This is a genomic window from Pseudoduganella sp. jia 9, assembly GCF_055502615.1.
The window spans coordinates 55,061-112,731 of the sequence record NZ_JBUPWE010000012.1 but is presented as its reverse complement, the minus strand read 5'-3'; the positions used below and the strand labels follow the sequence as shown (position 1 = coordinate 112,731).

Annotated in this window: 46 protein-coding genes (2 of these 46 running past the window's edge); 19 read left to right on the top strand and 27 right to left on the bottom strand. The window is 66.7% G+C overall.

The features are described 5' to 3' along the window. The 4 genes in view from ACY34H_RS17230 to ACY34H_RS17215 are tightly spaced (at most 45 nt apart) and all read left to right on the top strand, a layout consistent with a single transcriptional unit that may run on beyond the window. Positions 1-196, top strand: the end of a protein-coding gene (locus ACY34H_RS17230; protein WP_464978696.1) for a glycosyltransferase. Its footprint begins 4,124 nt before the window's first position; only the last 196 of its 4,320 coding nucleotides appear in the window; the start codon falls outside the window, past its left edge; it ends in the stop codon at positions 194-196. Next, entirely contained in the window at positions 193-1,269 is a 1,077-nt protein-coding gene (locus ACY34H_RS17225) for a glycosyltransferase family 2 protein (protein WP_464978695.1), read from the top strand. The genes ACY34H_RS17230 and ACY34H_RS17225 overlap by 4 nt, the downstream gene beginning before the upstream one ends. After that, complete coding sequence (locus ACY34H_RS17220) at positions 1,250-1,627, top strand: GtrA family protein (protein WP_464978694.1); 378 nt, start codon at positions 1,250-1,252, stop codon at positions 1,625-1,627. Before ACY34H_RS17225 ends, ACY34H_RS17220 begins: the two co-directional genes overlap by 20 nt. Positions 1,628-1,672: 45 nt before the next feature. Then, a complete protein-coding gene (locus tag ACY34H_RS17215; RefSeq protein WP_464978693.1) occupies positions 1,673-3,793 on the top strand; it encodes a DUF7024 domain-containing protein in 2,121 nt (706 codons plus the stop codon). 37 nt (positions 3,794-3,830) lie between these two features. Here the strand turns inward: ACY34H_RS17215 and ACY34H_RS17210 are convergent, their stop codons facing one another. From ACY34H_RS17210 to ACY34H_RS17175, 8 genes are all read right to left on the bottom strand, one after another. Then, positions 3,831-5,840 carry an acyltransferase family protein gene (locus tag ACY34H_RS17210; RefSeq protein WP_464978692.1) on the bottom strand — a complete coding sequence of 670 codons (2,010 nt, stop codon included), beginning with the start codon at positions 5,838-5,840 and terminating at the stop codon, positions 3,831-3,833. A gap of 102 nt (positions 5,841-5,942) precedes the next feature. Next, positions 5,943-6,344: a GtrA family protein gene (locus tag ACY34H_RS17205; RefSeq protein ID WP_464978691.1), complete on the bottom strand. Its 402-nt coding sequence runs from the start codon at positions 6,342-6,344 to the stop codon at positions 5,943-5,945. Next, positions 6,341-7,630 (bottom strand): NAD(P)/FAD-dependent oxidoreductase, encoded by a 1,290-nt coding sequence (locus tag ACY34H_RS17200; protein WP_464978690.1) that lies wholly within the window; start codon positions 7,628-7,630, stop codon positions 6,341-6,343. Before ACY34H_RS17200 ends, ACY34H_RS17205 begins: the two co-directional genes overlap by 4 nt. Positions 7,631-7,681: 51 nt before the next feature. Beyond that, the gene (locus ACY34H_RS17195) at positions 7,682-8,626 is read right to left on the bottom strand and encodes an NAD-dependent epimerase/dehydratase family protein (RefSeq protein WP_464978689.1); all 945 of its coding nucleotides are present in this window, start codon (positions 8,624-8,626) and stop codon (positions 7,682-7,684) included. Further along, positions 8,623-10,584: a hypothetical protein gene (locus tag ACY34H_RS17190; protein WP_464978688.1), complete on the bottom strand. Its 1,962-nt coding sequence runs from the start codon at positions 10,582-10,584 to the stop codon at positions 8,623-8,625. Before ACY34H_RS17190 ends, ACY34H_RS17195 begins: the two co-directional genes overlap by 4 nt. A gap of 3 nt (positions 10,585-10,587) precedes the next feature. Further along, positions 10,588-11,340, bottom strand: a complete 753-nt coding sequence (locus ACY34H_RS17185; protein WP_464978687.1) for an SDR family NAD(P)-dependent oxidoreductase — start codon at positions 11,338-11,340, stop codon at positions 10,588-10,590. A gap of 2 nt (positions 11,341-11,342) precedes the next feature. Continuing rightward, positions 11,343-12,644 (bottom strand): FAD-binding oxidoreductase, encoded by a 1,302-nt coding sequence (locus tag ACY34H_RS17180; RefSeq protein ID WP_464978686.1) that lies wholly within the window; start codon positions 12,642-12,644, stop codon positions 11,343-11,345. Beyond that, positions 12,638-14,071 carry a UbiA family prenyltransferase gene (locus tag ACY34H_RS17175; RefSeq protein WP_464978820.1) on the bottom strand — a complete coding sequence of 478 codons (1,434 nt, stop codon included), beginning with the start codon at positions 14,069-14,071 and terminating at the stop codon, positions 12,638-12,640. The genes ACY34H_RS17180 and ACY34H_RS17175 overlap by 7 nt, the downstream gene beginning before the upstream one ends. 228 nt (positions 14,072-14,299) lie before the next feature. Between ACY34H_RS17175 and ACY34H_RS17170 the strand changes: the two genes are divergently transcribed. Then, positions 14,300-15,814 (top strand): hypothetical protein, encoded by a 1,515-nt coding sequence (locus ACY34H_RS17170; RefSeq protein WP_464978685.1) that lies wholly within the window; start codon positions 14,300-14,302, stop codon positions 15,812-15,814. A gap of 143 nt (positions 15,815-15,957) precedes the next feature. Here the strand turns inward: ACY34H_RS17170 and ACY34H_RS17165 are convergent, their stop codons facing one another. Beyond that, positions 15,958-17,454, bottom strand: a complete 1,497-nt coding sequence (locus ACY34H_RS17165) for a DEAD/DEAH box helicase (RefSeq protein ID WP_464978684.1) — start codon at positions 17,452-17,454, stop codon at positions 15,958-15,960. Positions 17,455-17,748: 294 nt separating this feature from the next. On the opposite strand from ACY34H_RS17165, the gene ACY34H_RS17160 reads away from it, so the two are divergent. After that, positions 17,749-20,802: a ligand-binding sensor domain-containing diguanylate cyclase gene (locus tag ACY34H_RS17160; RefSeq protein ID WP_464978683.1), complete on the top strand. Its 3,054-nt coding sequence runs from the start codon at positions 17,749-17,751 to the stop codon at positions 20,800-20,802. A gap of 144 nt (positions 20,803-20,946) precedes the next feature. Here the strand turns inward: ACY34H_RS17160 and ACY34H_RS17155 are convergent, their stop codons facing one another. Beyond that, positions 20,947-22,602, bottom strand: a complete 1,656-nt coding sequence (locus ACY34H_RS17155) for a methyl-accepting chemotaxis protein (RefSeq protein WP_464978682.1) — start codon at positions 22,600-22,602, stop codon at positions 20,947-20,949. Positions 22,603-22,868: 266 nt separating this feature from the next. On the opposite strand from ACY34H_RS17155, the gene ACY34H_RS17150 reads away from it, so the two are divergent. The 4 genes from ACY34H_RS17150 (at position 22,869) to ACY34H_RS17135 (ending at position 27,703) form a co-directional block, all read left to right on the top strand. Further along, the gene (locus ACY34H_RS17150; protein ID WP_464978681.1) at positions 22,869-23,567 is read left to right on the top strand and encodes a PEP-CTERM sorting domain-containing protein; all 699 of its coding nucleotides are present in this window, start codon (positions 22,869-22,871) and stop codon (positions 23,565-23,567) included. Positions 23,568-23,823: 256 nt separating this feature from the next. Continuing rightward, on the top strand, positions 23,824-24,351 hold the full coding sequence (locus ACY34H_RS17145) for a (2Fe-2S)-binding protein (protein ID WP_464978680.1): 528 nt from the start codon (positions 23,824-23,826) through the stop codon (positions 24,349-24,351). Further along, entirely contained in the window at positions 24,348-25,418 is a 1,071-nt protein-coding gene (locus tag ACY34H_RS17140; RefSeq protein WP_464978679.1) for an FAD binding domain-containing protein, read from the top strand. Before ACY34H_RS17145 ends, ACY34H_RS17140 begins: the two co-directional genes overlap by 4 nt. After that, positions 25,415-27,703 carry a xanthine dehydrogenase family protein molybdopterin-binding subunit gene (locus ACY34H_RS17135; protein WP_464978678.1) on the top strand — a complete coding sequence of 763 codons (2,289 nt, stop codon included), beginning with the start codon at positions 25,415-25,417 and terminating at the stop codon, positions 27,701-27,703. Before ACY34H_RS17140 ends, ACY34H_RS17135 begins: the two co-directional genes overlap by 4 nt. A gap of 67 nt (positions 27,704-27,770) precedes the next feature. Here ACY34H_RS17135 and lpxO read toward each other — a convergent pair whose 3' ends face one another. Further along, positions 27,771-28,670 carry a lipid A hydroxylase LpxO gene (lpxO, locus tag ACY34H_RS17130; RefSeq protein WP_464978677.1) on the bottom strand — a complete coding sequence of 300 codons (900 nt, stop codon included), beginning with the start codon at positions 28,668-28,670 and terminating at the stop codon, positions 27,771-27,773. A gap of 201 nt (positions 28,671-28,871) precedes the next feature. Here lpxO and ACY34H_RS17125 point away from each other — a divergent pair, with 201 nt between their 5' ends. Continuing rightward, entirely contained in the window at positions 28,872-29,822 is a 951-nt protein-coding gene (locus ACY34H_RS17125) for a PLP-dependent cysteine synthase family protein (protein WP_464978676.1), read from the top strand. On the opposite strand, the gene ACY34H_RS17120 is transcribed toward ACY34H_RS17125, so the two are convergent. The 4 genes from ACY34H_RS17120 to ACY34H_RS17105 form a co-directional block, all read right to left on the bottom strand. Beyond that, entirely contained in the window at positions 29,819-30,646 is an 828-nt protein-coding gene (locus ACY34H_RS17120; RefSeq protein WP_464978675.1) for a cytochrome c oxidase assembly protein, read from the bottom strand. The two genes, ACY34H_RS17125 and ACY34H_RS17120, sit on opposite strands and share 4 nt — an antisense overlap. Positions 30,647-30,792: 146 nt before the next feature. Further along, positions 30,793-31,488: a cytochrome c oxidase subunit 3 gene (locus ACY34H_RS17115; RefSeq protein WP_464978674.1), complete on the bottom strand. Its 696-nt coding sequence runs from the start codon at positions 31,486-31,488 to the stop codon at positions 30,793-30,795. Further along, positions 31,485-33,386 (bottom strand): cytochrome c oxidase subunit I, encoded by a 1,902-nt coding sequence (ctaD, locus tag ACY34H_RS17110; RefSeq protein WP_464978673.1) that lies wholly within the window; start codon positions 33,384-33,386, stop codon positions 31,485-31,487. Before ctaD ends, ACY34H_RS17115 begins: the two co-directional genes overlap by 4 nt. Then, positions 33,383-34,444, bottom strand: a complete 1,062-nt coding sequence (locus tag ACY34H_RS17105; RefSeq protein WP_464978672.1) for a cytochrome c oxidase subunit II — start codon at positions 34,442-34,444, stop codon at positions 33,383-33,385. The genes ctaD and ACY34H_RS17105 overlap by 4 nt, the downstream gene beginning before the upstream one ends. A gap of 180 nt (positions 34,445-34,624) precedes the next feature. Here ACY34H_RS17105 and ACY34H_RS17100 point away from each other — a divergent pair, with 180 nt between their 5' ends. Beyond that, positions 34,625-35,461 (top strand): class I SAM-dependent methyltransferase, encoded by an 837-nt coding sequence (locus ACY34H_RS17100; protein WP_464978671.1) that lies wholly within the window; start codon positions 34,625-34,627, stop codon positions 35,459-35,461. Between the two features lie 21 nt (positions 35,462-35,482). Here ACY34H_RS17100 and ACY34H_RS17095 read toward each other — a convergent pair whose 3' ends face one another. The 5 genes from ACY34H_RS17095 to ACY34H_RS17075 all read right to left on the bottom strand — a co-directional run bounded on the left by ACY34H_RS17095 (position 35,483) and on the right by ACY34H_RS17075 (position 40,588). Continuing rightward, positions 35,483-36,010 (bottom strand): DUF4019 domain-containing protein, encoded by a 528-nt coding sequence (locus ACY34H_RS17095; protein ID WP_464978670.1) that lies wholly within the window; start codon positions 36,008-36,010, stop codon positions 35,483-35,485. 18 nt (positions 36,011-36,028) lie between these two features. After that, a complete protein-coding gene (gene paoC, locus ACY34H_RS17090) occupies positions 36,029-38,227 on the bottom strand; it encodes an aldehyde oxidoreductase molybdenum-binding subunit PaoC (protein WP_464978669.1) in 2,199 nt (732 codons plus the stop codon). A 4-nt stretch (positions 38,228-38,231) separates the two neighbouring features. Continuing rightward, complete coding sequence (locus ACY34H_RS17085) at positions 38,232-39,185, bottom strand: FAD binding domain-containing protein (RefSeq protein ID WP_464978668.1); 954 nt, start codon at positions 39,183-39,185, stop codon at positions 38,232-38,234. Further along, the gene (gene paoA / locus ACY34H_RS17080) at positions 39,182-39,829 is read right to left on the bottom strand and encodes an aldehyde dehydrogenase iron-sulfur subunit PaoA (protein WP_464978667.1); all 648 of its coding nucleotides are present in this window, start codon (positions 39,827-39,829) and stop codon (positions 39,182-39,184) included. Before paoA ends, ACY34H_RS17085 begins: the two co-directional genes overlap by 4 nt. A 243-nt stretch (positions 39,830-40,072) precedes the next feature. Continuing rightward, on the bottom strand, positions 40,073-40,588 hold the full coding sequence (locus tag ACY34H_RS17075) for an outer membrane beta-barrel protein (protein WP_464978666.1): 516 nt from the start codon (positions 40,586-40,588) through the stop codon (positions 40,073-40,075). A gap of 124 nt (positions 40,589-40,712) precedes the next feature. Here ACY34H_RS17075 and ACY34H_RS17070 point away from each other — a divergent pair, with 124 nt between their 5' ends. After that, a complete protein-coding gene (locus ACY34H_RS17070; RefSeq protein ID WP_464978665.1) occupies positions 40,713-41,075 on the top strand; it encodes a YbaN family protein in 363 nt (120 codons plus the stop codon). A gap of 175 nt (positions 41,076-41,250) precedes the next feature. Here ACY34H_RS17070 and ACY34H_RS17065 read toward each other — a convergent pair whose 3' ends face one another. Next, positions 41,251-41,898, bottom strand: coding sequence for a PEP-CTERM sorting domain-containing protein (locus tag ACY34H_RS17065; RefSeq protein ID WP_464978819.1), 648 nt, complete (start codon positions 41,896-41,898; stop codon positions 41,251-41,253). 261 nt (positions 41,899-42,159) lie between these two features. On the opposite strand from ACY34H_RS17065, the gene ACY34H_RS17060 reads away from it, so the two are divergent. After that, a complete protein-coding gene (locus ACY34H_RS17060) occupies positions 42,160-43,740 on the top strand; it encodes a flavin monoamine oxidase family protein (RefSeq protein WP_464978664.1) in 1,581 nt (526 codons plus the stop codon). Then, positions 43,737-44,120: a c-type cytochrome gene (locus ACY34H_RS17055; RefSeq protein WP_464978663.1), complete on the top strand. Its 384-nt coding sequence runs from the start codon at positions 43,737-43,739 to the stop codon at positions 44,118-44,120. The genes ACY34H_RS17060 and ACY34H_RS17055 overlap by 4 nt, the downstream gene beginning before the upstream one ends. A 49-nt stretch (positions 44,121-44,169) precedes the next feature. Here the strand turns inward: ACY34H_RS17055 and ACY34H_RS17050 are convergent, their stop codons facing one another. Further along, on the bottom strand, positions 44,170-45,102 hold the full coding sequence (locus ACY34H_RS17050; protein ID WP_464978662.1) for a LysR family transcriptional regulator: 933 nt from the start codon (positions 45,100-45,102) through the stop codon (positions 44,170-44,172). A 255-nt stretch (positions 45,103-45,357) separates the two neighbouring features. Between ACY34H_RS17050 and ACY34H_RS17045 the strand changes: the two genes are divergently transcribed. Together ACY34H_RS17045 and ACY34H_RS17040 are read left to right on the top strand one after the other, a co-directional pair. Next, a complete protein-coding gene (locus ACY34H_RS17045; RefSeq protein ID WP_464978661.1) occupies positions 45,358-45,837 on the top strand; it encodes a DUF3016 domain-containing protein in 480 nt (159 codons plus the stop codon). 148 nt (positions 45,838-45,985) lie between these two features. Further along, positions 45,986-46,690, top strand: coding sequence for a GntR family transcriptional regulator (locus tag ACY34H_RS17040; protein WP_464978660.1), 705 nt, complete (start codon positions 45,986-45,988; stop codon positions 46,688-46,690). A 71-nt stretch (positions 46,691-46,761) separates the two neighbouring features. Here ACY34H_RS17040 and ACY34H_RS17035 read toward each other — a convergent pair whose 3' ends face one another. The 5 genes from ACY34H_RS17035 to ACY34H_RS17015 all read right to left on the bottom strand — a co-directional run bounded on the left by ACY34H_RS17035 (position 46,762) and on the right by ACY34H_RS17015 (position 56,693). Beyond that, positions 46,762-48,138 carry an 8-oxoguanine deaminase gene (locus ACY34H_RS17035; protein ID WP_464978659.1) on the bottom strand — a complete coding sequence of 459 codons (1,377 nt, stop codon included), beginning with the start codon at positions 48,136-48,138 and terminating at the stop codon, positions 46,762-46,764. 138 nt (positions 48,139-48,276) lie between these two features. Next, entirely contained in the window at positions 48,277-49,635 is a 1,359-nt protein-coding gene (locus ACY34H_RS17030) for a uracil-xanthine permease family protein (protein WP_464978658.1), read from the bottom strand. Between the two features lie 342 nt (positions 49,636-49,977). Further along, positions 49,978-53,520, bottom strand: coding sequence for a DEAD/DEAH box helicase (locus ACY34H_RS17025; protein WP_464978657.1), 3,543 nt, complete (start codon positions 53,518-53,520; stop codon positions 49,978-49,980). 127 nt (positions 53,521-53,647) lie between these two features. Further along, complete coding sequence (gene guaD, locus ACY34H_RS17020) at positions 53,648-55,093, bottom strand: guanine deaminase (protein ID WP_464978656.1); 1,446 nt, start codon at positions 55,091-55,093, stop codon at positions 53,648-53,650. 358 nt (positions 55,094-55,451) lie between these two features. Next, the gene (locus ACY34H_RS17015; protein WP_464978655.1) at positions 55,452-56,693 is read right to left on the bottom strand and encodes a TerD family protein; all 1,242 of its coding nucleotides are present in this window, start codon (positions 56,691-56,693) and stop codon (positions 55,452-55,454) included. Positions 56,694-56,909: 216 nt separating this feature from the next. Here ACY34H_RS17015 and ACY34H_RS17010 point away from each other — a divergent pair, with 216 nt between their 5' ends. Continuing rightward, the gene (locus ACY34H_RS17010; protein ID WP_464978654.1) at positions 56,910-57,272 is read left to right on the top strand and encodes a DUF485 domain-containing protein; all 363 of its coding nucleotides are present in this window, start codon (positions 56,910-56,912) and stop codon (positions 57,270-57,272) included. Beyond that, positions 57,269-57,671, top strand: partial view of a cation acetate symporter gene (locus ACY34H_RS17005; protein WP_464978653.1) — the beginning only. It continues 1,277 nt past the right edge of the window; 403 of the gene's 1,680 nt are visible here — the first part of the coding sequence; the start codon lies at positions 57,269-57,271; its stop codon lies off the right edge, out of view. Before ACY34H_RS17010 ends, ACY34H_RS17005 begins: the two co-directional genes overlap by 4 nt.

Sequence of the window (57,671 nt, the reverse complement as noted above, 5' to 3'; positions counted from 1 at the left end):
CGACCACGCGCACTATTTCGACGGCACCTCCGGCGGCGCGCTGGCCGCCAGCCTGCGCGAATGGCTGGCCCTGCACAACTCCGGCAGCGAGGCCGCGTCGGCCGGCATGCCATGGCAGACCTGGGCCGACAATGCGCGGCGGCTGGCGGCGATCCTGTTCGGCGAAGAACTCAATCAGCGGACGACACCAACATGAACAACGACATCCTCGTTGATACCAAGGGCGGCGACATCGCCAACCAGGGTGCCGGCACCATCACGGCGGCGTACATCCCGGCCATCGCGGTCGTGATTCCCAGCTACAAGGTGACCCGGCACATCCTCGGCGTGATCGACGGCATCGGCCCCGAAGTCGTGCGCATCTACGTGGTCGACGACAAGTGCCCGGACGGTTCCGGCGCCTTCGTGCGCGCGCAATGCAGGGACCCGCGCGTGGTGGTACTGGAACACGCGGTGAACCAGGGCGTGGGCGGCGCGGTGATGACGGGTTACCGCGCCGCGATCGCGGACGGCATGGAAATCGTCGTCAAGGTCGATGGCGATGGCCAGATGGATGCGCGGCTGATCCCCGCGTTCGTGGCACCGATCCTGAACGGCGAGGCCGACTACACGAAGGGCAACCGCTTCTTTAACCTGGAACAGATCACGCAGATGCCGAAGATCCGGCTGTTCGGCAACGCCGTACTGTCGCTGATGACCAAGCTGTCCTCCGGCTACTGGGACCTGTTCGATCCGACCAACGGCTTTACCGCGGTGCACGTGGACGCGGCGCGCCACCTGCCGTTCGACAGGATCAGCAAGCGCTACTTCTTCGAGACCGACATGCTGTTCCGCCTGAACACGCTCAACGCCGTGGTGGTGGACGTGCCGATGGATGCCAGCTACGGCGACGAAGAGAGCAACCTGAAGATCTCGAAGATCGTCACCGAGTTCCTGTTCAAGCACATTCGCAATTTCGCCAAGCGGATCTTCTATAATTACTACCTGCGCAACATGTCGCTGGCATCGATCGAGCTGCCGGCCGGCCTGCTGATGATGCTGGCCGGCGCCGGCTACGGCATCATGCACTGGATCGAATCGGCCCGCGCCGGCGTGGCCACCGCCCCCGGCACCGTGATGGTGTCGGCGCTGCCGATCCTGATGGGTACCCAGCTGGTGCTGGCCTTCCTGGCCTACGACATCGCCCAGGTGCCGCGCCGCGCGATCCATCGCATCACCCGCTTCAGCCACCCCAAGCCCCCACGCAGCGATGACCAGCCAGTCGTCTGACCGCAACCGCATCCTGCTGTACCTGGCCGGCGGCGTGCTGAGCGCCGCGGTCGACATCGGTACGCTGCAGGCGCTGATCGCGTGCGGCGTGCCCACGCTGGTCGCCACCACGGTGGCCTTCGTGACCGGGCTGGTGGTCAACTACGGCTGGCATGCCCGCGTCACGTTCAGCCAGCAGGGCAAGGCCGCCAGCTTCGCGCGCTACCTGTGCGTGGTGGCGCTGACGTACGCGATGACACTCGGGCTGGTGGCCGGCTTCGAGCACGCGTTCGGCAGCCCGCTGGCAGGCAAGCTGGTGGCGCTGCCGCTGACGGCGGTGGCGGGCTACCTGCTCGGCAAGTGGTGGATCTACAGGTAAGGCAACACGCAAGGCCGTCCTTTCACTCCAACGAAAAAGAAAATCATGAAAGCGAGCTACTCCCGTATCGGGCAACACCCTGCCGCCGCCGGCCTGCTGCCGGCCATGCTGCTGATCCTGTTCTACCTGCTGCTGCGCAATGCCGGCATCTACCCGATCGTCTTCATCGACGAATGGATCTACGCGGGCGGCGCGCGCTTCCTGGAGCGGGCCGCGGCGGCCGTGCCGTCCTACGTCTACTTCGCGCTGTACGGGGTGACCAACAGCTGCGGCGACAGCTTCATGGAGTGCAACCGGCTGCTGAATGCCGTACTGCACGTGGGCGCTTCGCCGCTGATCTACCTGCTGGCGCGCCGCGTGGCGCCGCCGTGGGTGGCGGTACTGGTGGCGGTGGCCGCCGCGCTGGCGCCGGCCAATGCGCTGACGCCGTTCTTCATGCCGGAGGCGCCTTACTACTTCTCGTTCTGGCTGCTGTGCTGGGCGCTGTTCCGCATCCACGACCAGCCGGCCGTGGCGCCGGCGGCGCTGGTCGGCGCGATCGCCGGCATCGCCGCGATGGTCAAGCTGCATGCAATCTTCCTGCTGCCGGGCGCCGCGCTGTTCGTTGCCTATGCGGCATTCGCCGCACGCGGCCCGGGTGCGCGGCGCGGCTGGCTGGTGCAGACCGTGCTGCTGTGCGCGGCGATGGGGATCGCGTTCGCCGTGGCACGCTTCGGCTTCGGCTATCTGCTGGCCGGCAAATCCGGCCTGCACCTGTTCGGCGAACTGTATGCGAAGCAGGCCAGCTACACGGCCACGTCCCACCTGCCCTACCCGCAACTGGCGCTGCTGGCGCTGAACAACCTGCGCGGCCACGTGATGATGCTGGCCCTGCTGTTCGGCGTGCCGCTGGCCGTACTGGCCACGCACCTGGTCACGCTGCTGCGCCACGGCGTGCCTGCCGAGCGCAGGGATCCGGCCCAGGCCATGGCCGTGCTGACTTTCCTGATGCTGGGCAGCGCGCTCGGCGTGACGGTGCTGTTCACGGCATCGATCACCGGCCTCGGCGAACAGGAAGTGGCGTCGCGCATCCACACGCGCTATTACCACTTCGCGCTGCCGCTGCTGCTGCTGTGCTGCGCCAGCGCACTCGGTACGATACGGAAGGAAGCGTTGCAAGTGTCGCTGCCATGGCGCGCGGCGATGGGGCTGCTGGTGGCCGGCTTCATCGTCTACGCGAAGCTGCGGCTGCTGCACTACTTCACGCCGGGCATCGTCGACAGCCCGGAACTGCTGTCGGTCAGCCAGTCGGCGAGCGGCTTCATGGCCGTGACCGTGCTGGGCGTGCTCGCGCTGCTGGCGTGGATCGCGCGGCCAGGTCTCGGCGCGCGGCTGTTCATGTTCGTGTTCCTGCCGCTGGCCACGCTGCATTGCGCCGCCGTCACGGCCAAGCAGGTGCGCCTGTCGAACCACGCGGACGGCTACACGAAGGCGGGCCTGTTCGCGCGCCATTTCCTGACGCGCGCGCAGACCAACCGCATGGTCATCGCCGGCGAGGCGATCGGCGGCCTGCACCGCACCCGCTTCTACATCGAGAACCCGAACACGGCATTGCTCGAGGTGCCTGCCGGCTCGTCGCCCGACTGGGCCAAGCTGCCGGTGCAGGCCGAGCGTGTGCTCCTGATCGGCAAGTACGAGTTGCCGGAAGGCGCGACCGTGGAAAACCAGTTGCCCGACATTGCACTGGTCAAGCTGGGCGCGCCCAGCGCGCATGGCCGGATCCTGAATTTCTCCGGCGCGCTGCCGGCGCAGCTGGTGCGCGGCGTCACCGGCATTTCCGGCGCCGAACCATGGGGTGCCTGGAGCGACGGCGCCCGCGTGACGATCGCCTTCGCGCAGCCGCTGCCACAGCGCTTCCGGCTCACGCTGGCGGCCAAGGCGTTCGGCCCGAATGCCGGCCAGCCGGTCGTCATCGCGGCCGGCGGCACGCGGCGGCAGACCGTGTTCCAGGGCACGACCAGCATCAACAAGGTGGAATTCGAGACCGACGGCACGGCCGATACGCTGGAAATCACGATCCCGCAACCCACCTCGCCGCAACAGTTGAAGATCAATGCGGATACCCGGCTGCTCGGCCTGGCGCTGGAGACGCTGCGGATCGATCCGCAGCCGGCGGCGACGCCCTGACGGCCGCCAGGCCCCCGGGCATCCGGCAGGAAATCTGTTACCGGTTTTGCGTTTGCCCGTCGCGCCAGCGCGTGAAGTATTCGCCCACGCGCAGGTCGCCGCGGTAGCTGAAGTGGTGTGTGTCGCGGTACATCAGCGCGCCGTCGATCATCACGCGGCAGGCCTTGTCATTGCAGATGGCGCTGGCCGGGTCGAACACTTTCACCTGTGGGTAGTCTTTCAGCACCGAGCCGAAATCGGCGTTGTTGGCGCGCGCCGCATCGAGCTCGCTGCGCGGCAGTAAACAGTCGGCGCGGGTCTGCGTGCCGGCGATGGCGCCGCGGCGGATGCAGGCGCGCGGTTCGAAGCCGAGCGTGGGGTTGTCGATCACGAAGATCACTTCGCGGCCGGCGCGGGTGAACTTGTCGATCGTGGTGCGGAACGCGGGCAGGTACATGGCCTTCTCGGCCTCGGTCTGGCGCAGCAGCATCGCGGTGGAGATGACGATCGTCTTCACGCCCGGCGTGTTCAGCGCGATGTCGAGCATCTGCGGCGTGGCCTTCTGGTATTCGTCGCCACCGTCCGGCACGTCGAAGAACGGCACGCGCGTGCCCATGTACAGCAGGTTCTCGCCTTTCCCGCTCCAGTACTTCATCTGGCCGGCCACGATGTGGTAGGCGTGGCTGTCGCCGACCATGATCACGGTCGGCGGCTTCGTCACGTCGTGCATCAGGCAGTATTCGTACAGCGTGTCGAAGCCATAGCGGCGTTTGCAGGCCTCGGCGTTGGCCTTGTCCTCCACCAGCACCAGGTCCTTCTGCTGCAGCGCATTGTCCACCACCGAAGCGCGGGACGGCAGGCCATCCATCTTCCAGATCGCGCCGCCCGCGGCGGCCAGCACGACCATCGCCAGCGACAGCCCGGCGACCTTGGCGGCGCCATGCCGGGTACCGCGCAGCGGTGCTTCGACGACCTTCCACGTCAGCCACGACAGCACCAGCGCCGCGGCCAGGCAGGCCAGCTTGATCGTGCGCGACGGAATGCCCGATTCGACCACCTGCGCGAACGACAGCAGCGGCCAGTGCCACAGGTACAGCGGGTAGCTGATCAGCCCCACCCCGACCAGCAGCGGCCGTGCCAGGATGTGGCGGTTGACCCATGCTTTCGGGCCGGCGGCAATCAGCAGCACGGCGCCGCACACGGGCAGCAATGCCCACCAGCCGGGGAACTGGAAATCGCGCCGCATCGCCAGCATGGCCAGCACGATCAGCAGCAGTCCCGCCACCGATTGCACGTTGCGCGCGCGCGGGCTGGCGAAATCGACGATCGACGCCGGCTCGCCGTGGCGCCGCGCGCCGGCCGTCAAGGTATAGCCGTTGACGGTCATCCAGGCCAGGCCGGCACCCGCCAGCAGCTCCCATACGCGGGAGGCCGGCGAATAAAACGTCGCGCTGGCGAATTTGTGCACGCCGGCCACGTTGACGACGAACGACGCCACGCCGACGACCAGCGCCAGTGCCAGCAGCGAGAAGCGGCGCTTCACCGCCAAGTACAGCAGGACGGGCCAGACGATGTAGAACTGCTCCTCGATGCCGAGCGACCAGAGGTGCAGCAGCGGCTTGGTTTCCGCCGCCGTGTCGAAGTAGCCCACCTCGTTCCACAGCACGAAGTTGGCGACGAACGCCGCGCCGCCCAGCGCGTGCTTGCCCAGCTGCGCGAATTCGTCCGGGAACAGCGCGAACCAGCCGAACGCCAGGCAGCTCGACATCACCAGCAGCAGCGCCGGATAGATGCGGCGGATGCGGCGCGCGAAAAAGTCGGCAAAGCTGAACGTGCCGCGCTGCAGGTTGGCGATCAGGATCGTGCCGATCAGGTAGCCGGAAATGACGAAGAACACGTCCACCCCCGCGAAGCCGCCGCGGAACTTGCCGGGAAACGCGTGGAACAGCACTACCGACAGCACGGCAATGGCGCGCAGGCCATCGATATCGGGCCGGTAGGCAGGATGGACTTGCGCCGCGCCGGCCGGCGCCGCCGCTTCATGGAGACGGGTGGACTGTTGTGTCATGGATAATCGGTCAGCGGAAAGTTACTCAAAACCGGGGTCAGACCCCGGCTTTTGGAAATATTTCCTGATTTTGGGGTCAGACCCCGGTTTTTGGAAATGTTTTCAGCGAAACGAGAAGTGCTTGTGCCCCAGGAAGCTGGTGAAGACGGGGACGACGATGCCGGCCGCGTGGGCCAGCTCGGGGGCGTAGCGGGTGATGCCGAAGTGCGGCAGCACGTAGTGCAGCATGGCGACGCTGACGGCCCAGGTCTGCACGATGGCGACGAGGTTGACGAGCACGAAGTAGCCCGCGGCGTGGTGCACCGGCTGGGAACTGTCGCGGAACACGAACATGCGGTTCAGCACGAACGCCGTCACCATCCCCGTCACGTACGAGCACAGCACGGCGATCGAGAACGGCACCACTTCGTTGTACAGGATGCGCGTGAGGAAGTTGACGGCGGCGGCGGTGCCGCCCGTCAGCAGGAACACGGCGAACTGCCGAGACAGGAATTGACGGATCATGCGGCGGCCTCGCGTGCCATGTTGCGCCCGAAGGCGATGCTCTCGGAAATGCCGCGGTCTTCCGGGTAATAGTACGATGTATCGGCCACCCACAGTCCGTCCACCGGCAGCTTGGCCGGCGGCAGCCGGTCCAGGTAGCCCGGCTCGCAGATCGGCTGGGCATGGCGATAGCGGCTGGCGCGCATGTCGATGAAGTCCGCGTCGGTCAGCGCCGGGTTGATCTTCTTCAGGTAGCGCTTCACCTTGTCGAGGAAGGCCTGGTCGGGCTCGGCGAATTTCGGATGTTCGCCCGGCACGTAGAACGGCACGTAGACGATGTGCTCGCGCCCCATCGGCCGCAGGTTGGTGTACTCGACGAGGCCGGGAATGTCCATTTCCTCGTCATTGGTGTTGAGCCAGAAGTTTTCGGTGACGGGCTTTTTCAGCTTGGCGATCACGCAGACCACCGCGATGTTTTTCTTGGAGCGGAAGGCCTCCAGCGCGGCGGGCGGCAAATCCGGCATCACGCGCGGCACATAGGGCAGCGGGATCGTGCTGATCACCTTGTCGAACGCATCGAAGCCGGCGGCCGACTCCACGCCCTTCACGCGGCCGTCTTCGATGACGACTTTCGTGGCCGGTGTCTTCAGCCGCAGCTCGCCGCCGTGCCGCACGATATCCTCGCGCATCGCTTCGAGCACCGTGGCCGATCCGCCTTCCAGGTAGCCCAGCTTTTCCTTGAACAGGCTGGAACGCGACCGGCCGATACGGCGGATGCGGCTCCAGATCCACGCCGCCGAGAGGTTATGGCTGTAGTCGTAGAACTTGTAGTCGAACAGCCGCCGCCACAGCACTTCCCAGGCTTCGGGGCCGACGGCGCGCTTGATCCAGCCGGTGGCTTCCACGTTGTCCAGAGGCTTCCAGTCGTCGCGTTTGGTGGACAGGAAGGCATGCAGGCCGTAGCGGATCTTGGCCGCCAGCGACAGGCCGCGGAACTTCAGCAGCGCGATCGGATTGCCCCATTCCTGCACCTGCCCGCGATACCAGTAGCCCATCTTCGTGGCGACCCAGTGCATGCGGTCCGCCAGGCCCAGTTCGTCGAGCACCTGCAGGAACGCATGGTCGGAAATCGCATGGAAATGGTAATAGCGCTCGATCGAGGTGCCGGAGAAATCGAAATGCGCGGCCATGCCGCCGACGCGGTCGTCCGCCTCGTACACCACGGGCTCATGGCCGTCGCGGGCCAGCTCGTATGCCACGGCCAGGCCCATCGGCCCTGCCCCCAGCACGGCAATGCGTTGCTTCATTCAAAACTCCAGTACGACGTTGCTGTCATCGACGGCAACATATTGTTGCAATCAGAACTCCAGGACGACCTTGCCATATCGTGGATCATTGAAGGTTTCATCGATCGCGGTGGCGAACGGCGTGCTCTTCACGCCGAACATGCCGGGCCAGTCGATCACTTCGAAACTGTCGCGCGCCACCAGGGCGGCCAGCTGCTGCGTGGTGAACGGCGGATTGCTGTCGAACTTCCCCCATACCCACAGCAGCGCGTAGAACAGGCCGTAGGGAATCTTCACGATCGGCGTGCGCGCGCGCGTCACCCGCTTGATCTGGCGAATGATGTCGATGTAGTCCACTTCCTCGTGGCCGGAGATGTTGAACACGCCCTCGACCTGTGGATTGTCGATGCAGCCGATGATCACGTTGCAGAAGTCGCCCACGTACAGCGGCTGGCGCATGTAGCGGCCGTGGCCGGGAATCGGAAACACCGGCACCTTCGCCATGAAGCGCGACAGCCAGCCCAGGTGCTTGCGGTCGAACCAGCCGAACATCAGCGTCGGACGCAGGATCGGGCAGCGGATGCCGCTGGCCAGCACCATCTCTTCCTGGGTGCGCTTGCTGCGGGTGTAGAAATCGTCCGCCACCGACACCACCACCGAGGAGCTGATCGCCACCAGCCGGGTGTTCGGCTGGTCCTTGATGATGTCGAGCTGGTGCCGCGTGGCGTCGACGTTGTTGCGGACGAAGTCCTGCCAGTCGTTGCCGCCGATCTGCGCCTGCAGCATCACGACCACGGCACCGTCGGTGAAGTGCCGCGCCCAGTCGCCCGGTTCGGCCAGGTCGGCGTATTCGACGGTGATGTCGGGCTGCACGCCGCGCAGCACGTCGAGGTTGGCGCGGTGCTTGTCCAGCACCACGATGTGGCGGTAGCCGCGCGCCTTCAGGCGCGCGACGAGGTTCTGTCCCACCAGCCCGGCGCCGCCGGGCAGGATGATCTTGCGGTTCAAATCGGTCATGGTTGTTCCCTGATGCGGATGGCGTACAGCGACACGCCCAGCTTGCGGTCGTCCTGCGACAGCCCGAGGTCTTTCGGCGACTTCGGATCGGCGATGCGCAGTTCGATGTCCTGCGGCCCGGCGCCACCGGCGCCGAGATCGAGCCTGACCAGTTTGCGCAGCTGCTCCGCGGTGAATTCCCAGCTGCCGGCCGGGCGGCCGTTGACGTAGGCCCGCAGCTGGTGGCGCACTTCGGCAACCGGCACGAAGGCGCTCATGTCCAGTGTGACGCTGTCGCCGCGCCGCGCATCGGCCGGCAGGCGCAGGTGCGCCACCGGTCCGATCGTCCACGCGTAGCCGGCGCCCAGGTCGCTCCAGCCTTCGCCCAGCAGGGCGCCCAGCGCTTCCGGATCGGTCTTGCCTGCCAGGTAGCGGCTGGGCACGGGCGGCCCGCCGACGCGGTGGAATGCCAGGCCGATGCCGACAAAATCGGCCTCGCCATGCGCCAGCGACTCGGCGCCGCGCACCACGTAGCGCCGCGGCGTCGCCAGTTCTTCCGGCCGGCAGCGCGCCGCCGGCGTATTCGATACATGCCACTCGAGGTTCAGGCAGAACAGCCCGGGATCGCGCCGCGCCGCATAGGCTTGCAAGCCCAGCGCGTTGCTCCAGACTTCACCGCCATCGAAGCCGCTGCGGTCGAGGTCCAGCACGATGCGTCCGGTGCCCGGCACGGCGCGCAACTGTTCGTACAGCTGCTGCACGCCCGCCAGGTGGAAATGCCGCGCGTAGGTCGGCAGGCGGTGCGCCATCTGCCATGTCAGCGCCACGCCGGCCAGTGCCAGCAGCGATGCCGCAACGGCGGGCCGCCCCCGGCGCACGCCGCCCAGCAGGGCAAGCACCAGCAGCGCGGCGGCCAGCGCAGGCACGGCCCAGTAGAACATGCCGATGTACTGTTGCGCCAGCTGGTCGATGCCCACCTTGGCGTAGTACAGCAAGCCGGCGGTGGCGGCGAGGAAGACGATGGCGAACTGGCGCGACAGCCGTACCGGCACGCCGGGCAGGCCCTTCAGCATCAGCAGCACGAGCAGCATGCCCCAGGCCATGCCGACCCCGCCGCCCCAGTACACCGCCACGTACTCCAGTGCCTGCGCCAGGGTGTTGCCATGGCTGGCATCCTTGAACTTGCGGTACAGCGTGACCGGGCCGACTTCGTCCGTCAGCGTAGCGATCATCAGCGGCACCAGGAACAGGAACAGGATGCCGCAGGCGGCCAGCAGCGCTCGCCAGTGCGTGCGCACGAAGCGCGGCGACAGCACGCGCAGCGCCGGCTCGCGCAGCGTGACGGCCGCGTTGGCGAACAGCACCACCACCAGCATCACGCCCAGCGTGGCCACGAACGACACGTGGCCGTTGATCAGGAAACCGGTGGCGACGGCCAGCACGTGCAGCATGTCCGCCTCGCCATCCGCGAGGCGCGCCAGCGCCACCAGCGCGGCCGCGAACGGCAGGTAATACAGCTGCGGGAACCAGATGCCGGTGAACAGCTGGTAATCGAAATACGTGGAGACCAGCATCGCCACCGACACGAACAGCAGCGCCGGCGCCACGCCGCCGGCCATCTTGCGCAGCATCGCGAAGATCAATGCCAGCCAGGCCGCGTTGTACACGCACACCGCCAGCAACTGGCCGGAGAACGGCGACGGCACCAGGTGCAGCACGTCATGGAACACCAGTTCGCCCGCGGCCAGCGCGTACAGGATCGCCGGGCCGGGGTGGTTGAAGCCGACGCGCGAATAATTGCCGTGCACGAGCTGCAGCTTCTTGGCGTCCTGGATCAGCAGCGAGTTGGCGGCGAAGTCGCCGCCCTCGAGGTTGACCGCGCCGATCCACTGCCAGGCGGCCGCGGCCAGCGCGATGGCCAGCACCAGGAACACCGCAATGACGGGCCAGCGGCCTTGCCGGGTCTCGAAATCGTTCATGGATCAGATATTCATCTTGTTGAACACGAAGGCCGGCAGGTGGCGGATCACCATCATGATCAGTGCCCACTTGCCCGGCGCGTAGACGACCGGCTTGCCGGCGGCGGAACCCTGCACGATCAGCTTCGCGACCGACTCCACCGAAGCCAGGCCGCGCGGCGGCAGGTGTGCCGTCATCGGCGTCGCGGTCGGTCCCGGTTTCACCAGCACCACTTTCAGGGCGCTGCCGCTGCCCGCCAGCCGGTGCTGCATGCCCTGCGCATAGCGCGTGACGAGGCCCTTGGCGGCGCCATAGACGTAGTTGGAACGGCGGCCGCGGTCCCCCGCCACCGAACCGATGATCGTGATCACGCCGCCGGCCGCTTCCATGTGCGCGGCAAACGCCTCGGCGAACAGCACCGGTGACACGCCATTGACCGCGAGTGCCTCGGCCGCCGCGCCCAGGTCGCGCTGGCACTGCTGCTGGTCGGGCAGCGAACCGTGCGCGATCAGCACCTGCTGCGGCACGCCTTCGGCCGCGATGGCACCGGCGAAAGCGCGGATCGCTGCCGCGTCGTTGAAATCGGCGGTACGCACGATGACGGTGGAACCGGCGCTGCGCACGCGCAGGTCGGCGGCGACTTTCTCGGTGCGGGCGGCGTCGCGCCCGACCAGCGTGAGGTGCACGCTGCGCCGGTCGAGCCATAGCCGTGCGCAATGCTCGGCAATGGCGGAGGTGGCACCGATGATCACGATGCGCTGCAAGGCTTGGGTCATGCTCAGTTTCCTATCAGGCGGCGCGACATGGCCGAGCTGATGCCCGGGTCGCGGTATTGCAAGAATTCGGCAAGGCGGGGATAGCCCGATTCGAACAGGTCGCGCGGCATGCGCGCATCCTTGGCGGCGTAGATCCGGCCGCCGGTTTCGCGCACGATCGCATCGAGCCGCTCGAACAGGCGATGCGTGACGGCGCCGCGGTTCGGGAAGTCCAGCGCCAGCGTGACGCCCTCAACCGGAAAGCTCATCATGCCGGCCGGGGCGCGGTCGCCGAAGGTCTTCAGCACGGCCAGGAACGAACCCTGTCCCGACGCCTTGATGGCCCGCAGCATGGCGCCCACCGCTTCCTTGCCGGCGGCGCGCGGCACCACGCTCTGGTACTGGTAGAAGCCCTTCGGGCCGTACATGCGGTTCCAGTCGTGCAGGTTGTCGAGCGGGTAGGTATAGCCCTCGAAGTGGGCGATGGCGCGGCCGGCCTTCAGGCTGTTCAGGCGGAAGTAGCTTTCGTTGAACGGCCGCAGCGACAGGCCATTGATCAGCGATACCGGCGGCACGAACGGCACCCGTTTCGGCTTGCGGCCCGATTCGGCGTCGAGGTCCGGGATCTGCGCCAGGTTGGCGCGCAGGAACAGGCCGCGCCCGATGCCGGACAGGCAATCGATCCACGACACGGTCTGTTCCCAGCCGGCTTCGGAACTGTCGGCCAGCGCGAAGAATTCGTCGAGGTTGCGGTACGGGACGGTATCGGTGACCAGCCATGGCCCGGCCACGCGCCGCAGCTGCAGCTCGGCCTCGGTGATCACGCCGGTCAATCCCATGCCGCCGACGGTGGCGGCGAACCAGCCTGCTTCCGTTCCCGGGCCGCAATCGATCACGCTGCCGTCGGTGCGCGCCAGGCGCAGGCCCAGCACGTGGTCGCCGAACGTGCCGAGCACATGGTGGTTCTTGCCGTGGATGTCATTGGCGATCGCGCCGCCCACCGTCACCATCTGCGTGCCCGGCGTGACCGGCAGCAGCCAGCCGTGGCGCAGGCTGAGGCGCTGGATGTCGCGCAGCAGCACGCCGGCCTCGCAGCGCAGCCGGCCGGTGGCCGGGTCGAAGGCGATGAAGCGGTCCAGCCCCGTGGTGCGCCACAGCCGGCCGCCGGGGTTCAGGCATACGTCGCCGTAGCTGCGGCCATTGCCGTGGGCCAGGCCCGGTGTCGCGCCGCCAGCCAGCGCGCGCATCACCGCGTCGCGGTCCGACAGCAGCACCAGCTCGTGCTCCGCGCTGTCCAGCCGGCCCCAGGACGAGATCTTCACCATGGCGCGCCGAGGGCGCCGATCGCCAGCACGCCGGCGAACGCCAGCCCGGCCAGCAGGCTGGCGCGGTCCTTGACGGCGAACACCAGCGGATCGTCGTGCATCTGCCCGCGGTGCGCCTGCACCCAGATCCAGCTGACCCAGAACAGCAGCACCGGCACGGCGCCCCACACGGCTTCCGGCCAGGCGTACAGCACCATCACGTTGTCGCTGTTCAGGTACAGCGCCAGCACCACCGCCGAGGCGAAGCCCGCAGTCACGCCCAGCATCTGCACCAGCGGCGCATCGGCCGTGTAGTAGCCGCGGCCGTGCACCTTCTCGTTGCCGGAGCTGGCTTGCGCCTGCAGCTCGGCATAGCGCTTGACGAAGGCCAGCGACAGGAACAGGAATACGGAAAACGCCAGCAGCCAGAACGACAGCGGCATCGACAGCGCCGCCGCGCCGGCGGTGATGCGCAGCGTGTACAGCACGGCCAGCGTGATGCAGTCCAGCATGATCAGGCGCTTCAGGCCCCATGAATACGCGCACGTGACGACGAAGTAGCACAGCAGCCATGGCAGGAAGGTGCCGCCGGCCAGCGCGCCCAGCACCACGCTGGCCGCCATCAGCACGGGCGCCAGCAGCACGCCCTGCCAGGCCGGCACGGTGCCGGCCGCGAACGGGCGCAGGCGCTTGCGCGGGTGGGCACGGTCGCTTTCCAGGTCCAGCAGGTCATTGGCGATGTAGACGGTGGAGGCGCACAGGCTGAACGAGAGGAATGCCAGCACCAGCGCGATCCAGCCGTCCACGCTGCCTACTTCGTGCGACGCGAACATCGGCACGAACAGCAGCAGGTTCTTCAGCCACTGGTGCACGCGCAGCACACGGCGCCAGGCCGTGACGCCGCGCGGCGCCGGCGGGAATTCGCGCACCACGCCGCACAGTGCGGCGGCACGGCCGGCCAGCCCGGGCGCCCCGTTGACGACAACGGCCTTGCGGGCGCGCTGCCACACCTTCAGGTCCGCCGACGAATTGCCGACATAGTCGAAGCCGCCCTTGCCGTAGCGCTGCGTCAGCGCCTCGGCCTTGTTGTCGCCGGCCAGGTTGGTGGTGCCATCGCTGGCCATCACTTCGTCGAACACGCCGAGGTGGGCGGCTACCGCTTCGGCGATCGAGCGGTCCGACGCGGTGCACAGCACGATGCGGCGCCCCGCCGCGCGCTCTTCCTTCAGCCACTCCAGCAGCGCCGCGTTGTACGGCAGCGTGACCACGTCCGGCGCGCTGCGCTGCGCCAGGTTCTGCTTGAGCACCGCCTTGCCGCGCAACAGCCAGACGGGAATGCGCAGCACGTCCAGCGGACGGTCGCGCGATACCCGCAGCGCGGATTCGTGCAGCATGTCGGTGTGGATCAGCGTCCCGTCCAGGTCGACGATCAGCGGAGGAGAAGGCAGCGTGGAAGTATCGGGATCGGACACGGAGGAGGAAAATTGCACGGGTTGCGCAATAATGCAAAATTATTAATAGCAGAGCCGGAGCATTATAAACGAGTAACGCGACGGGCAAGTCGCCCGGCGTGCGGCTTTATCCTTAAAAGCGTCGCCGTTTTGTAATCAGTTGTAAAGCTTGCCTTTCATGGACGGTTGCGCAACACTACCCGGCTTTTCCCCTTGCCGAGTTCCATGCGCGCCCGCCTGCCGACTGCCCTGTGCCTGCTGTTTTCCCTCGTTGCCCTTGCCTGCCTGGCCGTGTTTTACGCGACGGGCCATCCATTGCGCGACAACCTGCTGGCCAATGCCGATTCGCTGTACCTGCCGACGCTGTTCGACGACCTGCTGGCGCGGCATGGCGCGATCTCCGACTGGTACCTGACGCCGGCGCCGTATTATTTCCCCGATTATCCGCTTTATCTGCTGGCCTATTTTCTCGGGCCAGACAGTTACTGGCGCATCGGCATCTTCGCCGTATTGCAGGGCATCGTGCTGTTCGGCGCCGTCCATGCGCTGGCGCGGCAGGTTGCCACCATGCCGGCACTGCCGTGCGCGACACTCGCCACGGTAGCCTTCGCGGCGCTGGCGATTTCCGGCGAAGAGCCCTTTGTGCTGCTGTTCCACTCCGCGTATCACTTCGGCGCGTTCATGGCCGCGCTGGCATTCGCCGCCGCGTGGCTGCACTGGGAGCGCGCACGGGCACCGTGGGCGCTGGCGGCAGCCGGCGCGCTGGCCTTCGCGACGACGCTCTCGGACAGCCTGTTCGCGCTGCAGGCCGCGCTGCCGTTCGTGGCGGCCTGCGTGGTGCGGATGATCGGCGAGCGCCGCTACCTGGTAGGGCGGCGCTGGTCGGTGGCGCTGGTGCTCGGCCTGGCGGTGGCGGGCCAGATGTCATACCGTTTCGCGGTGGCGCACAAGACCCGCTACAGCGCCAAGATGGACCTGGCGCACCTCGGCAGCAATGCCGCCGACCTGGCGGCGCTGCTGGCGCGGCTGTGGCAGGAACTGCCGGTGTTTACCGCGCTGTGGCTCGGCTGCGTGGCGTTCGGCCTGCTAGCCACGGTGCGGCTGCTGCGCGGCCGCGATACCGCCGGACTGCCGCGCCACCTGTGCTGGCTGGTCGCGCTGTGGACGTTCTCGCTGGCCGCGTCGGTGATGGTCTCGCTGCTGGTGCATAACCTGCCGCTGGCCATGCGCTATTTCATCGCTGCGGCATGCTGGCCGCTGGTGCTAGTGCCGCTCGGCGTGGGCCACCTGCTGCAGCAGCGGGCCGCCGCGCCGGCGATCGGGCTGGCCGCGCTCGGCACGTGCGCGCTCGCCATCGGCGCGGCCGTGCAGTTGCGCACCCATCCGGTGCAGACGGCGTACTACCCGGAAGACACGGCATGCATCGACCGCGCGCTGGCCGCGCACGGCGCGCGGCACGGCATCGCGCAATACTGGGATGCCAAGAAGATCGCCCATTTCAGCCGCGGCGGCGCGGTGCTGGCGCAGCACGCGTTCGATCTATCCGAGATCCGCTGGATCACCAGCGCCACGTACTTCCGGCCCGCCTACGACTTCGCGCTGGTCGGCCCGCAGGGCGCGATCCCCCACTTCATCCCGCGCGACAAGCTGGAAGCACTGAACGGCAAGGCGGTGGCGGAACACCAATGCGGGCAGTACGCCGTGCTGGTGTATGGAAAGGATCGGATGAGGGTGAAATAAGCCCGGAACCCACAAAAACTGGGGACGGACCCTGTTTTTCAGGCAAAATTTCCTGAAAAACAGGGTCCGTCCCCAATTTTGGCGTCCCTGATTTGATTGCCTGAAAAATGGGGACGTACCCTATTTTTCGAGCAATTTTTCCATTATTCCTTGCGCAGGCCGCCGAGCAGTGCGGCGAGCTTGGGCTTGGGTTTGGACGACGAGGAAGACGAGGAAGGCGTGGTGGTCGTCGTGGCGGTATTGGGGCGGCTCGGTTCGTACGGCTTCAGGAACCACGGGTCGATCTTGTCGCGGCGCGGGCCGGACGGGCGCGGTCCGCGCTCGGCGCCGGGGCCCGGGCGGCCGCCGACATTACCATTTCCATTGCCGGCGTAGACACTGCCCTGTGGCCGTTCGCCTTCGCCGCGGCGCGGGTGGCGGCGGTCGCCATGGCGTTCTTCGCTGGCGCGGGCGCCCGGACGGAAGCCCTCCAGTTCGCCGCGCCGGATGCTCTGCTTGATCAATTTTTCGATATCGGCCAGCAGGCGCTCGTCCTTGTCCGAATAGATCGAGATCGCGTCGCCCGAGGCGCCGGCGCGGCCGGTGCGGCCGATCCGGTGCACATAGTCTTCAGCGTTGTACGGCAGGTCGTAGTTGATCACGCACGGCAGGTCGGAAATGTCGAGGCCGCGCGCCGCCACGTCGGTGGCCACCAGCACGTCCACTTCGCCACGCTTGAACGCTTCCAGCGCGGCCATGCGTTCCTGCTGCGTCTTGTCGCCGTGGATCGCGGAAGCCTTCATGCCTTCCTGTTCCAGGCCGCGCGCCAGGCGCGAAGCGCCGATCTTCGTGTTCGAGAACACGATCACCTGCTTCAGCTCGCGCTGGCGCAGGATATGGGCGACGGCATCGCGCTTGTTTTCCTCGGTGACCTTGTAGACCACCTGCGTGACCTTGTCGGCCGTGGCATTGCTGCGCGCGACTTCGATGGTGACCGGGCTGGACAGGAAGGTCGATGCCAGCTTCTTGATCTCGGGCGAGAACGTGGCCGAGAACATCAGGTTCTGGCGCTGTTTCGGCAGCAGGTTGATGATGCGCTGCAGGTCCGGCAGGAAGCCCATGTCGAGCATGCGGTCCGCTTCGTCCATCACCAGCATCTGCACCTGCGACAGCGAGATGGTCTTCTGTTCCACGTGGTCCAGCAGGCGGCCCGGCGTGGCGATCACGATCTCGACGCCGCCGCGCATGATCGCGGCCTGCGGCTTGATGTCGACGCCGCCGTACACCACGGTCGAGCGCAGCGGCGTGTGCTTGCAATAATTCGCAACGTTCTCCGCCACCTGCACGGCCAGCTCGCGGGTCGGCGTCAGCACCAGTGCGCGCACCGGGTGCCGTGCCGGGCTCATGCTCGCGTTGGCATGCGCCAGCAGCAGCTGGATGATCGGCAGCGAAAAGCCGGCGGTTTTACCGGTACCGGTCTGGGCCGCACCCATCACGTCGCGCCCCTGCAACACCACGGGAATCGCCTGCGCCTGGATCGGCGTCGGGTGTTCGTAGCCCTGTTCAGTCAGGGCGCGCAAGATGTCGGGAGAAAGGCCGAAGTCGGAGAAACGCACCTGGGCGGGCGCCGCAGGCTGGGCGGTTGTTTCGATGTCAGACATAAATGATTGGTCGTGCGACCGTGCTTTCCGATAAAAAACTACTGCTGTGACCAGGGCGGCCAACCCCGTTGAGGCTCAGCCTCGCAGCCCTTGGCGGCCGGTCTTGCAAGGCTTGGGCGGCCACCCTCGCTGGCTCGAATGGCCAACCCCGAATAATACCTGTTTCAAGCGGGATACGCACAGAATAGCCGTACAGGACGGCATTTTATTGCATGGAAGGAAAAGATTTGCTGGCATAATCGCCGGATGCGCGCTCACATCTCCCTCCTGGCGCGGCCGCTGCGGGCCGCCGCAATGACAGCCTTCACGGTGCTCGTGATGCTGGCGTCCCTGCCCCCGGCAGCGCTGGCCGAAGCCGGCGCACCGCCGACCCTGCGTTTCAAGAAACTGGGACCGCTCGGCCACGACGAGCCCTCGATGCTGTCGCTGCTGCAGGATCGCCAGGGCTTCATGTGGATCGGCACCCACGTGAACGGCCTGTACCGCTACAACGGCTATGGCGTGGTGCGCTACCAGAGCCGCGCGAACGACCCGAAAAGCCTGCCGCACGACCGTGTTTCCGCGCTCTACGAAGACCGGCAGGGCCGGATCTGGGCCGGCACGCAGAACGGCCTGGCGCTGTTCAACCCGGCCAGCAACGATTTCACCGTCCATGTGGCGCCGCAGGGGCCGAAGAACCGGGGCATCATCAAGCAGATCGTTTCCGACGGCAAGGAAGGCATGTGGCTCGCCAGCTGGGGCGGCCTGCAGCACTTCGATCCCGCCACCGGCAAGTTCACGGTGTACCAGCACGATGCGCAGCGGCCCGGCAGCCTGGCCAGCAACGACGTGAACGCCCTGGCGCTCGACGCGAAGGGCGGCCTGTGGGTCGCCACCTGGCCGGGCGGGCTGGATTACCTGCCGCCCGGCGGCACCGAGTTCGTCCATCACCATGTCGACCCCGCCGGGCAGACCGATCCGCGCACCAACATCGTCCGCGCGCTGCAGTTCGATGCCGAAGGCGTGCTGTGGATCGGCACCGAGAGCGGCGTACTGCGCTGGGATGGCAAGGGTGGCTGGAACACCCGCCAGCAAATACCGGCACCGAACAGCCGCGTGACCAGCTTCTACATCGACCGCAGCGGCACGCTGTGGGCAACCACCCTTTCCGCCGGCCTGCTGCGCTGGAACGCTGCAGGCGGTGCATTCACGCAATACCGCCATGCGCCGAACGACCCGTATTCGCTGCCGGGCGACAGCACGCGGGCGATGCTGCAGGACCGCAGCGGCATGCTGTGGGTGGCGACGTTTACCGACGGTATCAGCCTCGTCAACCTGAACAGCAGCGGCTTCGCCCGCTATGTGCCGCAGCAGGGCGCGCCCAGCGGCGTGGCGGTCAATAACGAGGTACTGACGGTGGCGCGTGCGCCGGACGGCAAGCTCTGGCTGGGTGGCAACGTCGGCATCAGCCTGTTCGATCCGGCCGCCAATACCGTGGTACGGCGCTATACCTCCGATCCACGCCAGCCCGGCTCGCTGTCGCAGAATATCGTCTACAGCCTGTACCAGGGCGCGGACGGGCCGCTGTGGGCCGGCACGTCGAACGGCCTGAACCGCCTGGACAGCCCGGCCGGGCCATTCAGGGTGATCCATTTCGGCAACCCGGCCAGCGATTACATCAACGCGATCGCGCCGGGCCGCGGCGGTGTCCTGTGGCTGGCCACCGGCAACAGCCTGATCCGCTATGAACCGGCCACCGGCCAGCACCGGATGTTCCAGAATGACCCGGCCGACCCGGCCAGCCGCGCCGTCAACGGCACCTCGTCCGTGCTGGAAGACCGCGCCGGGCGGGTGTGGATGGGTTCGGAATGGAATGGCGGCGGCCTCGACCTGCTCGACCCGAAGACCGGCAAGTTCCGCCACTTCACCCACCGCGCCGGTGTCCCCGGCAGCCTGGCCGACGACAACGTCTCCTCGCTGCACGAGGATTCGCTGGGGCGTATCTGGATCGGCACCGCGAAAGGCCTGCAGCAGGTGGTGCAGGCCGGCGAGTCGATCACCTTCCGTTCGTACGCCGAAGCGACCCGAGGCGCCAAGATCCTGTCGATCCGCAGCGACCTGGACGACCAGTTATGGGTCAGCACGATCATCGGCCTGTTCCGCGTCGATCCCGCCACGGCGAAGGCGACGCTGTACACGGCGGCCGACGGCATGACCGACGGCTTCACCGTCAACTCGTCGACGCCAGGGCCGGACGGCATCCTGTATTTCGGCGGCGTGCACGGCTTGACGGCCGTATCGCCGCGCGACGTGCGCAGCCAGTCGGTAGCACCGCAACTGGCGATCACCGACATCAAGGTCGACAACCGTTCGCTGGCCGAGCCGGGCCCGCACGCGGGCGTGACGCTGGACGGCACCGTGACGGCACCGCGCGCATTGACACTCTCTTCCCGCACGCCGGCATTCTCGATCGAGTTCGCGGCGCTGCACTACACGGAACCGGGGCTGAACCGCTACGCGTACCGGCTGGAAGGTTTCGACCGCGACTGGGTCGAAACGGATGCCACGCGCCGCGCCGCCACCTACACCAATCTGGATCCGGGGCGCTATGTGTTCCGCGTCAGGGCAGCCAACCATCGGGGCCAGTGGAATGCCGAGCCGGTCACGCTGACGGTGACGATCACGCCGCCGTTCTGGGAGACCTGGTGGTTCCGCATCCTGGCCGCCGCGCTGGCGCTGGCGCTGCTGTGGGCGGTCTGGACCTGGCGGCTGCGGCGGCTCAAGCACGCCAACCGCGCGCTGGAAGACCTGGTGCGGGCACGCACCGCCGCGCTGGAGGAGTCGCACCTGAAGCTGGCGGCGCAATCGACGACCGACGGGCTGACGGGCCTGACGAACCGCCGCGCCTTCGATGCCAGGCTCGATGCCGAGTGGCGCCGCGCGGCCCGCACCGGCCAGGTGCTGGCCCTGGCCATGGTCGACCTGGACTGGTTCCGGCAATACAACGACCGCCATGGCCACGCCGGCGGCGATGCCGCGCTGCGCGCGGTCGCCGAGGTGCTGGCGCGGCACGCCCGCCGCACCACCGACTTCCTGGCCCGCCATGGCGGCGAGGAATTCGCGCTGCTGTGGGTGGCCGGCGACGCGGCGGCCGCGCAGAAGGAAGCGCAGGCAATCTGTGCGGAGGTGGCCGCGCTCGCCATGCCGCACGAAGACTCGCCGCTGGGCAAGCTCACCGTGAGCATCGGCGTGGCGGCGTTGCAGCCGCAATCGGAAGGTCCGCAGGAACTGGTGCGGCGCGCCGACGAGGCACTGGCGAAAGCCAAGGTGCGGGGCAGGAACGGCGTGGTGGTGGCTGCGGAGGCCTGAGAGCCTGTCATGGGCCTGTCACGGGCCTGTGATTGGCCTGTTCTTGGCCTGTTCTTGGCCTGTTCTTGGCCTGTTCTTGGCCTGTCATTGGCCAGTCATCGGCCAGTCATCGGCCAGTTCTGGCCTGTTCTGGCCAGGAACCCGCTAGTACGTCTCCCACTCATCCTTCCCGCCCGCCCGGGGCAGCGCCGGTCGCGCCGCGGCGCGCACCGGCGCCACGACCGCCTGCGCGGCGACCCCGGCCATCGCATCGGCATTCACGCGGAACGTGGCGACCAGTTCGGCCAGCCGCGCGGCCTGCCGCTGCATCGCCTCGGCGGCGGCCGCCGACTCCTCGACCAGCGCGGCATTCTGCTGCGTGGTCTGGTCCATCTGCACCACCGCCTCGTTGACCTGCTCGATGCCGGCGCTCTGTTCGTTGCTGGCCGCCGTGATCTCGCTGACGATCTCCGATACCCGCGCGATGCTGGCCACGATGTCGCGCATCGTGCTGCCGGCTTCGTCGACCAGTCGCGAGCCGGCATCGACCCGTACGACCGAATCGCCGATCAGCTGCTTGATGTCCTTCGCCGCGGCGGCCGAGCGGTGCGCCAGACTGCGCACCTCCGAGGCGACCACGGCAAAGCCCCTGCCCTGCTCGCCGGCGCGGGCCGCTTCCACCGCCGCGTTCAGCGCCAGGATATTGGTCTGGAAGGCGATGCTGTCGATCGTGCCGATGATCTCGACGATGCGCTGCGACGCCGCGTTGATCGATGCCATCGTGCCGACCACTTCGCCCACCACCTGCCCGCCGCGCACGGCGATGCCGGACGCCGATTGCGCCAGCTGGTTGGCCTGCCGCGCGTTGTCCGCGTTCTGGCGCACGGTCGACGTCAGCTGTTCCATCGACGACGCCGTTTCCTCCAGCGAGCTGGCCTGCTGCTCGGTGCGCGACGACAGGTCCTGGTTGCCCGCCGCGATCTGGCTGGAGGCCGTGGAAATCGTCTCGGTGCCGGCGCGCACCTGCGCCACCAGGCTCTGCAGGCTGGTCGTCATGTCCTTCAGCGCCGCCATCAATTCGCCGGTCTCGTCGCGCGAACGCACCTCGATCGGCCGTGTCAGGTCGCCCCCGGCCACGGTGCGCGCGACGTCGACCGCCTCGCGCAGCGGTTTCGCGACGATGCCGGCCACCCACAGCGCCAGTGCGACGCCGGCCGTGACGGCGCCGGCCAGCAGCGCGATGGTCCATCCCTGCGTGCTCTGGTACAGCTGCGTGGCCGCCGCGCTGGCCTGGTCGCCGCCTGCCACGTTCAGGCGCACGAGCTTGTCCAGCGTGTCGTTCAGGTCGCGCAGCAGGCGCGATGCGGAACCGTTGGCGATAGCCTTGGCTTCATCGCCGCGGCCCTCGCGGCCGAGCGCCATCAGCTTGCCATGCTCGGCGAGGAAGGATTGCCAGGTGCCGCGGAAGCTGTCGAACAGTGCCCGCTCCTCGGTGCTGGAAATCAGCTTTGCGTAATTGTCCAGGTTGGTCTGCGACGCCGCGATCGCGGCTTCCATCTGCTGGGCAATGCGATTCTTTTCCTGCGCATCGTCGGCCAGCAGGAAGGCCAGTTCCAGGCGCCGCACGCCGCCCACGTCGGTGCGCACCTGCATCACGGCGCGGACGCTGGGCAGCCAGTTCTGCGCCAGGTCATCCGACGCATCGTTAATGCGCGACATCGATTGCAGGCACGCGATGCCCAGCACCAGCATCAGCAACTGCACGACAGCAAAGGCAAGCAACAGCTTGCGGGCGATCCTCAGGTCACGGAACCATTGCATGGCCAACTCCTCGATCAGGCGGATGGCAGGCGCGGGCCCGGCGGACCAGCGTCGCGACACGGCAAGCATGCCATGCAAGGGAACTTCAGGGAGCCGCGTTGGTGGCCGATCGCCGATTTACCACACGATTTATTTTTATTATAAGAAAATAATAATGCTTTATTGCAATACCATGCACTTCCCGATAAAGTGCCGCGATGGCCCAACAGCTGCCATCTCCTTCACTGCTGCCCGCCGCCCCGGCAGACGATACTTCACGGGATGTTATGAACTTCAAGACGATGACGAACGCGCTGCTGCTGTGCGCGGCACTGGCGGCTGGCGCGGCTGCGCAGGGCAGGGACAACGGCAATTCCTCCCAACTGGCCAAGGGGCCGACGATCGGCAAGGCCAGCGCGGACGACGTCAAGCTGGACAAGATCGATGCCGACAGGTTTGCCTTCTCCACCGCCAATCCGATGCAGCACGGCGGCAACACGGCCGGCTTCGCAACCGCATTCGGCTCGGCCGGCACCGGTCCATGGAGCGTGCTGGGCACCGTGGATGGCAAGGGCGCGCTGACCGACTCGGCCAGCCTGTTCGACTTTTCCTTCACCGGCACCGGCGCCACCGGCGGTACGTGGTCGATCACGAATACCAGCGGCACGCAGAACGCCATCCTCGACCTGACGGTGGCCATCCATGCTTCCAGCGCCAGTACCGCGTTCCTGTTCGATAACCAGGCCGTGGCCGCCGGCCAGACGCTGAACGGTACCTGGCAGGTCGAATGGCTGAACAATGGCGGCCAGGTGCCGGGCTTCTCGAACCTGGTGTTCTTTGGCCGCGATATGTCGACCAGCATTGTGACGCTGCTGCCGGTGCCGGAACCGCACGCATTGCCGATGATGCTGGCCGGCTTTGCCGTGCTGGGTGCCGCCGCATGGCGCCGCCGCGGCAAGACAGCCGGGCAAGTTGCAAAAATGTGACATTTCCGAACTGAATTCCGGATTTCTTTCTTGAAATCCGGCAAAACCTTGTTTAATATCATTAACAGATTTCAACGCTTCGGCTCTGCCGGAGTGCCGGAATAACATCAAGAATACCTCGTTGTACCCTCTGGGCCCGCAGTGCAAACTGCGGGCTTTTTCTTTGGCGCGCATCCTGTGTGTGTGTGCGCACCAAACGTGACAAACGTGCGCGTTACCGTGATGCCTTTCATGAATCGACTGAAAGGGCCACGCCATGGAAGCTTCGCCGCGCTGCCCGCTGACGATCACCGTCAACGGGCAACTGCACACAATGGACATCGAAACCTGGGTCACGCTGCTCGACCTGCTGCGCGAGCGGATGGGCTTGACCGGGACGAAAAAGGGCTGCGACCATGGCCAGTGCGGCGCCTGCACGGTGCTCGTCGACGGCCGCCGCATCAACTCCTGCCTGACGCTGGCCGTGATGAACGACGGCCGCGAAGTCACCACGATCGAGGGCCTGGCGCAAGGCGAGGCACTGCATCCGGTGCAGCAGGCGTTCATCGAGCACGATGCCTTCCAGTGCGGTTACTGTACCCCCGGGCAGATCTGTTCGGCGGTCGGCATGATCCACGAGGGCCGCGCCACCAGCCCGGCCCAGGTGCGCGAACTGATGAGCGGGAACATCTGCCGCTGCGGCGCCTACCCGCAGATCCTGCGCGCCGTGTCCCAGGCGGCCGGGGTGCCGGAGGACGGCGACAATGCCGAAGGCCCCGTCATTACCGGAACGGTGCCGGCATGAACCCGTTCGCCTACGACCGCCCGGCCACCGTGGAGGCCGCATTGCAGGGCATTGCCGCCAACGCGAATGCCGCTGATACTGTCGCCAACCAGCACGAAGCGGGAGCAATGAGCCGCTTCGTGGCCGGCGGCACCAACCTGCTCGACCTGATGAAGGAAGGCGTGATGATCGCGCCGCACCTGGTCGACATCAATCGCCTGCCGCTGGATGCCATCGAGGAAACCCCGGACGGCGGCCTGCTGCTGGGCGCCCTCGCCCGCAACGCCGATACCGCCTACCACCCGCTGGTGGAAGCGCGCTATCCGCTGCTGTCGGCCGCGATCCTGGCCGGCGCCTCGCCGCAATTGCGCAATATGGCCAGCAATGGCGGCAACCTGCTGCAGCGCACCCGCTGCTGGTATTTCTACGACGTGGCCACGCCCTGCAACAAGCGCACGCCCGGCAGCGGCTGTTCCGCCAATGGCGGCATCACGCGCCAGCACGCCATCCTGGGCGCCAGTGAACAATGCATCGCCACCCACCCTTCCGACATGTGCGTGGCGCTGGCCGCGCTGGAAGCGGTGGTGCAGGTACAGTCGGTGCGTGGCAAGCGCGAGATCCCGTTCGCCGAATTCCACCGCCTGCCCGGCGACCGGCCCGACATCGACACCACGCTGGCGCCCGATGAACTGATCACCGGCATCGCGCTGCCAGATGCATCGAGGTTCGTCGCGCATTCCGCCTACCTGAAACTGCGCGAGCGCCTGTCGTATGCGTTCGCGCTGGTGTCGGTGGCGGCGGCGCTGGATATCGGCGAAGACGGCAGGATCGCCGGCGCGCGCATCGCGCTGGGCGGCGTGGCCCACAAGCCATGGCGCCTGCCGGAAGCCGAGCAGCTGCTGGAAGGCGCGCTGCCGGGCGACGAAGCCTTCGGCCGCGTGGCCGATGCGCTGCTGCACGGCGCGGTGGGCCGCGGCGCCAACGACTTCAAGATTCCACTGGCCCGCAACGCCATCGTGCGTGCGCTGCACGTGGCCAGCCAGGGAACGGTGACAAACCAGGATATCGATGCGGGAGAACACCAATGACGGATCTGATCGAAGCACTGCAGGCGCCGACGGCGGACCGCGGCACCGGCCCGGTGCGCACCGGCACGCCGGTATCGCGGGTGGATGGCCGCGCCAAGGTGACGGGCCAGGCGAAATACGCGGCCGAGCATCCGGCGCCCGACCTGGCCTACGGCGTGGTCGTCAGCTCGCCGGCCGCGAAGGGCACGATCCTGTCGATCGACACGCGCGCCGCGCTGGCGGTCGACGGCGTGGTGGAGGTGCTGACGCACCTTAACCGCCCGAAGATCCGCTCGTTCGATATCGCCTACAAGGACATGACGGCACCGGCCGGTTCGCCGTTCCGCCCGCTCTACGACGCGCACGTGATGTACAGCGGCCAGCCGCTGGCGCTGGTGGTGGCGGAAACATTCGAGGCGGCGCGCTATGCCGCCTCGCTGGTGACGTTCGACATCGCCCCGGAACCGCACGACACCAAGCTCTCGGCCAACCTGGACCGCGCCTACAAGCCGAAGCCGCTGAAGGCCGGCTACGAGCCGCCGCCGGACGAGAAAGGCGATACCGATGCGGCCTTCGATGCCGCCCCCGTGAAGATCGACGCGGAGTTCTACAGCGGCGTGGAACACCACAACCCGATGGAGCTGTTCGCCTCCACGGTGATCCGCGGCGACGACGGCCACCTTACCATTTACGACAAGACGCAGAGCTCGCAGAACAGCCGCTGGTACGTGTCGCACGTGTTCGGCCTGTCGAAGAACAAGGTCACCGTGCGCAATACCTTTGTCGGCGGGGCGTTCGGTTCCGGCCTGCGGCCGCAGTATCAGCTCACGCTGGCCGTGATGGCGGCGCTGCACCTGAAGCGCTCGGTGCGCGTGGTCTTGACACGCCAGCAGATGTTCACCTTCGGCCACCGGCCTGAAACCGTGCAGCGGGTCAAGCTGGCCGCCGAGCGCGATGGCACGCTGCGCGCCATCTGGCACCAGGCGATCGCGGAAACCTCGCCGATCGAGGATTACGTCGAAGTGGTCGTCAACTGGTCGGGCCTGCTGTACGCCTGCGACAACATCAAGCTCGACTACAAGCTGGTGAAACTCGACCAGTACACGCCGATCGACATGCGCGCCCCCGGCGCCGCGCACGGCGTGCATGCGCTCGAAGTGGCGATGGACGAACTGGCGTACGCACTGAAGATGGACCCGCTGGCGCTGCGCCTGAAGAATTACGCCGAGCGCGTGCCGATCGAGGACAAGCCCTACTCCAGCAAGGAACTGCGCGCCTGCTATGAGCTGGGCGCGAAGCAGTTCGGCTGGGATCAGCGGCCGCTGGAGCCGCGGTCGCGGCGCGAGGGTACGGAACTGATCGGCTGGGGCATGGCCACCGGCGTCTGGGATGCGATGCAGATGTTCGCCCGCGCCAGCGCGGTACTGCATGCGGACGGCAAGCTGGTGGTATCGAGCGCCGCCACCGACATCGGTACCGGCACCTACACGGTGATGGCGATGATCGCCGCCGAGGCCATGGGCCTGCCGCTGGAAGACGTGACGTTCCAGCTGGGCGACTCGACGCTGCCGGTGGCGCCGATCGAGGGCGGCTCCTCGCACGTGACCACGGTGGGCTCGGCCGTCGCCGGTGTCTGCGAAAAGCTGCAGAAGACCCTCTTCAGGCATGCGCAGAAGCTGCGCGGGTCGCCGTTCGCCGATGCGAAACTGAAGGACGTGGAATTCGCCGGCGGCACGCTGCGCCTGAAGCACCGGCACGAGACGGCGCTGCCGTTGACGGCGATCCTGAACGACAGCGGCGTGGTCAAGCTGGAAGAGAAATACCTGATGCTGCCCAATATGCTCAAGCAGCGCAAGTTCCGCCGGCTGGTGCACTCGGCCGTTTTCGTGGAGGTGCGCGTCGACGAGCAGACCGGCACGGTGCGCGTGACGCGCGTCACCAGCGCGATTGCCGCCGGCCGCATCATGAACACGAAGACGGCGACCAGCCAGATCACCGGCGGCATCGTGTGGGGCATCAGCCAGGCGCTGCACGAGGAATCGTATGCCGACCACCGGCTGGGCCGCTTCATGAACCACAACTATGCCGAATACCACGTGCCGGTGAATGCCGACATCCATGCGATGGACGTGATCTTCGTCGAGGAAGACGACCGGATCGTCAGCCGGCTGGGTGCCAAGGGCGTGGGGGAAATCGGCCTGGTCGGCGTGGCCGCCGCGGTCAGCAACGCCATCTGGCACGCCACCGGCAAGCGGCTGCGCAGCACGCCGATGACGCCGGACAAGATACTGGGCGGGGGACCGTAAAGAAAAAATCAGGGACGGACCCTGTTTTTGAGGAAATTTCCTTAAAAACAGGGTCCGTCCCTATTTTTTAGATGTAGTAGATCAGCGCGCCCAGGCCGATGATCAGGGCCACCTTGGTGAGCTTGTATGCCGTCTTGTTCCACGCCTTGTAGCGGCGGCGGTAGATGCCGGCGTAGTGCGACACGCGGAAAAGCTTCGACACCATGCCCACCTGGTCGCCGGTTTCGTTCGGCGAGGCAGCGGCCGTCATCATCGTGCGGCCCAGGAAGCGGTTGACGGCTTGCGCCCAGCGGAAACGCATCGGGCGCTCCACGTCGCAGAACAGGATGATGCGGTCGCTCTCGCTGCCGTTGATGGCCCAGTGGATGTAGGTTTCGTCGAACATCACGCCCTGGCCGTCGCGCCAGCTGTGGCGCTCGCCGTCGACGTCGATGAAGCAGCGGTCGTCGTTCGGCGTGGCCAGGCCCAGGTGGTAGCGCAGCGAGCCGGCGAACGGGTCGCGGTGCGGATTCAGCTTGCCGCCGGGCGGCAGTTCCGCGAACATGGCCGCCTTCACCGAGGGAATGCCCTGCAGCAGTGCATGCGTCTTCGGGCACAGTTCGGCCGCGGACGGGTGGCTGGCGTTGTACCACTTCAGGTAAAAGCGCTTCCAGCCCGCCTTGAAGAAGGAGTTGAAGCCGGCATCGTCGTTCTTTTCCGAGGCCTTGATCTTTTGCAGCCGGATCAGGTTTTCCGCTTCTTCACGGATCACCTGCCAGTTTTCCTGCAGCGGCGCGAGCTCCTTGAAATCCGCCACCGGCAGGTAGGGCGTGGATGGCACGCGCGAGAAGAAATGCATGAAGATGTTGATCGGTGCCATGAACGACGAGTGGTCGAACAGCTGGCGGCCGATCGGCAGCCGCACCTTGCCGCGGAAGTGGATGTGCAGCACGGACAGGATATAAAAACCGACCAGGGCCCATTTCATTGCGCTTACCTCGAGTATTGCCGAAACCGGCCATTTTAACGCAGCTTGCCAGGCCGGGTTCGCGGCCGGGCCCGCCGCGGCCGGGGGCCATGCCGAATGCATGCCTTTTTGGCAAACGTTCGTGTGGAAGTGGTCAAGCGCGCGCTGTGCCGCGGGCATCGATGTTACTATTTCCCGTAGGAAAATATTGCTGAGTGCCATATGACAGGTTCCGAGCGCACGTCGCAGCTTCACGATTCCGTGCTGGATGCCATCGGCAATACGCCGGTGGTACGCCTGCAGCGCCTGTTCCGCGGCCACGACGTGGTGGCCAAGCTCGAATTCATGAATCCCGGCGGCAGCATCAAGGACCGGATGGTGCGGTACATGCTGCGTCACCTGCCGGACGGCGTGGAACGCGTGGTGGAAAGCTCGTCCGGCAATACCGGTGCGGCGCTGGCGATGGCGGCCGCGGTGCGCGGACTGCGCTGCGACGTGACCGTGCCGGACCGCACCAGCAGGGAAAAGATCCGCCGCATCGCAGCCTACGGTGCCGACGTGCACCTGTGCGCGTCGGACGTGGCCGAGGCCCACGAACGCAGCTACTACAGCATGGCCGAACACATCGCCGCCGAGCATGGCGCCTTCCACCTCGACCAGTACCGCTCGGCGCTGAACCGGCAAGCCCACTACGCCGATACGGCGCCCGAGCTGTGGTCCCAGCTCGATGGACGCATCGACTGCTTCGTGTGCGGCATCGGCTCGGGCGGCACCATTTCCGGCATCGGCCGCTTCCTGAAGGAGCACGACCCGCGCATCGTCGTGATCGGCGTCGAACCGCTGCACTCGGCGTACCGGGCGGCGGTGGCGGGCGCCGCGGCCGACGGCGACGGCGGCGGCGAACCCGGCCAGTTCGGCACCGTCATCGAAGGCGTGGGCAAGCGCAAGCCATGCGCCACCTTCGACCCGGCCGTGGTGGACGACGTGATCCAGGTGCCGGACGACATGGCCATCGACTACTGCCATCGCCTCGCGCGCGAGGAAGGCATCCTGGTTGGCGGCTCCTCCGGCTGCGTGGCGGCCGGCATCGCGCGCCTGTTGCCGACGCTGTCCGGCCGGGTGGTCACGGTGTTTCCGGACTCGGGCGCGAACTACCTGTCCAAGTATTTCTAAGCCGCTTTCGCGGCGTCATTTTTCCTGGGCGATATCCAGCGCAGGCACAGCGCGAGCCCGGCGACCACGTAGGCCAGCCCGCCCGGGATCCACATGATCAGGCCACCCAGCTGCTGGTCTTCCAGCGGCATCAGGCCGAACGCCAGCGGCGCGTCGCCATAGGCCGGGTACCACACGGTGCCCGACAGCGCGAACAGCGCGCCGAGCGCGCCCGTGTGCATCATCGTCGTAAACAGGTACAGCATGGCCGGGCCGGGCGCCGGGCCGCGCGCGCCCAGCACCGCCCACCAGAACAGCAGCGCCGGGAACAGGAAGCTGGCGTGCTGCCAGGCATGCACGGTGTCGTCGGCAAGTGCCAGCTGGAACAGCGGCGGCGCATGCCATACCCACAGCGCGGCGAAGTGGATCAGCCAGGCGGCCAGTGGCCGGGTGATGAACTGCCATGCGGCCGCCCAGGGCCGCCAATGCACGCCGCTACCGATGGCGCGGCGCCACGGCGCCGGCAGCGCCCACAGCCAGGGTCCGAACGGCCGGCCCAGCACCAGCAGCGGCGCCGCCACGATCATCAGCAATTCGTGCTGCACCATGTGCGCCGCGAACAGCATGCCGCCAGCCGGATCGAGCGGCGACGCCAGCGCCGCCGCCATGGCCAGCCAGCCGGCGGCAAAATACGCCGCCCTTGCCAGCACCGCCCGCCTGCCCTGCCCCAGCCGCGGCCACAGGCGCAGCACGCCGGCCGCATACAGCAGCAGCGACAGCGCCAGGCAGGCCAGCACCCACCAATCGGCGCCCCAAGCCAGCAGCGGCGCCTCAGTGCCGGACACAACGTGTGCCGACGCCGTGCCCGTAATCATTGCCGAAAGCACAAACTGGGGACGTACCCCTGTTTTAAGGAAATATCCGCGGCGTTTCACGAAGTTGCCTGTAAACAGGGGTCCGTCCCCAGTTTTTCCGGTTTTGATGTGGGGCATCAGATTCTGGCGCCGAAGTAGACGGTGGCGTAGATCGGCAGCCAGCTGCCCACCACGAAGTACCAGTAGCCGGCGTTTTCGCTGACGTCGACGAAGCGCTTGCCGTCCAGCGGACCGGTGTGCATCAGCACTGTCAGCACGCCCGAGTCCCACATGTCCGTGAGCAGGTGCAGCGTGTGCAGGCCCATCATCATCCAGACGACGGAACCGTAGGCGTCGTCGTCCCATTCGCAGTTGAGGGCGGTGAATTCCAGCGTGCGCACGGCCAGGAAGGCGATCGAGAATGCCATGCACCAGAGCAGGCCGATGCGCACGCCCCGCAGGTCCAGCCGTTCCGCGGCGCGCCGGGCCATCTCGTTCGGGATCATGCTGAGCAACAGCACGGCGGTGTTGAGCGTGCCCCACAGCAGCTCTGGCGGCGGGCTGCCCGACAGCGGCCATGCGTCGGCCAGGCCGCGCAGGTAGAAGTAGGCGACGATGACCAGCGCGAAGACGGTCGATTCGATCGCCACCAGCCCCAGCGTGCCCCACCACATCGGGCTGCGGTGGCCGAACGCGAACGTGGGCAGGTGGCCGACCTGCAGCGCCCGGGCATCGTCCTTGCCCGATGCGCCACCCTTGCCGGGTGCGCCACCCTTGCCCGATGCGCCGTCCTTGCCGGGTGCGTCGTCGTTGCCGCACGCTTCGTCCGTCATGGCCGCACCTCGCGCCGGTGCCGCGTCTCGCTTTCGCTCCGTTTCGGCCAGAACCAGAACGTGGCGGTGATCGCCACCGGCAGTATGGCCCACACCACGGCCCAGGGCGTGAAGATCGAGCCGACGAACAGCACGGTGGTGGCCAGCGCCGTGACGAATGGCCAGGGAGAAGGCGACGGCATCAGCATCCGGTGATCCGGCTCGGCCGCCGTCACGCTCGTCAGCAGCACTTCGCGCAGTGCCGGATCGATGCCCGCCACCCGGTCCGGCAGCGCGGCCGGCTGCCACAGCGGATAGCGGCCATGCACCACCGGCAGTATCTCGAAGTTGGCGGCCGGCGGCGGCGATGCGGCACGCCACTCCAGCGTGCCGGCGCCCCATGGATCGGCGCCGGCCGGCGCGCCGCGGCGCCGGCTGCGCCACGCGTTGACGATGAACAGCAGCACGCTGGCGGCGATCATGAACGCGCCGGCTGTGGCGGCCAGGTTGATCGCGTTCCAGCCCATGCCGTCCGGGTACGTGTATACGCGGCGCGGCATGCCTTCCAGGCCCAGCACGTGCATCGGGAAGAACGTGACGTTGAAGCCCGTGAAGAACAGCCAGAACTGCCACTTGCCGAGCTTTTCGCTCATCATCCGCCCGGTGAACTTCGGATACCAGTAATAAAACGCACCGAACAGCGGGAACACGGCGCCGCCCAGCAGCACGTAATGCAGGTGGGCGACGACGAAATACGTGTCGTGCAGCTGCGTATCGAGCGATACCGATGCCAGCATCAGCCCCGTCAGGCCGCCCGCCAGCAGGATGACGAAGAACGCCAGCACGAACAGCAGCGGCGTACGCAGGTCCAGGCGTCCGGTCCACAGCGTGGCCAGCCAGCAGAAGATCTGCACCGCCGTGGGGATCGCGATCATCAGGCTGGCAGCCGTGAAGAATGTCTTGCCCAGTTCCGGCAGGTTGGTGGCGAACATGTGGTGCACCCACAGGCCGAACGACAGGAAGCCGGTGGCGATCAGCGACAGCACCATGGCCCGGTAGCCCACCATTGGCCTCCGCGAAAACGTGGCGACGATGGCCGAGATCACGCCCAGCGGCGGAATGAAGATCAGGTACACCTCGGGGTGGCCGAAGAACCAGAACAGGTGCTGCCACAGCAGCGCGTCGCCGCCCAGTTCCGGGTCGTAGAAGTGCGTGTCGACCAGCCGGTCGGTGATCAGCGCGGTACTGGCCAGCATCACGGCCGGCATCGCGAACAGCACGATGAACGAGGTGACCAGCATGGCCCAGGCGAACAGCGGCATGCGGTCCAGCGTCATGCCCGGCGCGCGCATCTTGAAGATCGTGACGATGATGACGATGGCTTCCATCAGCGCCGCGGTCTCGGTAAACGTGATCATCTGCGCGAGGAAGTCGATGCGCTTGCCGGGCGAGTAGTCGGCATTCGCCAGCGGCACGTAGGCGAACCAGCCGGCATCGGGCCCCATGCCCAGCAGGAAGGCCACGTACAGCATGATGCCGCCGAACAGGAAGATCCAGAACGCGAACGCATTCATGCGCGGGAAGGCGATGGTGCGCGTGCCCAGCATCAGCGGCAGCAGCCAGATGCCGATGGCCTGCATGACCGGCACGGCGAACAGGAACATCATCGTGGTGCCGTGCATCGTGAACAGCTGGTTGTACAGGTCCGGCCCGATCAGCCGGCTGTCCGGCCGCGCCAGCTGCAGGCGCATCAGCAGGGCCAGGATGCCGCCGAGGACAAAGAAGCCAAAGGAGGCGTAGATGAAGCGCGCGGCGATCGTCTTGTGGTTGACGGCGCTCAGCCGGCCCCACAGCCCGGGCGGATCGCGCCAGGTCTGTTCCAGCACCTCGGCAGGTGCGGCAGGCGCGGCGTCGTTCATTCCAGGCTCTCCAGGTAATCGAGCAGCGCGTGCATGTCGCGCGCCGGCAGGGGGCTCGGCGGCATGTTCGCGCCCAGCTTGAAGCGGTGCGGGTCGACGATCCACGCCTGCAGGTTGGCGCGGTCGTTGGGCAGCATCCCGGCGGCCAGCGTGGGCCGGCTGGCCAGGTGCGTCAGGTCCGGCCCCAGCGTGCCGTTGGCCATGGTGCCGGCGATGGTGTGGCAGGCCGCGCAGGCTGCGCGCACGAACACCTCGCGCCCGAGGCGCCGGCTGTCGGTGGCCGGTTCCGGCGCCGCCCTGCTGCGCGCCTGCGCCCAGCGCTGGTACTGCGCGGGCGCCACGGCCGTGACCGGCAACGCCATCAGCGCGTGCTGCAGGCCGCAGAATTCGGCGCATTGGGCACGGTAGACGCCGGGCTTGTCGGCGCGCAGCGAGATCGTCGCGGTACGGCCGGGGATCATGTCGCGCTTGCCTGCGAGATTCGGCACCCACAGCGTGTGGATCACGTCGCGGCTCTTCAGCGTGACGATGGCCGGCCGGCCGACCGGCAGGAGCAACTCGTTGGCGGTGGTGACGCCTTCGTCCGGGTAGCGCACTTCCCACCAGAACTGATGGCCGGTCAGTTCGATCTTCACGGCCTCGTTCAGCGGCAGCCGCGCAAGCATGCGGCCGGTCCACACGTCCGCCACGAAGAGCATGACCAGGCCCACGGTGGCGATCGCCGTGGCCCACAGCACCGCATGGTGCACGCGGCGCTCGGGCCGGTGCAGGGGCGCCATGTCGGGTGCCATGTCGGGTGCCATGCCGGGTGCCAGTTCGGCTGCCGGGCTGGACGAGCCGGCAGTTGCCGCCAGCCGTGCCTTGCGGGCGCGCAGCAACGCCACCAGCAACGCCAGCACGATCGCCGCGAACACCGCCGTGCACAGCGCCAGCGTGAAATTCCACAGGCTGAAGATCGTTTCCGCCTGCACGCCGGCCGGCTGCAATGCGCTCTGCTGCACCGGCTGGGCGGCGGCGTAGCACGGCAACAGGCACATCAGAGGGAGGGGGCGCCACATGTTTTCATTTTTATAACCAAGTGCCTCGACTTTGCCAAATTTCCCGGCAGAGCGACGCACGCCTGTGGTTGCTCCGCCACAGCCTGGTGTGACATTCAGTGAACTTTTGCACGGGAATTTCTGGCACTATGGAAGTTTATCTTTTAGATAACGATCGATCGGAGCACCATGAAATGCGTCGTGTGTGACAGCCCTGTACGGCCGGGCCTGAAATCCTGGCATGTCCAGTGCGGCAGCTGCCGGTATGAATCCGCGGCGCTGGCGGTGTCGATCAACGAGGCACAGGCGCATGCGGCGATCGACGAGGCGGCGCGCGAAGCATCGCTGAAGATGCTGCGGATGGAAAATTTCAGGGAGATCGTCGAACTGGCCCGTACGCATGCCCCCGGCGCGCGCCGCCTGCTGGACGTGGGCAGCGCGCATGGCTGGTTCCTCGAGGCGGCGGCGCCTCACTTCGACGTGCTGGGCATCGAACCCGATGCGGCAGTGGGCAGCAAGGCGGCGGCACGCGGCCTGCCGGTGCGGGCCGGCTATTTCCCCGATGCGCTGGCGCCGGAAGAAACATTCGACGCGATCGTATTCAACGACGTGATCGAGCATATCCCGGATATCCGCAGCGCCATCGCCGCCTGCCACACGCGCCTGAATCCCGGCGGCATCCTGATCCTGAACCTGCCCAACAGCCGCGGCTTCTTCTACCGCCTGTCGAAGTGGCTGACGCGCGCCGGCCTGCCGGGACCGTTCGAACGCATGTGGCAGAAGAGCCTGCCGTCGCCGCACCTGCATTATTTCGATCCGGCCAACCTGACCGCACTGCTGCAGCGCGCCGGCTTCGCGCATGTGCAAAGCACCGAGCTGGCGGCGCTGCGGGCCGACGGCCTGAAGGAGCGGCTGGGCTACGTGGGCAAGCCCAATCCGCTCGTGCTGAACGCGCAGTACATCGCGATCCGCGCCCTGATTCCCCTGCTGCGCCTGTTCCCCAGCGATATCATCGTGGGGATCTATCGCCGCGGCTGAACGCTGCGGAGTGGCGCCGCCCTACCTGAGGAAGTAACCCGACACGCGCCACTTGCCGTCGGCTTCCCGCATCGGCGTCACGGTTTCCACGGCGTTGGCGCGGTCGGCAAAGCGCGTCGTGTATTGCAGCACCACGTACTGCCCCTGCGGTGCGCCCGGCAGCGTGGTCGTGTAGGTGGACGAGGCCAGCGTACGCTCCTGGAAGGCACCGACCGGCATGCGTACCGCGCGGGCGCCCTGCTCCCACTGGGTGACGCTGACCGCCTTGCGCAGCGGCTCGGCGGCCTGCTCCCACGACACTTTGTACTGGCCCGCGTCCACCAGCGCCAGCCACTCGTCGGCTGCGCGCCCTGCTTCATCGATGGCCTGCTGGTCCTGCGCGTGGGCGCAGGCGGCAGCGGTGAACAGTAACGAGACAAATAACGAGGGGAACAGCGAGGGCAGCGGAACGGCAAACGGCTTCATGGCGATCCTTTCATGGCGGATTGAAAGGCGCGGGCAGATGCCCGCACCGTCCACGATCTTGCCATCGAACGGCAGGCGCTGCATGAAGATGCGATCGCGCCGCTACGCCACCTGCGGCAGCTTGTCGATCAGCTTGTCCAGCGTGACCGGATACTCGCGCACCCGCACGCCGGTGGCGTTGTAGATCGCATTCGCGATCGCCGCCGCCACGCCGCAGATGCCCAGTTCGCCCACGCCCTTGGCCTTCATCGGCGACGACATCGGGTCCGTCTCGTCGAGGAAGATCACCTCCTGGTGCGGGATGTCGGCATGCACCGGCACCTCGTACGTGGCCAGGTCGTGGTTGACGAAGAAGCCGATGCGCTTGTCGACGGCCAGCTCTTCCATCAATGCCGCGCCGGCGCCCATCGTCATCGCGCCGATCACCTGGCTGCGCGCCGATTTCGGGTTCAGGATGCGTCCGGCCGCGCACACGGCCAGCATGCGCCGGATGCGCACCTCGCCCGTGTAGGCATCGACCGCCACTTCGACGAAATGGGCGCCGAACGTGGATTGCTGGTATTTCTTGTCCAGGTCGCCGTACTCCATCGTGTCCTCCGCCACCAGTTCGCCGCCGGCCGCGGCCTCGCGCAGCGCCACGGATTTGCCGCCGGCGCGCACGCTGCCGTCGGCGAACTCGGCGTCCGCCGCCAGGCCCAGCTTCGACGTCACCGCCGCGCGCAGTTTCACGCACGCCGCGTACACGCCGGCGGTGGAACTGTTGCCGCCCCACTGCCCGCCCGAGCCGGCCGATACCGGATAGTCGGAATCGCCCAGTTTCACCACCACCTGGTCCAGCGTCACGCCCATCATCTCGGCGGCGGTCTGGGCGATGATCGTGTAGCTGCCGGTGCCGATGTCGGTCATGTCCGTTTCGACGGTGACGATGCCCTTGCCATCCAGCCGCACGCGGGCGGCGGACTTCTGCACCAGGTTGTTGCGGAACGCCGATGCCATGCCCAGGCCGACCAGCCAGCGCCCTTCGCGCACCTGGGCCGGCTGCGGGTTGCGCTTGTTCCAGCCGAATTTTTCCGCGCCGGTGCGCAGGCACTCGACGAAGCGCCGCTGCGAGAACTTGCGGGTGCGCTTTTCCGGATCGACCGTGGTGTCGTTGACGATGCGCAGCGTGACCGGGTCCATCTTCAGCTTCTCGGCCAGTTCGTCGACGGCGATCTCCAGCGCCATCATGCCCGGCGCCTCGCCCGGCGCGCGCATCGCATTGCCTTCCGGCAGATCGAGCACCGCAAGGTTCAGCCGCGTCAGCCGGTGCGCGCCCGCATACAGCAGGCGGGTCTGCTGGACCGCCGTTTCCGGTTTGCCATCCGGCAGGTCGCCGGACCAGCTTTCATGGGCGATGGCCGTGATGCGGCCCTCGCGCGTGGCGCCGATGCGGATGCGCTGGATCGTCGCCGGGCGGTGCGTGGTGTTGTTGATCATCAGCGCGCGCTGCAGGGCCACCTTGACGGGCCGGCCCGCCTGCTTCGCGCCCAGCGCGGCCAGCAGCGCCTCGGCGCGCAGGAACAGCTTGCCGCCAAAGCCGCCGCCGATATAGGGCGACACCAGCCGCACCCTGTCCTTCGGGATGCCGAGCGTTTTCGCCATGTCGCCCTTGCCCCAGTCGATCATCTGGTTCGACGTCCAGACGGTGAGCCTGTCCCCTTCCCATGCGGCGACCGAGGCATGCGGTTCCATCATCGCGTGCGTCTGGTCGGGCGTGGTGTAGGTGGCATCGAGCTTCACGGGCGCGCTGTCGAACGCCGACTGGAAATTGCCGGTCTTGGTTTCCGGATCCTCTTCCTTCTTCGGTACCTTGGCGGAACCCTTTTCCTTGGCCAGGTCGTACTTCCCCTTGATGGCCGAATATTCCACCTTGACCAGCGCGGCCGCGGCGCGCGCCTGCTCGAACGTTTCGGCCACTACCAGCGCCACGGCCTGGTGGTAATGCTCGACCTGGGGGCCGGCCAGCAGCCTTGCCGTGTTGTAGTCGCCCTTTTCCAGCTTGCCGGCATTCTCGTGGGTGACGATGGCGATCACGCCGGGGGCGCGGCGCGCGGCCGCGGCATCGATCGACGTGATGTGGCCTTTCGCGACGGTGGCACCGACCACGTAGCCATAGGCGGCGTTCGGCGCCACGTCGTGCCGCTCGTAGGCGTAGCGCGCCGTGCCGGTGGTTTTATAGGGGCCGTCGATACGGTCGGCCGGCTTGCCGACCACCTTCAGCTGGTCGATCGGGTTGGTGGTGGCGGGAGTGGTGAATTTCATGGCTTCATCCTTTCTTCGCTTCCGCCAGCACCGCCTCGATGGTGCGCTGGACGAGGGGGACCTTGTACGCGTTGTCGTGCATCGGCTTGGCGCCCGCCAGCAACTGCTCGGCCACCGCGCGGCCGCCGCGCGCCAGGTTCTGGTCCGCCGCCGGCACGCGCCACGGCTTGTGCGCCACGCCGCCCAGGGCCACGCGGCCGCTGCCGTCCGGCTGCACGATGGCGGCCACCGACACCAGCGCGAATGCATACGACGCGCGGTCGCGCACCTTCTGGTACAGCTGCCTGCCGCCGGCCGGCCGCGGCAGCGTGACCGCCGTGATCAGTTCGCCGGGCTGCAGCGCGTGCTCGATGTGCGGCGTATTGCCCGGCAGTTTATGGAAGTCGGCGATCGGGATCGTGCGCGTGGCGCCGTTCGGCTGGACCGTTTCCACGCTGGCGTCCAGCACCGCCATCGCCACCGCCATGTCGCTCGGGTGCGTGGCGATGCATGCCTCGCTGGTGCCGACGATGGCGTGATGGCGGCTGAAGCCGCCGATCGCCGAGCAGCCGCTGCCCGGCTGGCGCTTGTTGCACGGCTGTGCGGTATCGTAGAAGTACGGGCAGCGCGTGCGCTGCAGCAGGTTGCCGGCGGTCGTCGCCTTGTTGCGCAGCTGGGCCGATGCGCCGGCCAGCAGCGCGCGCGACAACACGCCGTAATCGCGGCGCACGCGCTGGTCCGCGGCGAGGTCCGTGTTGCGCACCAGGGCGCCCACGCGCAGGCCGCCGTCGCGGGTCGGCTCGATCTTGTCGAGATCCAGGCCGTTGACGTCCACCAGGTGCGGCGGCGTTTCGATTTCCAGTTTCATCAGGTCCAGCAGGTTGGTGCCGCCGGCGATGAAACGGGCGCCGGGCACGCGTGCCGCGGCGGCGGCCGCCTCGGCCGGCGTGCGCGCCTTTTCATAGGTGAAGACCTTCATGCCGGCCTCCCCGAGACCTCGACGATCGCGTCGACGATGTTCGAGTACGCGCCGCAGCGGCAGATGTTGCCGCTCATCCGTTCGCGGATTTCCTGCTCGGTGAGCGGCGGGCTTTTCGTCAGGTCGGCGGTGACGTGGCTGGGAATGCCCTTGCGGATTTCATCGAGCACCGACACGGCCGAACAGATCTGGCCGGGGGTACAGTAGCCGCACTGGTAGCCGTCGTGCTTCACGAACGCCACCTGCATCGGGTGCATCTTCTCCGGCGTGCCGAGGCCCTCGATGGTGGTGATTTCCGCGTTCTCGTGCATGACCGCCAGCGACAGGCAGGAATTGATGCGGCGGCCGTCGGCGATCACCGTGCAGGCGCCGCACTGGCCCTGGTCGCAGCCCTTCTTGGTGCCGGTCAGGTGCAGCTGCTCGCGCAGCAGGTCGAGCAGGGTGGTGCGGGTGTCCACGGCGATGGCATGCTGCTGGCCGTTGACCTTCAGCGTCACTTTCGCGGAAACGGGTGTCTGGGGCGGCGCCGCCCCGGCGGCGGTGGCAGCGGGCTGGGCGCCCGCCACCGCGGGCACGGCGGCGGCCGTGGCGGTCAGCGCACCGGCGATCAGCAGGTCGCGCCGGGTCGTGTCGATATCATCCATGTGTTGGCATCCTTTGGCGTTGGGGTATGGCCGTGAAAGGTTCGCTGCGGGCAGGCGGGCTCGTGGCCGGGGCGCGAACCGACAATGATAGTAATGGCAATACAGGAAATGGCTCAACACGGTTGGGAAGCGCAAAAAACCGCGCCGATACCGCAAGATGAAGACCGAATAAAGACCGTTCGCGGCTGCAGTGGACGAAAAAAAACGGCATCTCGATGCCGTTATTCGTTCGCGCCAGCCGGATCAGAATTTCCACACCAGGCTGGCGGTGGCGCTGGTGGTGTCGCTCCCCGGCTTTTGCAGTTCGACGCGGGCGGACAGGTTGCCGGTGACCTGGTAGCCCAGGCCGACGCCGAAGATGCCGGTATCGACATGGCCCTCGCCGGGGTAGCCCGCGCGGTCCGCCTCGAAGCGGCCGTAGCCATAGCCCACGCGGGCAAACAGGTCGAGGTTCCGGCTCAGCGGCGTCGAGCCGACCATGGTGAACTGGGTCTCCTTCAGCTTGACGTCGGTGCCGTAGTAATTCCATTCGCCGTGCTGGCGGTAACCGATTTCGAACGCGAGACTCCGGTTGAAGCCGTAGCCGGCGAAGGCGCCGAAATGGGACTTGTTGCCATCCAGGTCCTCGAAATGGGTGGCGCCGGCATTGACGCCGGCATACAGGCCAGTCGGGGCGGCGCAGGCGGCCGAGGCGGCCAGCGCCAGCGTGGCGGCGGCGGCGGCGGCGGCGGCGGCGGCGGCAAGATGGTTGCGGAACATGTTTTCCTGTCGTGGTGGCGATCCGTACCGGATCGGAGGGCAGGATTATGGTTCCCGATTGCTTTTTCTACAAGCTGGCTTGCTTGTTGCATGCGAATGGTACGATGCCCCAATGAATCGACCGATGAAATTCCTGCTGAAGGTGATTGGCGTGATCGCCGTGGTGCTCGCCGTGCTCGGCGCCTTCCTGCCCCTGCTGCCGACCACGCCTTTCCTGCTGCTGGCCTCGGCCTGCTTCGCGCGCAGTTCGGTGCGGGCGCATAACTGGCTGCGCACCAATCCCCTGTTCGGCAAATACCTGCGCGACTGGGAAGACGGCCGCGGCCTGCCGCTGCGCGGCAAGATCGCCATCCTGCTGTTCATGTGGGGTTCGATGGGATATTCATTCACGCGCGTGGCGCACATTCCCGCGCTGGTGGCGCTGCTGGCGGCGATCGGCCTCGGCGTGACCGTGTTCCTGCTGCGCTTCGTACCGACCAGGCGCTGAAGCAAAACCGGGGACGCACCCCTGTTTCCAGGAAATGTCCTGGAAACAGGGTGCGCGATGCGGTCACTCGGTTTCGTTTCTCAACACAGCGCAAGGCTCGCAACTTCTTTCCTCAAAACAGGGGTCCGTCCCCATTTTTTCTTTCCTCAAAACAGGGGTCCGTCCCCATTTTTTTCTACCGCATCGTAGGGCGGCGCCGGACTGCAGCGCCCAGCACGGCGAGGCCGCCGAGCAGCATGCCGTACGTGGCCGGTTCGGGCACGGCGGATACCGACAGGTGCAGGTCGTTGACGGTCACGAAGCTGTCCGGGATATTGTCCTTCCACACGGTGAGGGAAGTCAGGTGGCCATCCGACACGAAGCCGACGAACGAGCTGGGGTCGGGCGATTCCAGGCTCCAGGTCAGCGTGGTGCCGCTGCTGTCGGTGACCGTCAGCTGGATCGCATCGACCGGCAGCGACGTGCCGTCGTACCAGGAGCCGAAGAAGTAGCCGCCGGCGCCGGCGATGTCCTGGCTGAAGCCATCGAATGTCAGGGGGTTATGGGAGTAGCCGGTGGACATCCACCAGTCTTCGCCATCGTCGCTGGCGCCCCAGTATTCCGGTGACGCCGGACCGGCGGTGACGGCATAGGCGAACTCCCCGGCCTGCCGCGGCGCGGGGGTCGGGTAGTTCCACAGCCGCAAATCGTCGAACGTGTCGACGCCGGTCGTGCCGACGGCGGCAAGGTATTCCGCCTGGCTGGTGTAGACGGTGATGTCCGCGTTCGCGGAAGTGGCGATGATCAGTGAAGCAACAGCAACGGCCTTGTGGGAGAGAGACATACGCACGATGGAAATCCTTCCGGGTGGGTGAGGGAACGTCGGTGGCATGAACTGGTTCAGCGCTGAAGCATGACCAATGTAGCGCTATCAAAATTTCCTGCCCATCCCCCGATGGGGGAGCAGGTGATTCCCGGACGGAATCGCAAACACCATCCTGCTGTCGACGCGGCCGCGCCCATGCCGGAGGATGAAGCCGTTGAGTTCATCGATGGAAGGGGCACGATGCAGCACATTTCAGGAGGGCCCGTCAGCCGGCGGGACATGCTGGCAATGCTGGGCAAGACGCTGGGCGGCGCGGCGATGTACCACGGCATGACGTCGCTGGGTTTCGCGCAGCAGTCGACGTTTGCCGGGCCGTTGCAGCTCGACGGGGCGCCGCGCGGCACCCATGTGCTGGTGCTGGGCGCCGGCATGGCCGGCCTGTCGGCCGCCTACGAACTGCGCAACGCCGGCTACCGGGTCACGGTACTCGAATACAACGGCCGCGCCGGCGGACGCAGCTGGACGATCCGCGGCGGCGACCGCTATGCCGAGCTGGGCGGGGCCGAGCAGGAGTGCCGCTTCGCCAAGGGCGAATACGTCAATCCCGGTCCGTGGCGCCTGCCCTATCACCACCACGGCATGCTCGACTACGCGCGCCGCCTGAACGTGCCGCTGGAACCGTTCATCCAGGTGAACTACAACGCTTACCTGCACAGCAGCACGGCCTTCGACGGCAAGCCGCAGCGCTATCGCACCGTGCAGGCCGACTACAACGGCCACGTGGCCGAGCTGCTGGCCAAGGCGACGAACGCGGGCCGGCTCGATGGCGACATCACTGGCGAGGAAAAGGAAAAACTGCTCGAATCGCTGGCCTCGTTCGGCGGCCTGAACAAGGACCTGCTGTATGCGAAAGGCCTGCGTTCCAGCGAACGGCGCGGCTTCGACGTGCCGCCCGGCGGCGGCCTGATGGCGCGCGCACAGTATTCGACGCCGGGCGAGCGCAATGCGCTGATCCGGTCCGGGCTGTGGGAAAGCCTGGCGACCGCGCATGAATACGAGTTCCAGACCAGCATCTTCCAGCCGAAGCACGGCATGGACCAGATCGCGCTGGCGCTCTACCGCCAGGTGAAACAGCATGTGCAGTTCCACGCCAGGGTGACGAAGATCGACCAGGATGCCCGTGGCGTGACCGTGACCGTGGAGGATGCGCGCAGCCCGGGGCACGGCGTCCGCCAGGTCAAGGCCGACTGGTGCGTGTGCACGATTCCACTGTCGATCCTGAGCCAGGTCGACGTCACCGCGGGGCCGGAACTGCAGGCCGCGATCGGTGCGGTGCCGTATGCCGCCGCGTTCAAGGCCGGCCTGCAGTTCCGGCGCCGTTTCTGGGAGCAGGACGAAGGCATCTACGGCGGCATTTCCTATACCGACCAGCCAATCAACCGGATCTGCTATCCGGCCTCGAACTTCAATGCAAAGGGACCGGCCGTGGTGCTGGGCGCCTACATGTTCGGCCCGAACGCCTTTGAATTCTCGGCGATGGACACGGCGGACCGGCTGCGCGAAGTGGTGCGCCAGGGCGGCCTGGTTCATGCGCAGTACGAGAAGGAATTCGACAACGGCGTGACGGTCGGCTGGCACCGCGTGCCGTGGATCAACGGCTGCATGGGCATGTGGACGGAACAGGCGCGCGCGCAGCATTACGACAATCTGTGCGCGATCGACAACCGGCTCGTGCTGGCCGGCGAGCACGCGTCGTTCATCGGCGGCTGGCAGGAAGGCGCCGTGCTGTCGGCGCACGATGCGATCACGCGCCTGCACGCGAAGATCAGGGCCACCACGCAGGGAGGGAAAGCGGCATGAGGAAATGGCTATGGATGGCCGCGCTCTGTTCGGCGGCGGCCGGCGCGGCGGACGTGCCGCAGATGTCGAGCGGCTATACGTTCGCGCAAAAGGATGGCAAGGCCTTGTACGCGGCGAGCTGCCAGGGCTGCCACATGGCGAAGGGCGAAGGCGCGCGCGGCGCCGGCTTCTATCCGAAACTGGCCGGCAACCCGCTGGTGCAGAGTCCGGAATACATCGTGCATCGCGTGGCGAACGGCTACCGGGGCATGCCCGCGTTCGCCGGCATGATGAGCGACGAGCAGATCGCCGCGGTAACCACCTATGTGCGCCAGTCGTTCGACAAGCCGGACGCGCCGGCTACGACGGTGGCCGACGTGCGCAAGCTGCGCCAGCCATGACGCCGCGGCGCACCATGGCGCTGCCACGCACAATGACGCTGCAGAGCATTCAGGCGAAGGCGAGATCGCGGATGCGCGCCAGCGACTTCGTCATCGACACGAATTCGGCCACGCCGCCATGCGCGTGGCGCGAGCCCTTGGTGATGATGGCCACCTCGCGCTCGGCCACCGGCTGCCCCGCCACCGATATCTTGCGGATGCGCCGTGCGGCGATCGGGTGGCTGAAGACGCGCTCGGGCAGCAGGCAGCAGGTATCGGTGCCGGATACCTGGTCGAGCGCCGCGATCAGCGAGCTCGACGAGTAGACCGTGGCCGGCAGGCGCCATCCCCAGTGCGCGAAGATCTCGCGCAGCGCATCCTGCGGCTGCCTGGCGCTGTTGGTCTCGCCGAGCACCAGCCATGGCCGCCCGGCCAGCGCCGATGCATCCGCCGCATCCACCCCATCCGTCCCGCCAGCCGGGCCGGCCCGGCTGGCGATGAACAGCGCTTCCCGGTAGATCGGTTCGACGCTCAGGTTGCAAGTGTTCAAGCCGCCTGGCAGTTCGGACACGACGAGGTCCAGCCGCCCCTCGCGCAGCATGTCGACCAGGTCGCCCGGCGCGCCCTGCTGGATATGCACGTTGGCCTGCTGGTTGCGGCGCTTGAAATCCTCGGCAACGCGGGGGACCAGCGTGAGCGCAGGATCGAGGCTGGCGCCGACCACGACCGTCATGCGCTCGGCCAGCCGCTTCGCATCGAGCATCGCCATCGCATCGTCCACGTCGCGCAGGATGGCGCGCGCATAACTGAGCAGTTGCCGGCCGGGTTCGGTCAGCAGGACGCCGGACTGCAGGCGCAGCACGAGCTCGACGCCATGTGCGGCCTCGAGCTTGAGCACGCTTTTCGTCAGCGCGGCCTGGGATACGCGCAGCGCCCGCGACGCCGCCCGGTAGCCGCCATGCTCGATGACGGCCACGAAGTCACGCAATTGCTGCAGTGTCATGCTCCTCCCGTATAGACGAAAACCATCTGTCCTTATGCGATTTTCGTGCCAACAAGTTTCCGGGCGGTTCCGGCCAGCCCACGCCCCTGGCGCGTCAACGCGGTGCGGCCGGCCTCCCGGCTCTGGTGCGCCAGCACCGGGCCCGTGCCATTCCGGACATTCAGTCACATCGTGTTACATCGCATACCTGGCTGTGATGGAAGCGCGGTGGAATGGGCGTATATTCGCTACATCACGTGGACAAGGACTTTTATCATGAAGAAATTTATTCGCATGGCGGGGCTTGCCGTGCTGATGGCGGCCTCGGGCCTGGCAAGCGCCGGTGCCAAGGTCACTTACGTGGACACCGAAAAGATGACGGACGTGCCGCGCTTCTCCACCGACCGGGATTCGATGGAAATCCACTTCCGCGAACACCTGGAGTTGCTGGCCAAGCAGCTGCCGGCAGGCCAGCAGCTGAACGTGGAATTCCTCGACATCGACCTGGCCGGTGACCAGTTCCCGCGCGTGGCGATCCAGGACGTGCGGGTGCTGAAAGGCCGTGCCGACTGGCCACGGATGCATTTCCGCTACACCATCGAGCAGGACGGCAAGGTAATCAAGAGCGGCGAGGAGAAGCTGGCCGACCCGAACTACCTGATGAGCAGGAACCGCTGGGAAAACGAGCAGTACAGCCACGAAAAGCAGATGCTGGAAGACTGGTTCCGGAAGGATGTGCTGGGCAAGTCGCGGTAGGCAATGCGTGACCTCGCCGGAATGCCGACGGCGGGGGATGCACGGGGACGGGCCAACCATGGCAGCGCGCGCCTGAACAGATACCTTGCGAGATAGCCAATATATGCGCGCACATGTATGATTGCGGATCATTCACTGTCCGATTTCCATGTCAGCGTCCATCGCAGCCACAGAAGAAAAGCAGAGCAGCGGCGCGAGCTCGAACGACATTGCCGACGATATCGCTTCAGCCATCGCGGCGCGCAAGCTCCCCCCTGGCACCAAGCTGCGCGAGGAAGCGTTGTCGCGCCTCTACCATGTCAGCCGCACCAAGATCCGCGCCGCGCTGCTGATCCTGTCCAAGGACAAGCTGATCCGCATCGTGCCGGACAAGGGCGCGTTCGTCAGCCAGCCCAGCGAAAAGGAATCGCGCGACATCTTTGCCGCCCGGCGCATCATCGAAGGCGCGCTGGCCCGTGAATTCGTGGCCAGGGCCACGGCGGCCGATTACCGCAAGCTGGAAAAGCACCTGGAAGCGGAGCGCCGCTCGCTGGAAGGCGACCACAAGGTGCGCTCGCGCCTGCTGGGCGATTTCCATGTGGTGCTGGCCGAGGTGGTGGGCAACGACGTGGTGCGCGAAATGCTGCACGAACTGGTGGCACGCAGCTCGCTCATCACGATGCTGTACCAGTCCGACCGCGATGCCGCCTGCTCGGCCGACGAACATGCCGAATTCATCGCCGCGGCCCGCTCGGGCGACGCCGACCTGGCCGCGCAGGTAATGCTCGCGCACCTGACCCACGTGGAAGCGGCGCTGCGTTTCGATAGCGGTACCAGCCACGAGAAGGATCTCGTGTCGGCGTTGCTGAAGTAATCCTGCGGCGGGCCGGGGCCCGCCCGGACAAGGCGGCCTCCCCTGCACCGCCTTTGCCGTCCCCCTGCCCTTCAGGCGACCTTGCGCGTGCCCGTCTTCAGCGCCAGCTCGCCGGCCAGCGCATTGTGCCGCTCGATCACCACCGGCAGGTCGACCGTCTGCAGCTGGCCGTCGCGTACCACCACCCTGCCGTTGATGATGCTGTGCGTGACATTCGACGGCGTGCAGAACACCAGCGCGGCGACCGGGTCGTGCAGCGCGCCGGCAAAGCCGATCTGGTCGAGCCGGAACGTGACGATGTCGGCGGCCATGCCCGGCATCAAAGCGCCGATGTCGTCGCGGTTCAGCACTTTCGCGCCGCCCAGGGTGGCGATTTCCAGCGCCTGGCGCGCCGTCATCGCATCCGGGCCGAAGCCGACGCGCTGCAGCAGCATGGCCTGGCGCGCCTCGCCCAGCATGTGGCCGGCGTCGTTCGACGCGCAGCCGTCCACACCCAGGCCGACCGGCACGCCGGCATCGATCATCTTGCGGATCGGCGCGATGCCGGACGCCAGCCGCATGTTCGAGCACGGGCAATGCGCGATCCCCGTGCCGGTGCGGCCGAACATGTAGACGCCGTCGTCGTCCAGCTGCACGCAGTGGGCATGCCACACGTCGTGGCCGACCCAGCCGCAATCCTCGGCGTACTGGGCGGGCGTCATGTTGAATTTTTCGCGGCTGTAGGCGATGTCGTTGACGTTTTCTGCCAGGTGCGTGTGCAGCGATACGCCGTAGCTGCGCGCCAGGCTGGCCGCTTCCTTCATCAGCTCGCGCGACACGGAGAACGGCGAGCACGGCGCCACCACGATGCGCTGCATCGCGTAGCGTCCGGCGTCGTGGAAGGTCTCGATCAGGCGCCGGGTATCCTTCAGGATCGCCGCTTCGTCCTCCACCACGGCATCCGGCGGCAGGCCGCCCTTCGACTGGCCCACGCTCATCGCCCCGCGCGCGGCATGGAAGCGCATGCCGATGGCCTGTGCCGCCTCGATGCTGTCTTCCAGCCGGCAGTCGTTGGGGTAGATGTACAGGTGGTCGCTGCTGGTGGTGCAGCCTGACAGGATCAGTTCCGACATCGCCGTCAGCGTCGACACATGCACCATCTCACCGGTGAGGTTGGCCCAGATCGGGTACAGGTTCGTCAGCCAGTTGAACAGCTCGCCATTCTGCGCGGCGGGAATCACGCGCGTCAGGCTCTGGTACATGTGGTGGTGGGTGTTGACGAGGCCGGGCATGACGAGCTGGCCGGTGGCGTCGATCACCTCGTCCGCCGTCTGCGGCAGGTCGGCGCTGGGGCCGACCGCTTCGATGACGTTGCCGCGCACGAAGACGGCGCCATCGTCGATTTCGCGGCGGGCGTCGTCCATCGTCACGACGACGCGGGCATTCTTGATCAGCAGTGTTTTAGTCATGTCATTGATTCCATACAGGAGGATGACACTGCGGAAACAATGCTAGTGACGCACACTACCGCACTGCGGAAACAATGTCGCAAAAAACCGCGCGGCCTGGTTTCGCAGGCCGCGCGGACTGGTTGAGGCGGACCTAGTTTATGCCGCCTCGACGTTTTTTACCAGCAGCGGCTGGGGCGGTTCTTCTTGTTCGGTATCATCGTCATGGATCTCGTTTTCGCGGCCCGGCAGGATCAGGTTCAGCGCCATGGCGACGATGGCGCCGGTGCTGATGCCCGAGCCGAAGATTTCCTTGACGATGGCCGGCATCTTCGCCAGCAGTTCCGGACGGGCGCTGACGGCCAGGCCGCAGCCCAGCGACACGGCGATGATCAAGCCGTTGCGCTTGCTGTGCTCGACGCTGGCCAGCATCTGCACGCCGGCCGCCAGGATCATGGCGAACATCATCAGGCCGGCACCGCCCAGCACCGGCTGCGGAATGGTGACGACGACGGCGCCCAGCACCGGGAACAGGCCCGCCAGCAGCAGGAACGCACCGGTCAGCGCCACCACGTGGCGGCTGGCCACGCCGGTCAGCGAGATCACGCCGACGTTCTGTGCGAACGTCGACACCGCGGGGCTGCCCAGCACGGAGACGAAGGCGGAACCGATGCCGTCGCACAGCACGCCGCGGCACAGGTGCTTGCCGCGCACTTTCGTGTTGGTGGCCGTGCCCAGCGCCATGAAGGTGCCGGTGGTTTCCACGATCGTGACCACGTAGGCCAGGCCCATGGCGAGGATGCCGCTGAGCGGGAACGTCATGCCGTATTGCAGCGGTTGCGGCAGCGCGAAGGTGGTGGCCGTGGCAACCGAGCTGAAGTCGACCAGGCCCAATGCCAGGCAGACGACATAGCCGATGGCCATGCCGATCACGACGGCGGCGGCGGAAATGATGCCCTTGCCGAATTGCACCAGGCCGATCACGGTCACCAGCACGAACAGCGCGATGCCCAGGTTGATGGGCGCGGCGTAGTTCGGCGCACCCTTGCCGCCGGCCGCCCAGTCGATCGCGACCGGCACCAGCGACAGGCCGATCATCGTGACGACGACGGCCGTGACGGTATGGGGAAACAGCTTGCGGATCTGCGGCATGAAGAAGCTGCCCACGATCATGATCGCCGAACCGGCCAGCGACGAGCCGAGGATGCCGGGCACGCCATACTCGAAGCCGATCGTGATGGCGGCGCCGACGAAGGCGAAACTGGTGCCCATCACGCAGGGCAGGCGGATGCCGACCGGCCCCACGCCCTTGCACTGGATCATGGTGACGACGCCGGAACCGAGCAGCGCGGCGTTGACCAGTGCGACGACCTGGTCCGCCGGCAGTTTCAGCACGGCGCCGATGACCAGCGGCACGGCGATGATGCCGCCCAGCGCCGCGAGCATGTGCTGGGCGGCCAGCAGGATAGTGGTGAGCAGCGGCGGACGGTCGTCCACCTGGTAGAGCAGGTTGTTCATCTGTGTCTCCAAATATTGTGTATGAACGTTGTGTTCCTGTTCGGCATGCCTGCAGATCGTCTCGCCTGCTGGGAATATCGAAGGTGGCATATCGGGATCGGCGTCTGCATCGGCCGGCACCCGGGTCGGGCGCCGGCTTCGGCGGCAGGGCAAGGCGGGCTTGACGGTGTTGCGCTGCCTGGACGTATTCCCGGGGATGCCCCGGTGCCGCTCTGTGGCAGCTTTTGATGGGAAGTCATGGTGCCCAGTCGCGAAAAAGTTGTCAACAGATTTTGTATACAATTTTAAGCATGATGGGTATCGCATGGCGTGTAGGTCACGACGGTTTTCTCGTGCAGCGTCTTACGATAGCGCTACTTCGCCGACGGGTACCAGGCGCAGCCGGGAGCCCGCCCGATCGCGTTCGATGCGCACGCGTGCCAGCCGCCCGGCTACTTCGGCAAGCTCGGAAAAATACGCCAGCCCGCACCAGTCGGCGTGATTGCCGATCACGTAGAACCGCTGCTGTGCCCGCGTTACCGCGACATTGAGCAGGTTGGGTTTGCCGGCGGCCCAGGCGCGGCTGCCTGCGCCCGCCTCGCCCGGTGCCGATCCGAGTACCAGGAAAACGATCGAAGCCTCCTTGCCCTGGAAGGTATGCACGGTGCCGGCATCGACCTGCAGTTCGCGTTTCTCGAAACGGCGCCCCAGCGGGGTGCTGCGCTTGACGAGGTCGCGGCAGGCGTCGGCCACGTCGCGAAACGGCGCGATGACGTAGACGGACGCGTTCGACCGCCTGCCCTTGCCGTCGACGATCTGCGGCCAGTCGTGCAACAGCTCGCCCAGGACGGCGTCGAGCACATCGATCTGGGCGCGCACGACCTTGCCGTCGGCAGGGCCGCCGACATCGATCCAGCAGCTGGGGAACAGGTCCGGTTCCACGGTCTTGTCGGCCGTCGCCTGTACCATCTGGTCCTGGTAGGCGATGCGGTTGGCGATGTCGAACATGGGACTCATGCACCGGCGATGGGTGCGCAGGGGCATGCCGGTCCAGAACCCGCCGACCGTGGCGCCCAGGTGCATCGTACGATCCGCGAGCCGCTGCGCCGACTGCTCCACCGGTGACCAGCGGGCCAGGCCTGCCTGGTCCAGTGCGCGGTTGCGTCCCAGTTGTTCCACCAGCCGGCGCGGTACCGTCATCACCGGTTCGATCTGCAAGGGGTCGCCGACGACGACGGCGCGCCGGGCGCGCCACAATGCGCCCGCCACCGCGGCCGGCGGCGCCTGCCCGGCTTCGTCGACCAGCACCCAGCCCAGGCTTTCCCGCTCCATGCCGTGGAACAGCCGGCCGAACGAGGCCAGCGTGGTGGAAACCACCGGCATCACGAAGAACAGCGACTGCCATACGATAGGCAGGTCGTCCCTCTCGATCGCCGGGTTCGTTCCGACCAACAATGTCCGCACCACGCCCAGCACCTTGAACCAGGCAGCGGCGGTCGCCATCAGCGTGGCTTCATGCAGTGCGAGCGCGGCCAGGAACAGTTCGGCGCGCGACCGCTCCAGGCATTCCGACACCCACAGGCTGCGCCGATGCTGTTCCGCACGCGGCAGGTCGAGGAACGCGGCATCGGGCAGTACCGGCGAACCGGCGCGCGATAGCAGGCCGTGAATGCGCGCATCGAGCTGGTCCTGCTGCGCAGCCAGCGCATCGAGCGATGCGGCCAGACCGGCGATGCGCTGCTCCAGCTCTCGCACTTGCCGTGCGTGCGCGCTCGCCGCGGTGTCGTCGCGCTGGCGCAGGGCATGCAGCTCGCCCTCGGTTTTCCTGCGCGCGGCGATAGTGGCGGCCAGCGCCGTTTCCGCCGTATCCAGCGCGGCGCGGGCGCGGCCGATCGCGTCCTTCCACTCGCTGAAGCGCCGCGTCTCGATGCCGAGCGTTTTCTTCAGCATGCGTGCCAGCCACCCGGGGTCGTGCAATTGCCTTGCCTCGTCAAGCCGTTCGCGGGAACGGCCGCAGTCCGTTTCCTGTCCGGCCTGGCGCTCCGAGAGACCGCGCAGGATTGCCTCCGCTTCCCGGCTGGCCGCCGCGCTGGCCGCCAGGCGCTCGTCCTCCTCCGCACGCATGCGGACGAGCCGCCCACGCTCACCGTCCGCCTGCGCAGCCAGTGCGCGGCGTTGCGCAACGAGGTCCGGTTTGGCACGCATCGCATCGTGCAGGGCTTGCAGGTCCTGCCGCAGCGCCGCCACTTCGGCATGCCGTCGGAGGAACGTGCTCCTGGCTTCCTGCCAGCGCCGCTGCCACGTGTCCCGCTGCGCCCAGCCGTCCCGGCGTGCCAGGTCGAGCCAGGGTTTCGCCGACGAAGGCTCGCCCCTGACGGGGTGGGTGCGGCTGTCCTCCGGCACGACGGCAGGCTCGAACCCCATCAATGCATCGCCGATCCGGGTGCGCCGCGATTTCGCGCCGAGCGCGCCGGCCAGCAGGCCCCACGGATCCTTGCGGGCAAGCTCGAATTTTTCGGCCACCAGCGCGGCAACCTCGGGCAGGTAGGCGGCATGGGGAAATGCGTCCGCATCGCGCGAAAACGGCAGTTCGAAACTGATGTTTTCGACCGCTGCGTTATTACTGCTGGTGACGACGATTTCCGTGCCGTCGACGATGCCGGGACGCAGCGCCGGCATCGTCGATTGAAAGCCATTGCCGCCGTTGATGCGGATCGTGCGGTCCGTGAACAGGGCCTGCGGACTTGCCAACCCGCTGATGCGCAGCGCGCGCTGCACGATCACATCGGCGATCACATCCTTCAGTAGCGTGGTCTTGCCGGTGCCCGGCGGCCCATTGACAGCCATCAGTCCGCGCGAACGGTCGCCGTCGGCCTGGCCGATGCGGTCCATGATCTGGTACACGGCGGCCTGTTGTGCGAGCGCCAGGTGTTCCCGCGGCGAGGCAGCCCAGCGGCCGGCCGGAAGGAGCCCCGGCGCGGCATGCGCCGCCAGCGCCGCTGGATCGGCCAGCAGGTCCACGCGCGTGGCCGGCGCGCTGTCCGGCCCCAGGTAGCGGGCCAGTGCCGCACTGTACGCCGCCGGGCCCTGCTGCATCAGCGCCGTCAGGTCGTTGAGGAAGAAGGAATTCATCAATGACCCGGCCGCCGCGGGCGTCGGATCAAGCGTGCCGTTCTTCTGGCGGTACAGCCGCACGCTTTCCACCATGATCTGCGGGCCCAGGTCCGCCGCCGTGCCGCCGAGGCGCAGCAACAGGCAGTCGCGTTCGGCAAGCAGGTCCTGCCAGGTCAGCGCGAACGATCCGGCACCGGGGCCGTCCTGCGCCAGCTGCTGCACGCGCTCATGCATCCGGTCGTCGAATTCGCTGCTGCGTGCCTGCAGTTCCCAGCTCACCTCGTCGAGCGACCGGCCCTCGCGCAGGAGTTCCGAGCCGACACCGAAGCTGGCGGGCACCCAGGTTTTTTCAACCGGCATGCCATGCTGGTCGACGATGAAACCCGCCAGCCAGCCGCGGCCCGAGGCCGGCTGGTAGAGTTCATCGGCAGTCGGAGCAATGCCATGCGTGCGAAGAATAAAGTCGACAAAGCGCTGCTTGGGGGCCACGCCCAGGTAGACCACATGGGCGTAACTGTCGGGAAGCTTTTCCTGATTTTCGCTGGCGGGATGAAAGCGCGGCTCGTTCCAGGGAAGCACCGGCACGGGATCGCGCCCGAGAGCTGCGAACGTGTGGAGCACGCGTTTCGGTTTACCCCCGGCATCCATTTCATCCTGGGCCGGCGCGTCCTCGTCGGCCTCCGGCGCCTGGGCATATGCGACAGCCGGCGCACGGCCGGGCATGCTGGCCTTGGGCACGTCGGGGATGTTGAAGATTTCTACGTCTCGCCAGAACGCCATCACTTGCGTCATGCAATTAACTCATCAAGAATTCCCTGACCATGAAGGTTACCGCAATTGGACGCATGCAGCGTTTTCTGGTGTCCGCTACGCGAACCGGCCCGCCGCGGCCATGCCGGTGCGGGCCGGTCCAGCGATCCTACTGCCCCTTGCCCATGATGTAGGTGCGCTCCACGGTGCGGTCGTCGCCCAGCGTCTGCAGCACGAACAGCTTTTCCTCGAGCGTGGTGGCGCGCGCCGAGCGGAACTTCAGCAGCTCCGTGGCGTTCGGATTGAGCACGACGAAATCGGCCTCGTTGCCGGCCTTGAAGCTGCCGATGCGGTCATCGAGGTCCAGCGCGCGGGCCGCGCCCAGCGTGGACAGGTAGAACGACTTCAGCGCGGTCAGCGGCTTCTTCTCGGACGGGTTGTCGGTAAAGGCCTTGTGCAGCTGGATCACCTTGTAGGCTTCGCCCATCGTGCGCAGCGCCGAGAAGCTGGTGCCGGCGCCCACGTCGGTGCCCATGCCCACTTTCACGCCATGCTTTTCGGCCGCCTGCAGGTCGAACAGGCCGCTGCCCAGGAACAGGTTCGAGGTCGGGCAGAACGCGATGGCCGAACCGGTCTTCGCCAGCGAGGCGAATTCGTCGTCGCGCAGGTGCACGCCGTGCGCGTAGACGGCGCGTTTGCGCGACAGGCCGAAGCTGTTGTAGACATCCAGGTAGCCGTTCGACGACGGGAACAGCTCCTGCACCCAGGCGATTTCGCCCTTGTTCTCGGACAGGTGGGTGTGCATGTACACGTCCGGGTATTCCTGCAGCAGCTTGCCGGCCATCGTCAGCTGTTCCGGCGTGGAGGTGGGCGCGAAGCGCGGCGTGACCGCATACAGCGCGCGGCCGCGCTTGTGCCAGCGGTTGATCAGCGTCTTCGACTCGGCATACGAGGTTTGCGCCGTATCGAGCAGGTAATCCGGCGCGTTGCGGTCCATCATGACCTTGCCGGCGATGATGCGCATGTTGCGTTTGGCGGCTTCCTCGAACAGCGCGTCGACCGATTCCGGGTGCACGGTGGCCATGACCAGCGCGGTCGTGGTGCCGTTCTTCACGAGTTCGTTGACGAAGGTCTTCGCGACGCCTTTCGCGTAGTCCTTGTTGCCGAACTGCTTCTCGGTCGGGAACGTGTAGGTGTTCAGCCACTCCAGCAACTGCTCGCCGAAGGCGCCGATCATTTCGGTCTGCGGGTAGTGCACGTGGCTGTCGATGAAGCCCGGCACGATCAGGCGGCCGCGGTAGTCGACGACCTGCACGTTCTGGTGATTCGACAGCATGGTGCCGGCCGGGCCGACGGCTTTTACTTTACCGTCCGCCCCCACCAGCAGGACGCCGTCCTCGTAGTATTCATACGACTGGCCGCCGGCCGACGGGTCGCCGGTGAAGTGCAGCACCGAGGCGCGGTAGGCGACGGCGCTGTTCTGTTGCTGCTGCTGGCCTTGCTGGTTTTGCTGGTTGTGCTGGCTTGCCTGCGCGGAAGGCGCAGCTGTGGCGGCGGCGGCCGCCACGGCGGCCGCGATCGCGGCGGACAGGCGTAACAGGCGTGCTTTGCTCATGTAGTCTCCAATGATGAGATGGGAATCGGTGCTGTACCGCACCTTCAAGGTCGAACAAAAAAACTGGGGACGTACCCCTGTTTTGAGGCAATCATTTCCTGGAAACAGGGGTACGTCCCCAGTTTTGCGCGCAGGTACCCGCATGGCTGCTTTTGGCGGCCATGGCGTGTCGTCAACGTGGTATCAGTGTCTGTACTGTCGTTGAACCGGCGTAACGGCCGGTGCGCAGCGCGGGGAAGAGCGTTGTCGAATTCGACAGTGGCGGGAAGAGAATGTACCGCCAGAAGCCGGCCGGCTTATATGCCTCCGGATATCATGCTTATCAGCACCGGCTGCTAGCGGAAGATGCCCGCGCGGTTCAGCTCTTCGAGCCGCGGGCCCAGCGCAGGCCGAAACCGTACTTGCGGTCCATCGCTTCGTGGTTGCTGATCTTGCCGTCCGAGACGATGTAATCCACCAGCTTGGTAACCTGCAGCTGCCCGTTGTGGTTTTCGATCGACGCGATGGCGCACATGCCGCCGGCGCCGCCATGGTCGAGCCGCACTTCGACCGGCGCGTTGTCGGGCACCTCGATCGTGACGACGCCATCGGTGGCGGCCCAGTTCGGCACGCCCTGGTAGATGAACGTGAACACGAGGATGCGCCGGATCTGGTCGAACTGGTCGCCGTTGATGAACAGGTTCTCGCCGGACGTGCTGGTGCCGGTGCGGTCGTCGCTATCGAGCTTGATGAAGGGCCTACCGTCGAAGCTGCCCCACGAATCGCCCAGCGCCTGCACGCCGCCCGCCGTGCCGTCGGCCAGCTCGAACAGGCAACCCAGGTCCAGGTCGACGCCGTTCGCGCCTTTCGGCCGCAAGGCGCCGCCGAGCATGCCGAACAGGCCGCCGCTCTTCTGCTCCGGCTGCACGCCGGACGGATTGCGGTTCCAGTTCAGGTTGACGCGGATGCGGCCGAAACCGCGCCTTGCCGCGCCCTTGGCCAGCGACACCTTGTCGCCGCGCTTTTCCAGCGTGACTTTCGACAGCGATACCTTGGGTGCCGGTGCCGGTGCCGGTGCCGACGCGGATGCCGGTGCCGAAGCGGCCGAGGCGGCGGCTTCGGTGCCGCCGAAATGCGCCAGCAGCGCCGACAGGCCGCCATTGAAGCCCTGGCCCACGGCGCCGAAGCGCCACACGCCGTCCTTGCGATACAGCTCGCCCAGCATGACGGCCTTTTCTTCCTGGAAGTCGGCGCCGGACAGCGCGAACGTCGCCGCGCCGCCCAGCACCATGGCACCGCTGCCGATGCCGCGCATGGTGCCGTTGCCGTCGATCGCACCGGTGAAGACCAGCCTGTCGATGGAAGCGGGCAGCGCCGCGAGATTCAGCTGGAACTCCGCGCGTGCACCGGACAGGTTGACGCGGATCGCGCCTTCCGGGCTGGCCAGCTGGTTGAAGAAGATCATGTAGCGGTCGTCCGCCAGCTTGCCGGCCGCGTCGAGGCCGAAGCACGAGAGGTCGACCGACATGCCGTTCGCCGGCAGGTCGATGGCCACGTTGAAGGCGGAGCCCAGGCCGAGATCGGACAATTTGGCTTTCTGGCCGCGGATGAAGGTTTTCATTGGTATCGGTCCGTTTTGTTATCACTGGAAATGACGATGGTAAGCGATGCCCGGCCGGGCCGCTCCATCTTGCCATTACACGCAACCATCGGAAAAAAAATCCAGGTGACCATCGGTCATCCCGAGCGTAAGCATATGGTAAGCAAGGGTACTTAGGATCGACCTTAGCCGACTTATATCAATAAGCTGTGCGTACTAAAATTATTGGAGACAAAAATGGAACAAGACATGGTGCGGCGGGTCAAGCAAGACCCCAACTACCAGAAGCTGGTCAAGACCCGCTCCCGCTACGGCTGGATGCTGACCTGGGCCGTGATGATCGCGTACTACGGCTTCACTGCCCTGAACGCCTTCGACAAGGAATTCATGGCCGCCAAGATCGGCGACGGCGTCATGTCGCGCGGCGTGCCGCTCGGCCTGTTCGTGATCCTGTTCACGGTTGCCGTCACGGCCATCTACGTGCGCCGCGCCAACCGCGAATTCGATGCGCTGACCGAAGCCATCCACGCCAACGCCGCCGCGGGCCAGCCCTCCCCGGCCGGCGCCGCCAATGCCGCACCGAAGGAGGTGCGCGCATGAACCGTCTTCGCATGAACCGTCTTGTTACCTGCACGGCCGCCACGCTGGCGTCCCTGGCCGTGGCCGGCAGTGCGCTGGCCGCGCCGGACCTGGGCGAAGCCACCAAGCAAGCCACCAACTGGACTGCGATCAGCATGTTCGCGGCCTTCGTGCTGCTGACGCTGTTCATCACCAAGTGGGCCGCCAAGCGCACCCGCTCGGCATCGGACTTCTACACGGCCGGCGGCGGCATCACCGGCTTCCAGAACGGCCTGGCGATCGCCGGCGACTTCATGTCGGCCGCGTCCTTCCTCGGTATCTCCGCCGCGGTGTTCATCAGCGGCTTCGACGGCCTGATCTACGCGATCGGCTTCCTGGTCGGCTGGCCGGTACTGACCTTCCTGATGGCCGAGCGCCTGC

What these genes read in the sequence shown, in the direction of transcription:
- ACY34H_RS17225 (WP_464978695.1), top strand. Translation starts at nt 193, where the DNA reads ATGAACAACGACATCCTCGTTGATACCAAGGGCGGCGACATCGCCAAC.
- ACY34H_RS17220 (WP_464978694.1), top strand. Translation starts at nt 1,250, where the DNA reads ATGACCAGCCAGTCGTCTGACCGCAACCGCATCCTGCTGTACCTGGCC.
- ACY34H_RS17215 (WP_464978693.1), top strand. Translation starts at nt 1,673, where the DNA reads ATGAAAGCGAGCTACTCCCGTATCGGGCAACACCCTGCCGCCGCCGGC.
- ACY34H_RS17210 (WP_464978692.1), bottom strand. Translation starts at nt 5,840, where the DNA reads ATGACACAACAGTCCACCCGTCTCCATGAAGCGGCGGCGCCGGCCGGC.
- ACY34H_RS17205 (WP_464978691.1), bottom strand. Translation starts at nt 6,344, where the DNA reads ATGATCCGTCAATTCCTGTCTCGGCAGTTCGCCGTGTTCCTGCTGACG.
- ACY34H_RS17200 (WP_464978690.1), bottom strand. Translation starts at nt 7,630, where the DNA reads ATGAAGCAACGCATTGCCGTGCTGGGGGCAGGGCCGATGGGCCTGGCC.
- ACY34H_RS17195 (WP_464978689.1), bottom strand. Translation starts at nt 8,626, where the DNA reads ATGACCGATTTGAACCGCAAGATCATCCTGCCCGGCGGCGCCGGGCTG.
- ACY34H_RS17190 (WP_464978688.1), bottom strand. Translation starts at nt 10,584, where the DNA reads ATGAACGATTTCGAGACCCGGCAAGGCCGCTGGCCCGTCATTGCGGTG.
- ACY34H_RS17185 (WP_464978687.1), bottom strand. Translation starts at nt 11,340, where the DNA reads ATGACCCAAGCCTTGCAGCGCATCGTGATCATCGGTGCCACCTCCGCC.
- ACY34H_RS17180 (WP_464978686.1), bottom strand. Translation starts at nt 12,644, where the DNA reads ATGGTGAAGATCTCGTCCTGGGGCCGGCTGGACAGCGCGGAGCACGAG.
- ACY34H_RS17170 (WP_464978685.1), top strand. Translation starts at nt 14,300, where the DNA reads ATGCGCGCCCGCCTGCCGACTGCCCTGTGCCTGCTGTTTTCCCTCGTT.
- ACY34H_RS17165 (WP_464978684.1), bottom strand. Translation starts at nt 17,454, where the DNA reads ATGTCTGACATCGAAACAACCGCCCAGCCTGCGGCGCCCGCCCAGGTG.
- ACY34H_RS17160 (WP_464978683.1), top strand. Translation starts at nt 17,749, where the DNA reads ATGACAGCCTTCACGGTGCTCGTGATGCTGGCGTCCCTGCCCCCGGCA.
- ACY34H_RS17155 (WP_464978682.1), bottom strand. Translation starts at nt 22,602, where the DNA reads ATGCAATGGTTCCGTGACCTGAGGATCGCCCGCAAGCTGTTGCTTGCC.
- ACY34H_RS17150 (WP_464978681.1), top strand. Translation starts at nt 22,869, where the DNA reads ATGAACTTCAAGACGATGACGAACGCGCTGCTGCTGTGCGCGGCACTG.
- ACY34H_RS17145 (WP_464978680.1), top strand. Translation starts at nt 23,824, where the DNA reads ATGGAAGCTTCGCCGCGCTGCCCGCTGACGATCACCGTCAACGGGCAA.
- ACY34H_RS17140 (WP_464978679.1), top strand. Translation starts at nt 24,348, where the DNA reads ATGAACCCGTTCGCCTACGACCGCCCGGCCACCGTGGAGGCCGCATTG.
- ACY34H_RS17135 (WP_464978678.1), top strand. Translation starts at nt 25,415, where the DNA reads ATGACGGATCTGATCGAAGCACTGCAGGCGCCGACGGCGGACCGCGGC.
- lpxO (WP_464978677.1), bottom strand. Translation starts at nt 28,670, where the DNA reads ATGAAATGGGCCCTGGTCGGTTTTTATATCCTGTCCGTGCTGCACATC.
- ACY34H_RS17125 (WP_464978676.1), top strand. Translation starts at nt 28,872, where the DNA reads ATGACAGGTTCCGAGCGCACGTCGCAGCTTCACGATTCCGTGCTGGAT.
- ACY34H_RS17115 (WP_464978674.1), bottom strand. Translation starts at nt 31,488, where the DNA reads ATGACGGACGAAGCGTGCGGCAACGACGACGCACCCGGCAAGGACGGC.
- ctaD (WP_464978673.1), bottom strand. Translation starts at nt 33,386, where the DNA reads ATGAACGACGCCGCGCCTGCCGCACCTGCCGAGGTGCTGGAACAGACC.
- ACY34H_RS17105 (WP_464978672.1), bottom strand. Translation starts at nt 34,444, where the DNA reads ATGTGGCGCCCCCTCCCTCTGATGTGCCTGTTGCCGTGCTACGCCGCC.
- ACY34H_RS17095 (WP_464978670.1), bottom strand. Translation starts at nt 36,010, where the DNA reads ATGCAGCGCCTGCCGTTCGATGGCAAGATCGTGGACGGTGCGGGCATC.
- paoC (WP_464978669.1), bottom strand. Translation starts at nt 38,227, where the DNA reads ATGAAATTCACCACTCCCGCCACCACCAACCCGATCGACCAGCTGAAG.
- ACY34H_RS17085 (WP_464978668.1), bottom strand. Translation starts at nt 39,185, where the DNA reads ATGAAGGTCTTCACCTATGAAAAGGCGCGCACGCCGGCCGAGGCGGCC.
- paoA (WP_464978667.1), bottom strand. Translation starts at nt 39,829, where the DNA reads ATGGATGATATCGACACGACCCGGCGCGACCTGCTGATCGCCGGTGCG.
- ACY34H_RS17075 (WP_464978666.1), bottom strand. Translation starts at nt 40,588, where the DNA reads ATGTTCCGCAACCATCTTGCCGCCGCCGCCGCCGCCGCCGCCGCCGCC.
- ACY34H_RS17070 (WP_464978665.1), top strand. Translation starts at nt 40,713, where the DNA reads ATGAAATTCCTGCTGAAGGTGATTGGCGTGATCGCCGTGGTGCTCGCC.
- ACY34H_RS17065 (WP_464978819.1), bottom strand. Translation starts at nt 41,898, where the DNA reads ATGTCTCTCTCCCACAAGGCCGTTGCTGTTGCTTCACTGATCATCGCC.
- ACY34H_RS17060 (WP_464978664.1), top strand. Translation starts at nt 42,160, where the DNA reads ATGCTGGCAATGCTGGGCAAGACGCTGGGCGGCGCGGCGATGTACCAC.
- ACY34H_RS17055 (WP_464978663.1), top strand. Translation starts at nt 43,737, where the DNA reads ATGAGGAAATGGCTATGGATGGCCGCGCTCTGTTCGGCGGCGGCCGGC.
- ACY34H_RS17050 (WP_464978662.1), bottom strand. Translation starts at nt 45,102, where the DNA reads ATGACACTGCAGCAATTGCGTGACTTCGTGGCCGTCATCGAGCATGGC.
- ACY34H_RS17045 (WP_464978661.1), top strand. Translation starts at nt 45,358, where the DNA reads ATGAAGAAATTTATTCGCATGGCGGGGCTTGCCGTGCTGATGGCGGCC.
- ACY34H_RS17040 (WP_464978660.1), top strand. Translation starts at nt 45,986, where the DNA reads ATGTCAGCGTCCATCGCAGCCACAGAAGAAAAGCAGAGCAGCGGCGCG.
- ACY34H_RS17035 (WP_464978659.1), bottom strand. Translation starts at nt 48,138, where the DNA reads ATGACTAAAACACTGCTGATCAAGAATGCCCGCGTCGTCGTGACGATG.
- ACY34H_RS17030 (WP_464978658.1), bottom strand. Translation starts at nt 49,635, where the DNA reads ATGAACAACCTGCTCTACCAGGTGGACGACCGTCCGCCGCTGCTCACC.
- ACY34H_RS17025 (WP_464978657.1), bottom strand. Translation starts at nt 53,520, where the DNA reads ATGACGCAAGTGATGGCGTTCTGGCGAGACGTAGAAATCTTCAACATC.
- guaD (WP_464978656.1), bottom strand. Translation starts at nt 55,093, where the DNA reads ATGAGCAAAGCACGCCTGTTACGCCTGTCCGCCGCGATCGCGGCCGCC.
- ACY34H_RS17015 (WP_464978655.1), bottom strand. Translation starts at nt 56,693, where the DNA reads ATGAAAACCTTCATCCGCGGCCAGAAAGCCAAATTGTCCGATCTCGGC.
- ACY34H_RS17010 (WP_464978654.1), top strand. Translation starts at nt 56,910, where the DNA reads ATGGAACAAGACATGGTGCGGCGGGTCAAGCAAGACCCCAACTACCAG.